41 protein-coding genes (2 of these 41 only partly in view) are annotated in these 57,671 nt (G+C 64.7%); 23 read left to right on the top strand and 18 right to left on the bottom strand.

The annotated features are described in order from the left end of the window. Window positions 1-823: the 3' portion of an acyltransferase family protein gene (locus ACY65G_RS16035; protein WP_464998311.1), read on the top strand. 290 nt of this gene lie to the left of the window's left edge; 823 of the gene's 1,113 nt are visible here — the last part of the coding sequence; its start codon lies off the left edge, out of view; its stop codon occupies window positions 821-823. A gap of 265 nt (window positions 824-1,088) precedes the next feature. Here the strand turns inward: ACY65G_RS16035 and ACY65G_RS16030 are convergent, their stop codons facing one another. From ACY65G_RS16030 to ACY65G_RS15995, 8 genes are all read right to left on the bottom strand, one after another. Continuing rightward, window positions 1,089-1,388 (bottom strand): TIGR02466 family protein, encoded by a 300-nt coding sequence (locus ACY65G_RS16030; protein ID WP_464998383.1) that lies wholly within the window; start codon window positions 1,386-1,388, stop codon window positions 1,089-1,091. Window positions 1,389-1,693: 305 nt separating this feature from the next. Further along, window positions 1,694-5,293: an Ig-like domain-containing protein gene (locus ACY65G_RS16025; RefSeq protein WP_464998310.1), complete on the bottom strand. Its 3,600-nt coding sequence runs from the start codon at window positions 5,291-5,293 to the stop codon at window positions 1,694-1,696. 228 nt (window positions 5,294-5,521) lie between these two features. Further along, window positions 5,522-6,880 carry a TolC family outer membrane protein gene (locus ACY65G_RS16020; protein ID WP_464998309.1) on the bottom strand — a complete coding sequence of 453 codons (1,359 nt, stop codon included), beginning with the start codon at window positions 6,878-6,880 and terminating at the stop codon, window positions 5,522-5,524. Window positions 6,881-6,883: 3 nt separating this feature from the next. Then, the gene (locus ACY65G_RS16015; RefSeq protein WP_464998308.1) at window positions 6,884-8,245 is read right to left on the bottom strand and encodes an HlyD family type I secretion periplasmic adaptor subunit; all 1,362 of its coding nucleotides are present in this window, start codon (window positions 8,243-8,245) and stop codon (window positions 6,884-6,886) included. 3 nt (window positions 8,246-8,248) lie between these two features. Next, window positions 8,249-10,201, bottom strand: coding sequence for a type I secretion system permease/ATPase (locus ACY65G_RS16010; RefSeq protein WP_464998307.1), 1,953 nt, complete (start codon window positions 10,199-10,201; stop codon window positions 8,249-8,251). 116 nt (window positions 10,202-10,317) lie between these two features. Then, the gene (locus tag ACY65G_RS16005; RefSeq protein WP_464998306.1) at window positions 10,318-11,871 is read right to left on the bottom strand and encodes a class I SAM-dependent methyltransferase; all 1,554 of its coding nucleotides are present in this window, start codon (window positions 11,869-11,871) and stop codon (window positions 10,318-10,320) included. A gap of 159 nt (window positions 11,872-12,030) precedes the next feature. After that, window positions 12,031-14,706 carry a DUF4214 domain-containing protein gene (locus ACY65G_RS16000; RefSeq protein ID WP_464998305.1) on the bottom strand — a complete coding sequence of 892 codons (2,676 nt, stop codon included), beginning with the start codon at window positions 14,704-14,706 and terminating at the stop codon, window positions 12,031-12,033. Between the two features lie 360 nt (window positions 14,707-15,066). Then, a complete protein-coding gene (locus tag ACY65G_RS15995; RefSeq protein WP_464998304.1) occupies window positions 15,067-16,446 on the bottom strand; it encodes a FecR family protein in 1,380 nt (459 codons plus the stop codon). A gap of 257 nt (window positions 16,447-16,703) precedes the next feature. Between ACY65G_RS15995 and ACY65G_RS15990 the strand changes: the two genes are divergently transcribed. From ACY65G_RS15990 to ACY65G_RS15915, 16 genes are all read left to right on the top strand, one after another. Next, complete coding sequence (locus ACY65G_RS15990; protein ID WP_464998303.1) at window positions 16,704-18,551, top strand: CHASE2 domain-containing protein; 1,848 nt, start codon at window positions 16,704-16,706, stop codon at window positions 18,549-18,551. Next, window positions 18,548-19,771 (top strand): tetratricopeptide repeat protein, encoded by a 1,224-nt coding sequence (locus ACY65G_RS15985; RefSeq protein ID WP_464998302.1) that lies wholly within the window; start codon window positions 18,548-18,550, stop codon window positions 19,769-19,771. Before ACY65G_RS15990 ends, ACY65G_RS15985 begins: the two co-directional genes overlap by 4 nt. Before the next feature lie 34 nt (window positions 19,772-19,805). Further along, window positions 19,806-20,153, top strand: a complete 348-nt coding sequence (locus ACY65G_RS15980; protein ID WP_464998301.1) for a VanZ family protein — start codon at window positions 19,806-19,808, stop codon at window positions 20,151-20,153. Window positions 20,154-20,162: 9 nt separating this feature from the next. Further along, window positions 20,163-20,903, top strand: coding sequence for a Crp/Fnr family transcriptional regulator (locus tag ACY65G_RS15975; protein ID WP_464998300.1), 741 nt, complete (start codon window positions 20,163-20,165; stop codon window positions 20,901-20,903). 148 nt (window positions 20,904-21,051) lie between these two features. Continuing rightward, window positions 21,052-21,852, top strand: coding sequence for an ABC transporter permease (locus tag ACY65G_RS15970; protein WP_464998299.1), 801 nt, complete (start codon window positions 21,052-21,054; stop codon window positions 21,850-21,852). Then, window positions 21,849-23,084, top strand: coding sequence for an ABC transporter ATP-binding protein (locus tag ACY65G_RS15965; protein ID WP_464998298.1), 1,236 nt, complete (start codon window positions 21,849-21,851; stop codon window positions 23,082-23,084). The genes ACY65G_RS15970 and ACY65G_RS15965 overlap by 4 nt, the downstream gene beginning before the upstream one ends. Then, window positions 23,081-24,481 (top strand): FkbM family methyltransferase, encoded by a 1,401-nt coding sequence (locus tag ACY65G_RS15960; protein ID WP_464998297.1) that lies wholly within the window; start codon window positions 23,081-23,083, stop codon window positions 24,479-24,481. The genes ACY65G_RS15965 and ACY65G_RS15960 overlap by 4 nt, the downstream gene beginning before the upstream one ends. A 25-nt stretch (window positions 24,482-24,506) precedes the next feature. Beyond that, on the top strand, window positions 24,507-27,518 hold the full coding sequence (locus tag ACY65G_RS15955) for a glycosyltransferase (protein ID WP_464998296.1): 3,012 nt from the start codon (window positions 24,507-24,509) through the stop codon (window positions 27,516-27,518). After that, window positions 27,508-28,725 carry a glycosyltransferase family 4 protein gene (locus ACY65G_RS15950; RefSeq protein WP_464998295.1) on the top strand — a complete coding sequence of 406 codons (1,218 nt, stop codon included), beginning with the start codon at window positions 27,508-27,510 and terminating at the stop codon, window positions 28,723-28,725. Before ACY65G_RS15955 ends, ACY65G_RS15950 begins: the two co-directional genes overlap by 11 nt. A gap of 178 nt (window positions 28,726-28,903) precedes the next feature. Beyond that, window positions 28,904-30,943: a hypothetical protein gene (locus ACY65G_RS15945; protein WP_464998294.1), complete on the top strand. Its 2,040-nt coding sequence runs from the start codon at window positions 28,904-28,906 to the stop codon at window positions 30,941-30,943. Then, window positions 30,940-31,887, top strand: a complete 948-nt coding sequence (locus ACY65G_RS15940) for a glycosyltransferase family 2 protein (RefSeq protein ID WP_464998293.1) — start codon at window positions 30,940-30,942, stop codon at window positions 31,885-31,887. Before ACY65G_RS15945 ends, ACY65G_RS15940 begins: the two co-directional genes overlap by 4 nt. Beyond that, window positions 31,880-32,569 (top strand): GNAT family N-acetyltransferase, encoded by a 690-nt coding sequence (locus ACY65G_RS15935; RefSeq protein ID WP_464998292.1) that lies wholly within the window; start codon window positions 31,880-31,882, stop codon window positions 32,567-32,569. Before ACY65G_RS15940 ends, ACY65G_RS15935 begins: the two co-directional genes overlap by 8 nt. Before the next feature lie 13 nt (window positions 32,570-32,582). Then, a complete protein-coding gene (rffA, locus tag ACY65G_RS15930) occupies window positions 32,583-33,713 on the top strand; it encodes a dTDP-4-amino-4,6-dideoxygalactose transaminase (protein ID WP_464998291.1) in 1,131 nt (376 codons plus the stop codon). 2 nt (window positions 33,714-33,715) lie between these two features. Continuing rightward, a complete protein-coding gene (locus tag ACY65G_RS15925; protein ID WP_464998290.1) occupies window positions 33,716-34,159 on the top strand; it encodes a GtrA family protein in 444 nt (147 codons plus the stop codon). A gap of 140 nt (window positions 34,160-34,299) precedes the next feature. After that, a complete protein-coding gene (locus tag ACY65G_RS15920) occupies window positions 34,300-35,742 on the top strand; it encodes a nucleotide excision repair endonuclease (protein ID WP_464998289.1) in 1,443 nt (480 codons plus the stop codon). After that, window positions 35,739-36,800: a hypothetical protein gene (locus ACY65G_RS15915; protein ID WP_464998288.1), complete on the top strand. Its 1,062-nt coding sequence runs from the start codon at window positions 35,739-35,741 to the stop codon at window positions 36,798-36,800. Before ACY65G_RS15920 ends, ACY65G_RS15915 begins: the two co-directional genes overlap by 4 nt. Window positions 36,801-36,816: 16 nt before the next feature. On the opposite strand, the gene ACY65G_RS15910 is transcribed toward ACY65G_RS15915, so the two are convergent. Further along, window positions 36,817-36,960, bottom strand: a complete 144-nt coding sequence (locus ACY65G_RS15910) for a hypothetical protein (protein WP_464998287.1) — start codon at window positions 36,958-36,960, stop codon at window positions 36,817-36,819. Window positions 36,961-37,031: 71 nt separating this feature from the next. Next, window positions 37,032-38,540, bottom strand: a complete 1,509-nt coding sequence (locus tag ACY65G_RS15905) for a DEAD/DEAH box helicase (RefSeq protein ID WP_464998286.1) — start codon at window positions 38,538-38,540, stop codon at window positions 37,032-37,034. Between the two features lie 187 nt (window positions 38,541-38,727). Here ACY65G_RS15905 and ACY65G_RS15900 point away from each other — a divergent pair, with 187 nt between their 5' ends. Continuing rightward, entirely contained in the window at window positions 38,728-41,865 is a 3,138-nt protein-coding gene (locus ACY65G_RS15900; protein ID WP_464998285.1) for a ligand-binding sensor domain-containing diguanylate cyclase, read from the top strand. Between the two features lie 311 nt (window positions 41,866-42,176). Here the strand turns inward: ACY65G_RS15900 and ACY65G_RS15895 are convergent, their stop codons facing one another. Next, entirely contained in the window at window positions 42,177-43,835 is a 1,659-nt protein-coding gene (locus tag ACY65G_RS15895; RefSeq protein WP_464998284.1) for a methyl-accepting chemotaxis protein, read from the bottom strand. 384 nt (window positions 43,836-44,219) lie between these two features. On the opposite strand from ACY65G_RS15895, the gene ACY65G_RS15890 reads away from it, so the two are divergent. From ACY65G_RS15890 to ACY65G_RS15875, 4 genes are all read left to right on the top strand, one after another. Continuing rightward, window positions 44,220-45,191, top strand: a complete 972-nt coding sequence (locus ACY65G_RS15890) for an IS1595 family transposase (protein WP_464998283.1) — start codon at window positions 44,220-44,222, stop codon at window positions 45,189-45,191. 166 nt (window positions 45,192-45,357) lie between these two features. Further along, window positions 45,358-45,885 carry a (2Fe-2S)-binding protein gene (locus ACY65G_RS15885; protein ID WP_464998282.1) on the top strand — a complete coding sequence of 176 codons (528 nt, stop codon included), beginning with the start codon at window positions 45,358-45,360 and terminating at the stop codon, window positions 45,883-45,885. Continuing rightward, on the top strand, window positions 45,882-46,940 hold the full coding sequence (locus tag ACY65G_RS15880) for an FAD binding domain-containing protein (RefSeq protein ID WP_464998281.1): 1,059 nt from the start codon (window positions 45,882-45,884) through the stop codon (window positions 46,938-46,940). Before ACY65G_RS15885 ends, ACY65G_RS15880 begins: the two co-directional genes overlap by 4 nt. Next, window positions 46,937-49,225 carry a xanthine dehydrogenase family protein molybdopterin-binding subunit gene (locus tag ACY65G_RS15875; protein ID WP_464998280.1) on the top strand — a complete coding sequence of 763 codons (2,289 nt, stop codon included), beginning with the start codon at window positions 46,937-46,939 and terminating at the stop codon, window positions 49,223-49,225. Before ACY65G_RS15880 ends, ACY65G_RS15875 begins: the two co-directional genes overlap by 4 nt. 105 nt (window positions 49,226-49,330) lie before the next feature. On the opposite strand, the gene lpxO is transcribed toward ACY65G_RS15875, so the two are convergent. Continuing rightward, entirely contained in the window at window positions 49,331-50,230 is a 900-nt protein-coding gene (gene lpxO, locus ACY65G_RS15870) for a lipid A hydroxylase LpxO (RefSeq protein WP_464998279.1), read from the bottom strand. Window positions 50,231-50,422: 192 nt separating this feature from the next. On the opposite strand from lpxO, the gene ACY65G_RS15865 reads away from it, so the two are divergent. Next, window positions 50,423-51,352, top strand: a complete 930-nt coding sequence (locus tag ACY65G_RS15865) for a PLP-dependent cysteine synthase family protein (RefSeq protein WP_464998278.1) — start codon at window positions 50,423-50,425, stop codon at window positions 51,350-51,352. Here the strand turns inward: ACY65G_RS15865 and ACY65G_RS15860 are convergent. The 6 genes from ACY65G_RS15860 to paoC all read right to left on the bottom strand — a co-directional run. Beyond that, window positions 51,349-52,203, bottom strand: a complete 855-nt coding sequence (locus ACY65G_RS15860) for a cytochrome c oxidase assembly protein (protein WP_464998277.1) — start codon at window positions 52,201-52,203, stop codon at window positions 51,349-51,351. The two genes, ACY65G_RS15865 and ACY65G_RS15860, sit on opposite strands and share 4 nt — an antisense overlap. A gap of 200 nt (window positions 52,204-52,403) precedes the next feature. Next, complete coding sequence (locus ACY65G_RS15855) at window positions 52,404-53,030, bottom strand: cytochrome c oxidase subunit 3 (RefSeq protein WP_464998276.1); 627 nt, start codon at window positions 53,028-53,030, stop codon at window positions 52,404-52,406. Continuing rightward, on the bottom strand, window positions 53,027-54,952 hold the full coding sequence (ctaD, locus tag ACY65G_RS15850) for a cytochrome c oxidase subunit I (RefSeq protein ID WP_464998275.1): 1,926 nt from the start codon (window positions 54,950-54,952) through the stop codon (window positions 53,027-53,029). Before ctaD ends, ACY65G_RS15855 begins: the two co-directional genes overlap by 4 nt. Further along, window positions 54,949-55,974 carry a cytochrome c oxidase subunit II gene (gene coxB / locus ACY65G_RS15845; RefSeq protein WP_464998274.1) on the bottom strand — a complete coding sequence of 342 codons (1,026 nt, stop codon included), beginning with the start codon at window positions 55,972-55,974 and terminating at the stop codon, window positions 54,949-54,951. Before coxB ends, ctaD begins: the two co-directional genes overlap by 4 nt. Window positions 55,975-56,281: 307 nt before the next feature. After that, window positions 56,282-56,701 carry a DUF4019 domain-containing protein gene (locus ACY65G_RS15840; RefSeq protein WP_464998273.1) on the bottom strand — a complete coding sequence of 140 codons (420 nt, stop codon included), beginning with the start codon at window positions 56,699-56,701 and terminating at the stop codon, window positions 56,282-56,284. Window positions 56,702-56,822: 121 nt separating this feature from the next. After that, window positions 56,823-57,671: the 3' portion of an aldehyde oxidoreductase molybdenum-binding subunit PaoC gene (gene paoC, locus ACY65G_RS15835; protein WP_464998272.1), read on the bottom strand. Its footprint extends 1,353 nt past the window's final position; only the last 849 of its 2,202 coding nucleotides appear in the window; its start codon lies off the right edge, out of view; the stop codon is at window positions 56,823-56,825.

Raw genomic sequence — 57,671 nt, 5'->3', positions numbered from 1 at the left:
CTTCCGCATCTTCCCCACGTATGCATGCTGCCTGGCGCTGGGCCTGCTGGCCGTGTGGCTCAACGCGCGCTACTGGCAGCAGCCGTTTCCATTCACGTGGCGCGACTATGCGGCCAATGCGGCGCTCGTGCACAACCTGCTCGGCATCCCTACCCTCGACGAGGTGAACTGGACGCTGTCGATCGAGCTGAAGTTCTACCTGGTGGCGGCGGCGGTGCCGATGCTGTTCCTGCGCAGCGGCATCGGCTGGCTGATGGCCTTCCTGACCGGTGCGCTGCTGGTCACGGCCAGCCACCAGTCGACCGGGCACCAGACACTCTTCGCGATGGAAGCCAACTACCTGACCTTCATGGTGATCGGCACGCAATTTTTCCATCACGCGACAGGCCATCTGTCGACCCGCGCGCTGGCGGGGCGCGTGCTGCTGGTCATGGCGGCATTCACCTGCACCTGGGCATTCGGCCCGCAGGCCGGCCAGTTCCCCTGGGTAACGGTGTGGTACTACAGCGCCGTGGCCGTGTTCGCGCTGTGCTATTTCGGCCGCCACCACTTCCGCCCGGTGCGCGTGCTCGATTTCCTCGCGGATATCAGTTACCCGCTGTATTGCGTGCATCCGCTGGTGGGTTACAGCCTGCTGAAGGTGCTGATGCACCGTGGACTGCCGTTCGGCGTTGCGGTGCTGGTGACGATGGCGTGCGCGATCGGGCTGGCGTGGCTGGTGCACAAGGCGATCGAGGTGCCGACAAACGAACGGGGAAAACGCTTGTCGCGACGCATGGTACGGCGTGGGCAACGCGACGCGACGCTGTCTTCCCAGATGTAATCACGGCCAATGGACCGATGCCGGCCATCCTGTGATTCGCGTCGACGACATCGTTCCACACGGTATACAAGGATGCTTCATCTGCGGGCGACATTCTCGTTCCGGTCTGCTTGTCGTGAGAACAATCCACTTCTGCAGCTGATACAAGCATGCTCCTGGCGTTCCATCCTGTGCGAAACGCAGGCGAGGCGTGGCTGATACCCAGGGTAATCGAGGCGCCCACGGACGACCATGGCGGCATGGGTGGGGCGCTGCGGGATGAAACCTACTTCGGTCCCAGCAAGGCATTGATGCCGATGGCGATACGAGGCTGCTCCGATTCGTTGGCTTCCACATAGTGTTCCAGCCAGTTCGGGAACACCAGCAGTTGTCCCGCACTTGGCCGCACGGCATGCTGCTGTGCATGATTGATGCCGTGTGCCGACAGCGATGACAGCACGGCGCCCGGACGCGGGTCGCGGAAGACGATCGCGCCGCCGTCCTCCGGCGTACTGACGTAAAACACGCCGCACAGCAACACGTTCGGATGGACGTGAGCGACGTTGTAGCCACCCTGCCGGTGCAGGTTGACCCAGCCTTCCAGGCGAATTCAACGGACTCGGCCACTGCCATTTCACGCAGCGCATGGCGGAAACACTGCCGTACCGCATCGGCCAGGGGAACGAACCCCGGCCGCGCAAGCACCGTCTTTTCGCTGTTCCAGCCTTGCCGGTTCGAGCGGCCAGCCGTTTCCGGCTGGTCCGCCCGCCATTGCAGGATATGGCCTTCCCAGGCCGACAGATGCGGCTGGAGGTAAGCCAGTTCGAACGACCAGATCCGGGTCGGGAACAGGTCGTGCCGTTGCAGCTTGACGTCCAGCACTGTCATCGATCAGATCGGCGCATTGACATTGAAGTTAAAGGTTGTCGCATCGTTGATGCCGGCGAATGGATTACCCACCAGGTCCACCACCGCGTCGGCGTCGATTTCGACGTAGAACTGGGGCAAAGTGCCGGGCTGTGGATTGAAGTCGCTGGTCGGATTAATGGTCATCATCGCGCCATTGAAGGTGACCTGCGACGTATCGGCGGCGGCAATCGTACTGATTAGCACTACGCCCTCACCAGTATCTTGCCAGATCTCGATATCACCGATGCCAGCTGACACTGCCTCGTCAAAATTCAATACCAGATCGGCACCCAGGGGCACATTGCTGGCACCGTCGGCAGGCGAAGTGCTCACCAACTGGGGTGCGGCAACATCATCACCCTGCGCCGCGGCCGTGGCGAAATTGAGCGTGGTAGCATTGCCGATACCCGCGTAATCGTTGCCCGCCAGGTCTTCGATCGCGCCGCTGTCCACTTCAATATGGTAATTGGCGCCATCGACCAGGTCCGCCGTCGGATTGATGGTAACGGTGCTGCCATTGATGACCACTTCGTTGCTGCCGATCGCGATGTCGATGGTGGTGCCTTCCAGATCATCCTGTACCAGCCTGATGTTGCCCGTGCCTGCCTGGATCGCCTCGCTGAATGTCAGCACGATATTAGCATCCACTGCAACACCGGTTGCGTCATCGGCCGGCGAGGCCGACGACAGTGTCGGTGCCGTAAGGTCCGGCGTGCTGAACAGCGTGAGCACAACTTCCCTCTGCTGCATGTTGCCCGCCTTGTCGGTCACCATGATCGGCAGCGTGACCGAGGACTCCTCATCGAGGTCGAACTCGGCGTCGTCAGCCACCGCGATCTGGTTGCCGTTGACGATCGAGAAACGGCTGTCCGCGCCGTCGCCCAGCGCGTAAGTCAGCACATCGCCTTCGGTCTCGTCAGTGGCGATGAGCTCGAATGCGACCTTGCCCGCCACGTCGTCCACGTCGATCAGGTTCTGGGTGACTGTGCCGTTTTTTACTTCCCACAGGTAAACACCGCCTTGCCCGATATTCGAAGTGCTTTCCAGGTTCAGCATCTCGACGGTGCCGGAACCTTCCACCTCGCCGTAGTTGATGCCATCGCCCGCGGTCCAGCCGGCGGTCGGCAAGCCAGTGTTGCCGTTAATCCAGCTCATGCTTTCGTAGCGCATTTCGATCACGAAGTCGCTGCCCTGCACCTGGTGCAGGCGAATCTGGAATGCATTGCCTTGGGTGTAATTGTTGCCAGGGATACTGGGATCCTCGTTTGAATACGGCGCCACATCATCCCAGGTAATGGTCACGATATTGGTTTCCGAGTCCACATCGTAGTAGACACGGTTGCTACCGGTCGAGGTGCCGCCGGGGCTCGGGCCGATGCCATTGCCGGTGTCGACATCATCGAACTGGGCCGCAATCATCGGGCTATCCGTATAACCGGCAATGCCGGCGGCATCGTAGGAATCATTTCCCACACCCAATGTTATGTAGCCGTTAATGCCCACCAACACATCGTTCACGGCGCTGTAGTTGGTTTCGCCCATTGTCAGGCCGCTTGCGAATACCGAGGAAACGTCGATGCCGGCAAAGGCATCGTCCTCATTGTCGAACTCCAGCAAGGTGCCGAAGCCGTTGGTGCCGCCCACCTGCACCAGGCTATTGCCTCCAACAACCAGATCGCCATAGTTACTGCTCAGGTAGCTGACCCCGTAGTTCTGCAGGCTGCGCACTTGCAGGCCCGACGGGCCCTCCGTATCCACTGAAATGGTCAGCGGGCTGGAGTCGAGGCCTGTGTTGGCGGCGGCATCGGTGGCCTTGGCCACCAGCCGGTGCGAGCCTTGTCCGAGGTTCACATCGATGCTGAAGGCGCCATTGACTGCCGTGGCGGTACCGACCAACGTCATGCCCTCTTCGCCATGATCCTCATACAGGTCGACGGTACTGCCCGATTCCGCGAAACCGGTGATGGTCAGGCCGTTGGTGTTCATGGTCACGGCATCGGTGCTCGAGCTGCCGGTATCGTCGGCCGAAGCCAGCGCCAGTCCCGTGGGCGCGGACGGCGGCGTGGTATCCGGCCCCTCGCTCGGCTCCGTACCATTGACGATCTCGATAATGGCGCTGTCGGGGGCGGCGCCGGGAACCACGTCGCCGATCTTCGTTTCCTGGATGGCGCTGGTCAGCTGCGTACCGGTAAATTGCTGGGTCGCCTGCGTGATATTGCCGCTGGCCGCCGCGTTATGGATGGCGGTCGTGACCGTGCCCTGAGTCGCGGTTTCCACCTGCAGGATGCGCGCCATCGCCAGGCCTGCGCTCATGGTGGTACTCGCGCTGATGGTGTCGATGGCGCTGGCGGTGTCCGCCATGATGGCGCTGAAGCCCGGAGCAATGGCGGCCACCGCGGCGGCTTGGGGCTGGCTGGCGCCAGCCAGCGCGGCGGCGCCGGTCAGCACGTCGGTCAGCACGCCCGTGTCGGCCAGACTGACTTCGCCATCGGCATTGGCGCGCACCACCTCGGCCAGTGCCTGCGCTGCCGCCGTCGAGGCGTCGGCGTTGGACAGGCCCGTCATGGCGCCGGTGAGCGCCTGGCTGGTCGCGACCAGCAGATTCTGGATCTTGGCCGCGGCAGCCTGCATCCGCACCGCCAGGGCAAGGTCGTCGGCGCTGGCGCCGGGCCGGAAGGCGGCTTCCAGTGGGTCCCGCTGGTCGAAATCGATGTTGGCCACGCTGATATCAAAAACCCTGGAGATGGTGGCCTGCGCCTGGTCGGTACTCTGGCCTTGCTGTATCAGCATCTCCTGCAGTGTGGTGATCGGGTTGATGATGGTGGCGCCTTCCGGCGCGATCATTACGCCGGTGAACGCCAGGTTGGTGGCGATGTCGGTGCCGCCCGTGGCGATCAGCGTGCCCTGCGCGCCGGTCAAAGTGAAGTCGCCGCGCGCGTCGGTGACGCTCCTGGCTTCGCCGTCATCCCATGTGCCGTTGCCATTGGCATCGGCAAAGACGGTAGCTCCGGCGATATACCCGTCCACCAGCGTGCCGTGGCTGATGCCGTTGCCGGCATCGACTGCATTGGCCAGTACTGACGCCATGGCGGCTGTGGCGGCGGTGGCCGATGCCGGGCTGTCGGTAATGGTTGCCAGCCAGGCGCGTGCGATGTCATTGGCGGCGTTGCCACTGTAACCCTCGGCTTTGGCGGGGGTATCGAGCGCGTCTGTGAAGGCGGTGGCGGCGGCAGTCTTGTGCGCCAGCGCCTGGGCGTCATCCGCACCGGCGCCGCGTATCAGCCACAACGGAAGAGTATCCAGCGAGAGTTCGCCGCTTTCAAGCCTCTGGACCCAGAAATCCAGGCCAGCCGGTTCGGCATCGCGGCCGAACAGATTCTGGTACAGGGCATTCACCACCTGCTGATTGCTCAGGCCCTGGTAAAGGCCGGTGTACTCGGCGGACTGGCTGAATGATGGCAGCAACGCTTCCAGCCCTTTATCCGAAGCAGCGGCTTCCCACAATGCCAAGCCTGCCACATCTGCTGGTCGTTTGAAATAAGCGATATAGAGTTGCTGTAACTGCTCCGTGTAAAGCGCCATGGATACTCCTTGCGGTTTTCGCGTCGGTTGTCGCGTCGGTTGACGTGTCGCCAGAGTAATCAAAACCGGGAAGCTCAAGCGCACAAATGCTCGATTAATGAAGTAACGCTGAATCAGTGAATCCGGAGACGCCCTCAACTATCTGAAAAACTTGAAAAAAAGCCCCGACAGCGCAGACTGCGGGGCTTTACGACATTGGGTATCAATGCGATCGTGTGGATGGCAATCTCAGCGGAAGTAAGCCGCCATCTCCCTTACATCCTCGTCGACCAGCGTCCCTGCCGCGGCCCGCAGCCGCAGCTTCGCCAGCAGGTAGTTATAGCGGGCCTGCGCAAGGTCGCGCTGGCTCGTATAAAGCTGCTGCTGGGCGTTGAGCAGGTCGAGGTTGATGCGCACACCGCCTTTGATGCTTTGTTCGGTAGCGGTCACGAGCAGCTTGGCCGAGCTCACGGCCTTGTCCAGCGCCCGGATTCGCGACGTGCTGCTGGCAACGGCGGCGTACTGCTTGCGCAGTTCCACCGTGATCTTGTCCGTCTTGACCTGGTATTCGGCACGCGCCTTTTCCAGCCCCGCCACGGCCTGCCGGCTGACCGCGCTGATCTGCCCACCCGTATACAGCGGCACGCTGACCTGGATACCGATCGCCTTGTTCTTCGACTCCTGGTTATAGGTGTTCAGCGTTTCGGCGGTGTTCTTGCTCACGCTGGCGATCATGTCCACGCGCGGGTAATGGCCGGCCTTGCTCTTGTTGACTTCCTGCCGGGCAGCCTCGATGGCGAAGGTCTGGCTGACGAGGTCGGGATTGTTGTCGAACGCCAGCCTGCGCCACTCTTCGTAACCGCCTTCGGGCAGCGGCGCCAGGCGGAAGGTATCGGCCAGTTCGTCCAGCGATTCCACCGGCTGGCCCACGACGCCGGAAAGCGTGGCCAGCGAGGCCTGCTCGTTGTCCTGCGCTTCGAGCAACTGGGCTTCGGAGAGGTCGAGCCGTGCCTGCGTTTCCAGCATGTCCGTTCTCGTGCCCTCGCCTTTCGAGAACAGGCGGTCGTTGACGGCACGCTGCTCGGCATACATGTCGCGCTGCACCTTGCTCAGGCGAACCTGCTCACGGGCGAACAGCGCGTCGCAATAGGCCGAGACCACGCGCAGGATCAGTTCGTGGCCGCGCAGCCGGAACTGCTCCTCGCTGTAGGCCGACTGCGCCTTGCCCTGCTTGTAGCGGGCCAGCGCATCCAGGTTGAACAGCGGCTGGCGCAACTGCACGTTGGCGACGCGGCTGATGTATTCGGGTTCGCTGGGAATACGCTGTCCCAGCGCGGTCTGCGTCACCAGGTCGGCATAGTTCTTGTTTGCCGAATAGTTGGCAGACACGCTCGGCAGCAGCGCGGCACGGCCGATGATGCGGTTCTCACGGCCTGCCGCGGCATCCTGGATGGCCTGCCGGAACACGGGGTCGTTGGACAGCGCCGCCGAATAGGCCTCCATCAGGCCCAGCGCCGAAGCAGGCATGGCATGCAGGCCGGCGGCGGCTAGCAATGCGCCGGCCACCATGCGCGGCAGTCGTGGCACCTTCAGTCTGGTCGTTCGCATCGGTCAGTCCTCCGACATGGCCGACTTGGCGCGATCGAAGATCGGCTTGAGCAGGTAGCTCATCATCGTGCGCTCGCCCGTGATCACGTGCAGCTCCACCGGCATGCCGGACTGGATTTCCAGCTTTTTCTGCGCGATGAGTTTCTGGCCCTCGGGCGTCACGCTGGCGCGTACCTTGTAATACGCATTGCCGGTGCGTTCTTCCACCGTACGGTCGGCCGAAACGTTGGTGACGACGCCGGGAATGTGCGGCGTGCGATTCGTGTTAAACGCGGAAAATACCATTTCCACTGGCAGTCCCACATGCACGCGGTCGACCAGGTTGACCGGCAGTTGCCCTTCCACGATGAGCGGATCGTCTGCCGGCACGATATCCATCATCTTCATGCCGGAGCCCACGACGCCACCCTTGGTAAATACGGCCAGCCCGACGATCGTGCCGTCGACCGGCGCGCGCACTTCGGTATTCGCCAGGTCGTAGTCCTGGCCGGCGATGCGGCTTTCCAGTGCCTCGGCCTCGCGTTGCATTTCAGCAAGCTGAGTGCGCACTTCCTTCTGGTAGTCCTGCGTGCGCTGCAGGCGGCGCAGCGTGAGCTCGGTGATCTGGCGGCTGGCACGGCCGATATTGCCGATATCTTCCGAAATCGCACCGCTGAGCTGCACATAGGTGCGTTCCAGGTCGAGCATGCGGTTACGCGCGATATAGCCTTCTTTCGACAGGTCGCGCATGTTGTCCAGCTGCTCCTTCAGGATGACCAGTTGCTCTTTCTTGCTGTCGCGCGATTCCTGGAGGCCCTTCGCCTGAATCTTCAGGCCCTCGATGTTTTCATTCACGGCGGCCAGCTCGCTTTGCAGCGATGTGCGGCGCGAGGAGAAAAGCTGCTTTTGCAGCTCGAACCCTGCGATGACGCGCGGGTCGTTCTTGTAGGCTTCCAATGCCGGAGGGAATTGCACGGAAGATTGCCCGTCGCGCTCGGCAAGCAGCCGCGTCTCGGAGAGCCGCGTCGTGATGTATTGCGCACGGGTCGTTTCAGCCTGCGACCTCGCCTGCACGCTATTCATGCGCACCAGCACCTGGCCCTTCTTCACCACGTCGCCATCCTTGACGAGAATGTCGTCGATGATGCCGCCGGTGACGTGCTGGATCGACTTGCGGTTGCCTTCCGTCGATACGAACGCCGGCATCGGCACCGCCTTGTCGAGCGGGGCCAGGGTGGCCCATAGCATGAAGCCGCCGAATCCCAGCAGCACGACCAGCCAGCCCAGCCGGCTATAGCTGCGGGCATCGGTCTTGACCGTCAACGGCGTGACGTCATGCGAGACGACTTCGGCCGGCGCGGCCGGCTCTTTCTTGATCAGATCCACGTGTTACCCCTGTTCCTTCGCGGCTTGAGCTGCCGCATTGCGTTCCGCCATGGCCTGCTGGGCGGCGATTTCCCCTGCCTCCTGGGCAGCTGCGGTCTGGGACAGTGCTGCCCCCGGTGATTGCGCCTGTGGCTGCGCCGGGGGTTGTGCCGGTGGCTGCGACGGCGATTGTGCTGGCGCCTGCCCCGCTGGCGGCGCAGTGCCTTGCGCCGCTGCCTGCTGGGCCGCGGCAGCCTGGCGCTGTGCCTGCTGCAACTGGAGCTGCTTTTGGGTTTGTTCCTGCAACGCCTGGAGCACCTGCTGGGTCGGCCCGAACATCGACACGGCGCCGTCGCGCAATACCAGCAGCTTGCTGGTGGCAACGATCACACTGGTGCGGTGGGTAATCAGCACCACGGTCTTGCCGCGCTTGCGGAACTCCTGAACAGCCTGCAGCAATGCATTCTCGCCCACGTCGTCGAGGTTCGAGTTCGGCTCGTCCAGTACGAGCAGGGCCGGGTCGTCGTACATTGCCCGCGCCAGGCCGATGCGCTGCTTCTGGCCGCCGGACAGTCCCGCCCCACCGTCGCCCAGCGGCGTGTCATAGCCCTTCGGGAAATGCAGGATCATGTCGTGCACGCCGGCGCGCTTGGCCGCCATCACCACTTTTTCCGCATCCACGTCGCCGAAACGGGCGATGTTCTCGGCAATCGAGCCACTGAACAGTTCGATATCCTGCGGCAGGTAGCCAATGTGCGGCCCCAGTTCGGCCTTGTTCCACTGGTAGATATCCGCGCCATCCAGGCGTACCTTGCCCATCATCGCCGGCCAGACCCCCACCAGCAGCCGGGCAAGCGTGGACTTGCCGGAACCGCTCGGGCCCACGATGCCCAGCACGTCGCCGGCCTCGATGCCGAACGACACACTGCGCAGCACGGGCGTCTGGCTGCCCAGGGGCGTTGCCGTAACGCCTTCCACCGCCAGCTTCCCGGTCGGCTTGGGCAATTCCATGCCTGCCGACCGCGCCGGATTGGCTTCCAGCAGCTTGGTCAGGCGTTCATAGGCACTGCGCGTGGAGCTGAAACTCTTCCACACGCCGATCACCTGCTGCACCGGTTGCAAGGCGCGCCCCACGAGGATCGACGCCGCAATCATCATGCCTGGCGTGATCCGGTTTTCCAGCACCAGGAGCGCGGCAAACCCGAGTACCAGGGACTGCAGCGAGGTCTGGACAAACTTGGTGACCGCCGTCACGGTTCCTGCTTTCTGGCTGGCATCAGCCTGCAGGTTCAGGAACTTGCTGTGCACCTTGAACCAGCGGCGAATCAGGTTGGGCAGCATGCCCATCGACTCGATCACTTCGGCGTTGCGCAGGTTGTTCGTGGCCAGGTTGCTCGAAGCAATCGCCACGGCATTGGCTTCGCCCAGCGGCTTGCGGGTGACGCGCTCGTTGATATACGCCAGCAAGACCAGGACACAGGTACCGCCCAATGCGAACATGCCCAGCGTGGGTTCAAAGAAGAAAATGACGATGAGGTAGATCGGGAACCAGGGGGCATCGAAGAACGCGAACAGCGCGTTCCCGGTCAGGAACTGGCGGATGTTCGTCAGGTCGTTGAGCGCCTGGCCAGCATTGCCGCCCGCCTGCTTCAGGTTCTGCTCGAATGCCGCCGTGTAGACGCGCTTGTTCAGCTCCATGTCGAAGCGTGCGCCGACACGGATCAGCATGAAACTGCGCACCGCCTCCAGGAAGGCCACCAGCAGGAACGCGCCCAGCATCAGCAACGTCAGCATCAGCAGCGTCGTCTCGTTACGGCTGGTCAGCACCCGGTCATAAACCTGCAGCATGTACAGCGACGGGGCCAGCATCAGGAGGTTGCTGACGGCACTGAACATGCCCACGCTGACGAACGTGCGCTTCAACGTTCCCAGCACCTGCTGTATCTCGTTCTGCGGCTGCGAAAGTAGTTTTTTCATGAAATACGTCGGCTGGACCGTGGTCCGTACCAGCCTTGCAATAAGAAATTCGGTGGGGTCGTCACGTGGACGAAACCACCTATTATCGCCTATTTCACGTCAGAATGTGATTTGCGTCACAAAATATTACTCTCGGGTGCCACGTAAAGTGATTGCAACACAGGAAGTTCTTTTTCCAGGAACACTCGAGCGCGCTGCTCGAGCTCGGTACGGTTGGCTTCCGGATCCTGCAGGGCCACGCCCTCCACGGCAAGGCGCTGGCCTTGTGCATTCAGCAGGTTCCACGCCACGTCTGCGAGTTCCCGGGCTGTCTTGCGGCCATTGCGCATGGCGAGAAGGAATATCTGGCTGAAGCGTGGCACCGTGACACCGCCACCGGTCAGCGGGCTGGCCAGCGTTGTGATGTCGTTGCTGGTCCGGGCCATCATGCAAAGCCCGTTATTGAGCGCATCCGTACGCGCCCGCGCCTGCCGTGCAACCGCCTCTTCCTGCACCGGCACCAGCACATTGAGCGTGGCCAGCATCATCACCGCTTCGCACACATTACTCAGCGACAGTCCATGCTCCTTCACCCGTTCGGCCAGCTCGACAACCAGGCAAGGCTTGTGATCGGCGAGCGCATCGAGCACAGGCGCGTAAACCGCGGACCGCAGCTCCGCGGTGCCCGCCGAGCCCGTCGCCTTCGTCGGCACGTCTTCCCTTGCCGTCACCAGCATGACACGCTGCCTGCCCATGGCTTCGAGGCGCTCGTAGGGCGACAGCTGGCGGCTGCCCTTCACCCAGTAGTCGCGGCGGAACTGCTGGTTGACCATGTAATCGCGTACCGTTTCACGCAGCTCGCGATCCTGCAAGCCGTTCAGCAAGTCCTGCTGGTCCTTCGACAGGTGCAGCGCCGGTATCTGGTCGCCAGGATTGGCCGAGCAGGCGAACTGAAGCTTCGCCTCGTGCAGGTGTTCGGCGAGATCCGCGAAGTGCATCGGGTTCCAGTGCCGGTTGAAGTATTCGTGCGCCAGGTATTGCTTGTTCTGTCCCTTGAGCTTTTGCATGCGCTCCTGGATACCCGGGTTGGCACGCGCATACAGCGGGTTCGTGGCCAGTACCTTGTCGGCGAAATCGAGGGCACCCTCCACGCGGACGATGGCGCCCTGGGCCGGGCCGGACATCGCATCGGCATACCGGTTCAGCAAGTGACGCATCGGGGCAAACGGTGCCCAGCCGGGCAAGGTGTTGTAACTGATGTACAGCACGCCGCCAACCTTCAGCTTGCGGCGCAGGAAATCCACGAGGATCTGGCGGTTTTCGTCGGAAATCCAGCTCCAGATGCCGTGCAAGCCGATGAAATCGAACTGGGGCAGGTCGTCGCGGTGGGCGAATTCGCCGAATGCCTCGTCGGAAAGCTGCACGGGGGCGCCCCCGTGGCCAGCGAGCTGTTGGGCAAATGCCGCATGCGCCGGATTGAAGTCGGTGCCGGCCCAGTGCACCGCCGAGGCGGCGGAATGCATGGCCACGGAAACGCCCTGCCCGAAACCCAGTTCGCATGCATTTTCCATGGTGGGGAATGCCTGACCCGCATAGGCAAAGGCCAGCTGCGCCCGCAACGGACTCAACTCATTATAGTAGCCATACGTATAGGCGATATCCGCCGTGTAACCTGCTGTCCAGTCTGCCATTACTGCTCCCATCGCTGTCGAAGTGAACGCAGAGTATAGACAATAAGATATCTTTACGCACCCCCGGGAGAGCGCTTTCCATGGGGCGAAAAAAAACCCGCGGTGTCGCCACCGCGGGTTTTTCGTCGCGCCCCGCGAACGGGGCGATATCGAGCGATATTAGACGATGGCGAAGTGATCCACCAGGCCGCCGGAACCTTCGACCAGGTTGGTCACGCCGGTCACGCCGGTCAGTTCCACCAGGGCGCCGCCGTTGGAGTACACGTACGTGTCGCCCACGTATTCGAACACCAGGACTTCGCCAGCCGTCTCGGCAGCGGCTGCGGCCAGGACAATCGCGGCATCCAGCGTTGCAGGACCCGAACCCGTGAAGGTCAGCACGCCCTTGTCGTTGACATTGCCACCAGCCAGGCCGGTCGTGGCGTTTGCCACGGCAGCGGTGCCACCGAAGGTCACCAGGTCGGCATCCTTGAGCGCGGCTTCAGCAGCGGCAGCATCGGCACCAGCAGCAGCAGCAAGCGCTTTTTCGAAGCCAACCAGGGAATCCACATTGGCAGCCGTATTGACCGTAACGGTCACCACGTCAGCACCCGAACCCAGCTTGATCGTACCGCCGGTCGTGCTCAGGCCGTCGAAGGCCGCGGTCGAGACTACCAGGCCACCGGTTGCGGCGGAAGCGTCGATCGTTGCCAGCTTGACAGCGGAGGTCACGTCGATCTGCGTCTTGGAAGCGCCGGTCACGGTGATCGTTTCCAGCTTGGCTGCGCTGACGATGTTCACGTCGTTCACGGAAACCGTACCGCCCGATTCCACGGTCAGCGACTTGGCTTCGGCAGCCGTGATGCTCAGCGAAGCGATGTTGTCGCCAGCGGCTTTCACTGCGCCCACGAAGGTCGAATCAAACACGGCCTTCAGGCTCGTGGCGTTGGTGGCGTTCACCGCAGCGTCTGCGCCGGTGGCGGTCGTCGTTGCTTCTGCCGTTTCATCGATGTCCACGGTCACGGTCAGCGCGCCAGCCGTTGCCTGGGTGAGCTTCAGAGCATTGGCCACGGTGGTGTCGGCCTTGACACGGTAGCCTACATCCGCGCCGAGGTTGATCAGTTCTGCATTTGCGCCCACGTCGCCGGTCGTGACGATTTCAGTCACGGTGTTTTTCTGCGACAGGATCTTCACGTCCAGCGTGCCGCCCAGGGTCTTCGCGTCGAACGCGTCGAAGTTGCTGAAGGCGCCAACGTTGGCGGAACCCACCAGGTTCAGCAGCAGCGTGTCGTTGCCTGCGCCTGCGTCGATCTTGTCGGTCGCGGCGATCGCCACTGCCGAAGTGAAGATATCGTCGCCGGCACCCAGGTTGATGTCCAGGGTGGCGGTGCCACGGGCAGCGATGTTGACGGTGTCGTTGCCGTCGCCAGCCATCACGACAGCCTTGCCGTCGCCGGTCACGTTGACGGTGATCTTGTCGTCGCCGGCGCCCGTGTTCACGGTACCGGTCACGGTTTCATCGACAGCGGTGCCAGCCGTGTCCTTGACGGTCACGGTAGCCAGGGTCACGACATCCTTGCCCGAACCGGTGGTGATGTTCGCCACGCCCGTACCTGCGACATAAGTGATGCCGCCGGTCGATGCTGCTGCGTTGACGGTGCTGACGGCCTTCGTGCCGGCGCCGTTGGTGACGGTCAGCGTCGTGTCGATGCCGGTGTTCACGGTCAGCGTTTCCACGTCCTTGCCGGCGGTCACGTTCAGGTTGGTGTTGGTTTTGCCATCCTTGTCGGCATCAGCAACCGAACCCGACAGGTTCACGGCTGCCAGCTTGCCTTCAGCGCCGGCGACGACTTGCAGCGTATTGCCTTCGGCGACATTTGCCAGGGCCACGCTTGCAGCAGCGGCAGCGTCGGTGGTGTTGAACTTGGTGGTGCCAACGGTGGTGATGTTACGCAGACCAGCGGTCGTAGCGGCACCCAGGTTGGTCACCTCTGCAGCGGCGTTGATCTGCCACAGGGCGGTCACGCCTTCGAACTTCGAAGCGTCTGCCAGGGCAGCAGCTGCGCCAGCATTGAAGATGTTGACGGTTTCAACGTTCTTCACGGTTGCGCTCGACGGGAACGTAGCGTTTTCCGAAGCGGTCGTGTAGATGTTCAGCGTGTCGTTGCCAGCGCCGCCGTCGATGACGTCGAACGAGGTGAACGTGGATGCGGCAGCGCCGGTGGCGTTCACGGACAGGGCATTGAACACGTCGTTGCGTGCGGTGCCGGCCGGGGTGTCGGCGCCAGCGGTCAGGGCGATCGGGGTGGTCGTGGTGCCGCCGCCGTTAGCGTCGATTGCTGCTTGAGCAACCGTTTCCAGTGCTGCTTCGGACGTTGCCGCGGCCAGCGAAGCTGCGTCGGTCACGCCGGACAGCCAGTTGCGGGCAACCTGGTTGGCTGCATCGCCCGAGTAGCCGATGATTTCGTCGGCGTCGGTCAGCGAACCGGTGAACGCTTCAGCAGCGGCCACTTTGTTGGTGATGGCGACCAGGTCGGCGTTCTGCGCGGACGTGGCGATCGTCAGGGCGATCGAGCCAAACGTTTCTTCGCCGCGGGTCAGCTTGCCTGCCCAGTACAGCAGACCTGCGGTTTCAGCGTCACGGCCGAACAGGTTGTTGTAGATGGCGTTGACTTGCTCCAGTGCGGACTGGCCTTCGTAGGTTTCACGATATTCGTCCGAGTTGGCGAATTCGTTGGCGACGGAATCGATGCTGTTCGCGTTGGCGCGGTCCAGCCAGAATTGCAGGCCCAGTACATCGGCAGGACGGTTGAAATAAGCAACGTACAGTTGCTGAATTTCGGTAGCGGTGGTCATTGAGTAACTCTCCTAGGGGATTAGATTTAGCTGCTTGCGTCGCACTGCATTCAGTACCACAGCAGCCATGATGGCAGAAGACACAAACCCTGGAATGTGACAGCCGTCACAAGGACAGGGTATTTGTCGTTTTTTTTCACATGTTCAAGAAAAAAAACTCCGCGGCGCATTATCGAAGATGAGTATATGAAAAGCAATACCACGCTTTCATCTATGGCTCTGCAAGCTGGCATGCGGGCGAGCTAACGCGACAGGCAGTGTAAGAGTTTATGGAATCGGACGGCGCACGAAAAAAAAGCGCTGCCGAAGCAGCGCTTTTTGAATCCGTCATCGGCGGCATCGCTGCCTTGGCGGGTGCAACTATTTTACCCAGTAAGTCACGCCATTGGCCGTACGCTGCGCATCGATTCGTGACGAGAACACGTAGGCGGCATCGTTGCGCGATCCGATCGTTCCACTGACAGCCATATTGCGCCCGGGGATAAACTGGTTCGTTGCCGACATGGCGCCATTGGCCGATAAATTGCCGGACGTCCCGAGACGGAACACTTCATTTCCAGCCGTCAAATCAAAACCGGTCGTGAAAGTCCTGGCGCCAAAATCGACATTCAACTGGCCATTGCCGAGCGATGCATTGGCGATAAGTTTCGTCGCGGCATTCGACACCAGCGCTTCACCGTGGCTCAGGGAAAATCCCGCGGTTCCCGATTGCGGCAATTGAATATCCGATCCCGCCGTTTTATAAATCGAATAATAGGCATTGGTCGCGACCACCTTGCCACCCGCGGCAGCAATGGCGGCAGGGTCGATGTTTCCGGCCGCGCCGGCAACCGCTGCCCACCGGCCCCACACGAGCGTATTCAAGGGAGGCTGCGGCGGCAACGGGAGGGGCGGCGGCACTTCGGGCACCGACACCTGTGGCTCCTCAGTCGCGGGCGGCGCGACCGGTTCGGTCACGGCCGGCGGCACATTCGTCGGCCGCAAGGCAAGACCCTGCTGCAGCACGCTGCTGGCCTTCTGCGGATCCAGACTCGGCTCCGTGGAAGTGCTCGCAGTGCCCGTGCCCTTTCCAGGCTCATCCGTGTGAGGGGGCGCCACCACGTCCGGTGCACCCTTGCCGCTTGGCAACAGCCGCGGCTCGGCCTGGCCGCGGCGCACCTGCAGCATCTGGTCGCCATGGTTTGCCGACAGCTCGCGGCTGGCATGGTGCTCGCACGGCCCGGCGCCTCCCGGCTGGCAGCTACCACCGAAGCCGCTGACGACTACTGCGCCGGACAGGACCGTTACAGTCGACGTTTCCTGATCGGTGAACACGGTGAAATCCGTCCCTCGCACGCCGATCGCGGCAACGGGCGTATTGAAGCGGAAATTCTGGCGGGAAGCCTTCACGCCCTTGCCGGACACGGTACGTGCCACGCCGTCGAGCAGCTCCAGCTTCACCCGGCTGTTGGCCGGATTTTGCGGATCGATATGATAGGCATCGATGCGGGCCCGGCTGGCAGGGCGAAGCACGAGCAGGCCGTCGTCGACCGTCTTGACATAAATATAGCCATCGCGGCCGGTCGTGATTTCGTCGCCTTCCTGTACCGCGTCGTTCAGCGCCGCGGGCTGGCGGCCCACCTGCACCTGGCCGGAGACGAAGACGATGCGGCCGGCCTCGGCCGCAAAAGCGCCCGAGCAGGCGGCCAGTAGCACGCACCCCACGGCGACACGGCGGAGACTGAAACGATCGTTGGACATGACGGTATTCCTCATAACTGCAATTGTCGCGCATCAAGACTAAAATTCTGTGATGTGCGTCACAAATCCCTTGTACTCACCAAGCAATATAGCGCACGCACCTTGCCGTCCCTACCCCTGTTACGAAATCTCACGGTTTCAGGAACGCCGCAGCTTGCAGATTGATATTGATAGATGACAACTTTCCTGAAGATTCGCATGGCCAGGCGTTATACTTGTATGTTGAGCGCAATATCTCCCCTCGTTACCACCCTTCGATGACAGCCGTCTCCCCTTCCCGCTCTTCCGCCCTGGCGCCCCTGACCCGCGGGCTGGTAGCCGCCTGCGCGGTGGCGATTGCCGCGGTGGCGCAATGGAAAGGCGCCGCGCTGCCAGGGGAAGAACGGTTGCGGGATCTCCTGTCGCGTGCCCATGCCAGCACCGTGCCGGAAGAACGGGTGGTCGTCATCGACATCGACGAAGGGAGCCTGCGCCGCTTCGGCCCGTGGCCCTGGCCGCGCGAACGCCTGGCACACCTCATCGAAAACCTGCTTGGTCCCTACGGCGCGGGCACGATCGGCCTGGATATCGTGCTGCCCGAACCGGCCGATGCCGACGGCGACCGGCGGCTCGCGACACTGGCCCGCTTCGGTCCCGTGGTCATGCCGCAGTCGTTCATCTTCGACGGCAGTGCCGGACTGCATGTCGGCACGCTTGCCGGTGGCATACCGGGCGCGCCGGGCGAGGCTGTGCAGGCCCGGGGCTATGTAGCGAACCATTCGGCGCTGGCGCAGGCGGGGCGTTTCGGCAACATCGGTTTCCTGCCGGACGATGACGGCATGCTGCGCCGCCTGCCGATGCAGACCTGGTACCAGGGCCGGCGCTGGCCGGCACTGTCGCTGGCGATGGTGCAATGCTGCAAGGGCGACAAGGGGCCAACAGGGGGGCTGCAGGCTGGCGATGGCCTGCGCCGTATTCCATACAGCCGCGCCTGGGAAGCCTACACGGTCGTGCCGGCGGCCGACATTCTGGACCCGGCCGTTCCCGTCGAGTGGATACGTGGCAAGTATGTGCTGATCGGCTCTTCCGCCCTTGGCCTGGCGGACCGCGTGGCTACGCCCCTCAGTCCGAATACCAGCGGCCTGCTGGTGCACGCCGCCGCGCTGACGGCGTTGCTGGACGTGCACGACGGCACCGCGCCCGCCCCCTGGCCGGGGCAGGCGATCGCGATTACCTACGCAATACTGGTCGCCGGCGTGATGCTGTATGCGTTGCCGCGCCTTGCCGCGTGGATGAACGTGGGACTGCTGCTCGTGTCCGCCCTGGCGTGGCTGGCGCTGGCATGGGCGATGGTCCCGCATGACGCCGTGTTCTCGGTCACCGGCCCCCTGCTGTCATGCGTGTTCCTGCTGGCTGTGGGTGTACCGCTGGCCTGGCAACTGGCCCAGCGCCACTCGCGCCGACTGCTCGGCACACTGCGCCAGTATGTGGCCGAGGCGGTCGTCGATGAACTGCTGCGCAGCAACCTGGCCGATCCACTGGCCCCGCGGCGCCTGCAGGTGACCACGCTGATCGCGGACATGCAGGGCTACACCACCCACGTCGCCGCGTTGCCCGTCGAACAGGCCGCGCAGCTCACGCGCGACTTCCTGGGCTGCCTGACCGGGCCTGTTCTGGAGGCCCGCGGCACACTGGACAAGTTCACCGGCGATGGCCTGGTGGCGTTCTGGGGAGCGCCGCTGCCGGTCGACGACCATGCCGACCGCGCGCTGGACGCGGCGCTGGCGATCATGGCCGCAATGCGGCAGTTCAACGCGCAGCGCAAGGGCGCCGGCCTGGCACCGATTCGGGTGCGGATCGGCATCGAAAGCGGCGAAGCCATGGCCGGCGACTTCGGCTCCGCCGCACGCAGCATTTATACTGCCGTCGGCGACAGCGTCAACGTCGCGTCCCGTCTCGAAACCGCTGCGCGGGATTTCCCGGCCGACGTCCTGGTCGGTCCCGGCACCGCGGGGCTTGTCCGCCGGCACGCCGTCACGGAGGTGGGCAGGATCGTGCTGCGCGGGCGCGACGAGGAAACGACGCTCTACACGCCAACCGCGCTGGCAATCGAAAGAACGACTTGAAAAAGCTACTGAGTTCACTGCTGGCTACCCTGCTGTCGTCGTGCCTGGCCTTTGCCTGGGCCCAGGAGCCTGCCGCCGCAGCAGCGCCGGACCTCTATATGGAAGCAATGCGTGCGCTCGGCGACGGGCGCCGGTCCGACGCCGTCGACGCCCTGGACCGCATGATCGCCGCCGGTGCCGAAGGCCCGGCCCAAACGCTCGACCTGGCAATGCTGCATTGCGCGCTGGGCCATGCCGACAGGGCATTCGTGCTGTTCTCGGATATCGAGGCGCGCTTCGATCCCCCGGAGGGCGTGCGCCGGCTCATCGACGAACAGCGCCAGCAGGGTTGCCGCTATGCGCGCCGCAGCGCCCTGTGGTCGATCCAGGCACAGCGCGGTTACGACACCAATGTCAACCAGGGTGCGCGCAATCCGGAATTCGTGGCCGGCGATGGCACCCCGCTGGAACTGCTGCCCGAATACCTGCCGCGCCCGGACCATTACACGCAGGTCTCCGGGGAATACATGGGGGACCTGAACGACAGCGGCGATTTCGGCTTCGTGCAGCTGCACGGCCGCCGCAACGACCATGTCTCGGACTACGACACCCTGTCGCTGTTCGGCGGGGTGGAACACCCGTGGCGCGCCGGCGGCTGGCGGATGCGCAGTATCGCCATGGGCGGGATGATGACCCTCGGCGGCCAGCTGTACCAGCAGCAGGCGCAACTGCAACTGCGCGCCACCGCGCCACTGCGCCTGCCGAAGAACATGGAACTGAGCATGCTGGGCGGTGCTGCCTACACGCACTACCGCACGCTGGACAATTTCGACTCGCTGACCCTGGAGCTGCGCGGCATCCTGGGCTACCGCAGCAAGGGCCTGTGGGGCCAGGCGAGCCTGGGCTACCTGGACGACAGGGCGCGCGACGCCCGTCCGGGAGGCGATCGCCATGGATGGACCGCGCGGCTGTTCGCGCGCGGCATCCTGGCCGGGCGCGTCGAAGGGGAGATGGACCTGAGCAGCCAGCGCTGGACAGGGGGTGATGCCTATGCTCCCGGCCTGATCGACAACGCCCGCCGGCAGCGCACCACCATGGCCCGCGCATCGCTCATCTACCCCCTCACGGCGGAGCAGTCGCTGCAGCTGGAATGGCGCAAGGTGCGTAACCGCGAGAACATCTCGATCTTCCAGTACGACGGCCGGCAAGTCGCCCTGACCTGGCGCTGGGATGGCCGCTGACATTACATTTGCTTACGTTGACGACTGGTTTTTGATGCATATAGAGGTAATACTGTTCGCCGTCCTGATGCTGGGTGTTCTTGCCGGCTGCCTGCTGCCGAACGAATGGCTGCCGCCACTGCCGAACGACAAGCTGATGCACTTTGGCGCCTATGCCGCCCTGGCGTTGCTGGCGGCACGCATCGCGCCCGGCTGGGGCGCGTTTGCATGGTGGGCGCTTGGTCTTTTCATGGCGGGGCTGGCGATCGAATGCCTGCAGCGCCTGGTACCGGGACGTGGCTTCAGCTGGCCGGACCAGGTCGCCAATGCCGCCGGCCTGGCCTGCGCCGCGCTCGTGGTCGGCTTCGCCCAGCTTGGCGGGCATGGCCTGTTTTTCTTGTAGAGTATCGTGATGACAACGCAACCCGAACTGGTGGCCGACCAGGACACCGCTCCCGAACCGCCTCCTTCGCAGAATGTGCAGGTACACCTGCGCAAGATCCCGCTGCTGGCCGACCTGTCCGACGAAGAGGTCATGCGCATCAAGACCCAGTTGCGCTTCCGCCAGCATGCCAAGCGCGACGTGGTGCTGCAAAAGGGCGGTGCCGGCGATGGCCTGCTGTTCCTGCTTTCCGGCCAGCTGCAGGTGATCGACGTGACCGAAGATGGCCGCGCCATCGGCCTGCGCATGCTGGCGCCGGGCGATTTCTTCGGCGAGATCGCCGTGATCAGCGGCTCGCTGCGCACCGCTTCCGTGGTGGCGATGAGTGCCGTCCTGGTGGCCTTCCTGCCGGCACCCGCGGCCTTGCACCTGTTCTCGCATTCGCCCTCGGTGGCCAACAAGATGCTGCGGCACCTGGCGGAAAAGATCCAGCGCGACTCGGAATTCCGCTCGCTGCTGTCGATCAACAGCACCACGCGCCGTATCTACACATTCCTGGTGCAGATGAAGAAAAGCCAGCCCGGCCAGCCGGACGTGGTGGAAAACCTGCCTACCCACCAGGATATCGCCAACATGATCAACACCAGCCGCGAAACCGTCACGCGGGCGCTGCTCACGCTGGTGCAGCAGGGCATCATCCAGAAGGATACGCACCGCCTGATCATCCTGAAACCGAACGACCTGCAAAAGCTCGTCGACGGCCCGGCCTGACCTTCCCGCCAGCCGGGGCGCATGGCGCCTCGGTTATAATTTCGCCCCCGAGCTTAACTCAAAGACAACAAAGTACCCGACGCATGCATCGACCTACCCTGCAATACCGGCCGCACGCACAGTTGCCGTGCCGGCCCGGAGCCGCCCGATGATCATCCTGGGCCGACTGCGCAACATCGCCGCCTACCGCGGCTTCATCGCCGGCAGCGTCAAACGCGAATTCCAGTCGAAATACCGCAATTCGATCCTCGGCGCCGCGTGGACGATCCTCAATCCGCTGGCGATGATCCTCGTCTACACGGTGATCTTCTCGCAGGTGATGCGCAACCGGCTGGCCGGCGTCGATACGGCCTATGCCTACAGCATCTACCTGTGCGCCGGCGTGCTGACATGGAACCTGTTCGCCGAGATCACGACCAGGGGGCAGGCGGTATTCATCGACAACGCGGGCCTGATCAAGAAGCTGAGCTTCCCCCGCCTGTGCCTGCCGATCATCGTGGTGCTGAACGCGCTGCTCAATTTCGGCATCATCTTCGGGCTGTTTACGATCTTCCTGCTCTTGTCCGGCAACTTCCCCGGCTGGCCCTTCCTCGCGCTCGTGCCGCTCCTGGTACTGCAGGTGATGCTGGCGATCGGCCTGGGCATGGTGCTGGGCGTGCTGAACGTGTTCTTCCGCGACGTGGGCCAGTTCTTCAACATCTGCCTGCAGTTCTGGTTCTGGTTCACCCCGGTGGTGTACCCGGTCACCGCGCTGCCGGAAGACGTGCGCCCGCTGCTGGCGTGGAATCCGATGGCGCCGCTGATCATGGGGTACCAGGACATCCTGGTGCGGCAGGCGCTGCCGCAATGGGAATCGCTGCTGCCAGCCACCGCGCTGGCCGTGGTGCTGTGCGCGCTCGGCATGCACCTGTTCAAGAAACGCGCGGGAGAAATGGTGGACGAACTGTGAACGGCCGTATTCAAGTCAGGGGCCTGGGCAAGGCCTACAAACGCTATCCCACGCAGCGCGACCGGCTGCTCGAATGGATCATGCCCGGCAACCGGCCGCGGCACGAACTGGTCCATGTGCTGCAGGATGTCAGCTTCACGGTGGAACCCGGCCAAGCGCTGGGCATCATCGGCATCAACGGCGCCGGCAAGAGCACGCTGCTGAAACTCATCACGGGCACCGCGATGCCCACCAGCGGCACGGTGTCGATGGAAGGCCGCGTGGCCGCGATGCTGGAACTGGGCATGGGCTTCCACCCCGATTTCAGCGGCCGCCAGAACGTGTTCATGGCAGGCCAGCTGATCGGACTGTCGATGGACGACCTGCACCGGCTCATGCCGGAGATCGAGGCATTCGCCGAGATCGGCGAATACATCGACCAGCCGGTGCGCGTGTATTCCAGCGGCATGCAGATGCGCCTTGCATTCAGCGTGGCCACGGCCGTCCGGCCGGACGTGCTGATCGTCGACGAGGCACTGTCGGTGGGCGATGCCTACTTCCAGCACAAGAGCTTCGAACGGATCCGCGCGTTCCGCCAGCAGGGCACCACGCTGCTGATCGTGTCGCATGACAAGGGCGCGATCCAGTCCGTGTGCGACCGCGCGATCCTGCTCGACGCGGGCCGCGTGCGCAAGGCCGGCTCGCCGGAGGAGATCATGGATTTCTACAACGCCATGCTGGCCGACCGCGAAGGCGAGAACGTGCGCCAGGAGGAACAGGAAAACGGCAAGGTGCAGACCATTTCCGGTACGGGCGAAGCCACGGTGCAGGCGATCGCCCTGCTCGATGCGAACGGCCGCCCGGCCGAGGTGCACGGCAGCGGCAACCCGGTCACGCTGCGCGTGGACGTGGCCGTTCATGCCGACCTGGCCGAACTCACGCTCGGCTACCGCATCAAGGACCGGCTGGGCCAGCCGATCTTCGGCACCAACACATTCCACAAGAAGCTGCCGCTGGTGGGCATGAAGGCGGGCCAGCGCCTGCGCTTCGATTTCAGCTTCCCGCTGAACCTGGGTCCAGGCACCTACTCGGTGGCCACGGCCCTGCACAGCTCGGACAACCACCTGACCGCCAACTACGAATGGCGCGACCTTGCGCTGGTCTTCGAAGTGATGAACCTGAACCACGCCTATTTCGAGGGCTGTGCCTGGCTCGACCCCGAGATCGCGCTGCACCATGGGAGCCTGCCATGACCTTCATCAGCTACGCCGCCAACTTCGAGGACGTGCTGCTGTGGCGCGCGCTGCGCGATGCGCCGCCCGGCAACTACCTTGACGTGGGCGCCGGCGATCCGCGCGCGGCCTCGGCCACCCATGCGCTGTACGAACGGGGCTGGCACGGCATCAACCTGGAACCGGCACCGGGGCTGCTGCGCCGGCTGCGCATCGAGCGCCCGGCCGACATCAACCTGGGCATCGGCGCCGCGCCGCAAGCGGGCGAAGCGGCGTTCCATGAAGTGCCGGAAAGCGGCGATTCCACCTTCGATGCCACGCGCGCCGAAGCGCTCGTCGCCGCCGGCCAGACCGTGGTGCTGCGCCGCGTGCCGGTCGAAACGCTCGACGCGATCCTGGCCGCCCACCCGCTGCCGGCACTGCACCTGCTGAAGATCGGCACGGGCGCCGATGCGGCGGGCGTGCTGCAGGGCTTCGACCTGCGCCGCTGGCAGCCCTGGATCGTGCTGGCCGACGCACAGGCCGGCGTGGGCACCGCGCTGGAGGCGGCCGGCTACAGCGTCGCCCACGTCAACGGCCACAGCGTGTTCTACACGGCGCCGGGCCGCGGCGACCTGCGCGCCGCCCTGGCCCTGCCGCCGCATCCCGCCGACGACTTCGTGCTGGCGGAGGGCCACCATTATGGCTGGCCGCTGGACGAATGGCGCAACCGCACCGCCACGGCCGAAGCGGACGCCGAGGAAGCACGCACCTGGGCGCAGGCCCATGTGCGCGAATGGCGCGAAAAGCATGCGCACCTGACGGAACAGGAAGAGCTGGCCCGCGAGATGACGCAGCGAGCCACCGTGGCGGAGGCGCTGGTGCAGCCGTTGACGGTGCGCGCCGAATCGGCCGAATGGGAAGCGAAAGCACTGGCCACCGAACTGGCGCGCGTGAATGCCGAAGTGCAGCGCATCAGCAGCGAGCTCGGTGCCGCAAACGGCGAACTGGTGGTGATCCGGCCCGCGCTGGCGCTTGCCTCGAGCGAGCTGTCCGGCGTGGTCACGAGCCTGTCGTGGCGCCTGACCAGGCCGCTGCGCGAAGCCAACCTGCTGCGTGTTCGCATACAGCGCCGCGCCCGCCGCGTGCTGGGCCCGGCACAGCACCATGCGGCAGTCGGCGTCAAGGCCGTATTGCGCCGCGCCATCCACTTCGTGCTGGCACGGCCCAAGCTGGCGTTCTTCGTGCGGCGCCAGGTGGCCCGCAACCCGCGCCTCGTGCAACTGGCCCGCCGTGTGCTGCTGCGCAGCCACGAAGCCTCCTCCACGACAGCCGCGGCGGCGCAGACAGCTCCACCACCCGCCGTGGCCGCCGTGGCCGGCGAGCTGCCCGACGCAGCACTGCGCGTGCTGCGCGACCTGCACCGCGTACAGCGCTGACCCGACCCTAGATCAACGAGATTCCATGCGTATCGTACTCGACCTGCAAGCCTGCCAGGGCTCCTCCACCCACCGCGGTATCGGCCGTTATTCGATGGCCCTCACGATGGGCATGCTGCGCCAGGGCGCCGGCCACGAATTCCACGTGGCCGTTAACGGCCGCTTCCCGGAGAGCGTGGCCAACCTGCGCAAGGTGTTCGACGGCCTCATCCCGCAATCGAACATCAATGCCTACCAGCTGCCGGCCGCCATCTGGGAACACCAGGTCGCCAATGCCTGGCGCGTGCGCGCCGCCGAGCGGGTGCGCGAGCACTACCTGGCCGGCCTGGCGCCGGATATCGTGCATGTCTCGAGCCTGTTCGAAGGCCTGGGCGAGGATGCCTGCGTCTCGGTGCAGCATGGCCGCCACCGGCACGATACCGCCGTGACCCTGTACGACCTGATCCCGCTGGTGCGCAAGGAAACCTACCTGACCGACCCGCACGTGGCCAACTGGTACTACCGCAAGCTGCAAAGCCTGAAGAACGCGCAGGTGCTGCTGGCCATTTCCGGCCACTCGCGCATCGAGGCCATCGATGCGCTGCAGCTGCCGCCGGACCAGGTGACCAACATCTCGTCGGCGGTCGACGATATCTTCATGCCCCGAAAGCTGACGCCGGAAGGCGATGCCGCGCTGCGCGCCCGCTACGGCCTGCACCGCCAGTTCATCATGTACACGGGCGGCATCGATTTTCGCAAGAACATCGGGGGCCTGATCGAAGCCTACTCGAAGCTGCCACGCCCGCTGCGCGAAACGCACCAGCTGGCGGTGGTCTGCTCGGTGCCGGACCACGAGCGCACCCGCCTGCTGGCACTGGGCAAGAGCTTCGGCATTCCGGATGGCGACCTGGTGCTGACGGGCTTCGTGTCCGACGACGACCTGGTATCGCTGTACAACAGCACCGACCTGTTCGTGTTCCCGTCGCTGCAGGAAGGCTTCGGCCTGCCCGCGCTGGAGGCCATGTCCTGCGGCGTGGCGACGATCGGCTCGAACAACAGCAGCATCCCGGAAGTGATCGGCCGCGCCGATGCGCTGTTCGATCCGAACCGCATCGACCAGATCACGGCGAAGATGCAGCAGGTGCTGACGGACCGCGATTTCCATGCCGAGCTGTGCGCCCACGGCCTGGTGCAGGCAAAGGAATTCTCGTGGGATGCGAGCGCGCGCAAGGCGCTCGACGCGTTCGAGCATGCCCACGATCGCCGCCGGCAGGCGCAGGCGATCAGCGTTGCCGCGGCGCCCGTGGCCACCGGCCCGCGCCGCCCGCGCCTGGCCTACCTGTCGCCGCTGCCGCCGGAACGCTCGGGCATCGCCGGCATGAGCGGGGAGATGCTGCCGGAACTGGCGCGCTACTACGACATCGACGTGATCGTGCAGCAGCATTTCCCGGTGGACGACCGCTGGGTGCTGTCCAACTTCACGCAGCGCACCGTCGACTGGTTCGAGCAGAACGCCAGCCGCTACGACCGCGTGCTGTACCACTTCGGCAATTCGGCCTACCACGCGCACATGTTCAGCCTGCTGGAGCGGTATCCCGGCGTGGTGGCCCTGCACGACTTCTTCCTGTCCGGCGCGCTGCACTTCATCTCGGCCGCGAGCAACGATCCGGCCAGCTACGGCCGGGCGCTGTACCACGCGCACGGCTACCGGGCGCTGGTGCATGAAAAGCAACAAGGCCGCGAAGCCTCGTACTACGAGTATCCGTGCAACCGGGGCGTGCTCGATCATGCGGCCGGCATCATCGTGCACTCGTCGCATTCGAAGGAACTGGCGGAACACTGGTACGGTCCCGGCAGCGCGGACGACTGGCGCCTCGTGGCGCTGCCGCGGCTGCTGCCCGGCCCGTTCGACCGCGCGGCGGCCCGCGCCCGGCTGTCGATCGCCGATGACGAATTCCTGGTCTGCAGCTTCGGTCTGATGTCGATCACCAAGTGCAACGAGCGCATCCTGGAAGCATGGCTGGAGTCGCCGCTGCATCGCGACAAGAAATGCCACCTGGTGTTCGTGGGCGAAAACAACGTGGGCTCGTTCGGCGACGCGATCTCGGCCCGCATGGCCGGCCATCCGCGCATCCGCATCACCGGCTTCGCTTCGCAGGAACTGTACCGCACGTACCTGGCTGCCGCCGACTGCGCCGTGCAACTGCGCACCCGCACGCGCGGCGAAACGTCCGCCACGATCCTGGACTGCCTGTCATACAGCATTCCCACCATCATCAACCGCCACGGCTCGGCGGCCGAGATGCCGGAACACGTGGCCGTGCGGCTGCCGGACGAGTTCACGGTCGCGGAACTGGCGGCGGCACTGGAACGGTTGCGCGCCGACCCCGCGTTCGCACGGCAGGTCGGGGATGCGGGCTACGCCTACATGTCGACCGAGCACCACCCGGCCCGCACCGCGCGGCTGTATCACGAAGCCATCGAGGACTTTGCCCGCAACGGCAGGCATGCGCATTACACCGCCCTGCTCGACAGCCTGGCGCACATCTCAAGCCCGTTCGAACCCACGGATGCCGACTGGCTGCAGGTGGCGGCCACGATCTCGGCCAACGATCCGCCGGGCGGCACGCGCCAGCTGCTGGTCGACGTGACCGGCCGCGAGGACGATGCCGATGTGCGGGCGCTGGTCGTGCGCCTCGTTGGCGCGGAAAGCGCACCGTGGCGCGTGGAACCGGTGCGGTTCGACGATGGCCGCTATCGCTACGCGCGCCGCTACACGCTGGCTGCGATCGGCCGGCCGGACCTGCCCTTCGAGGATGCGGTGGCGCCGCTGCAGCCGGGCGACTGCCTGCTGTACCCGGACGCCCGGGCCGCCGTGCTGGACGTATCGAACCGCGGCGTGGTGCAGGCCGGGCTGGTGCCGGGCGACGTGCCCGCCGACGCGGCCGATGCCGAAGCGGCGCGGCAGGCCCTCGCGGCACGGCTGCCGGCCGCGCTGGCCGGCGTGCTGGCCGGAGAGTGGCTCGTGCTGAGCGAGGGTGCCGCCCATGTCCGCTGATATCGGGCGCGGGGCCGGTGCGCCGGGGTCCGTGCAGCTGCTCGTCGACCTGTCGGAACTGGTGCGCACGGATGCGCGCTCGGGTATCCAGCGCGTCACGCGCGGCGTGCTGGGCGCGCTGCTGGAAACGGAACCGGCGGGCATGCGCGTGGTGCCCGTCTACGACGCCGGCGGTTTCTATGCACACGCCCCCGTGCCCGGACCCGATGGCAGCCTGTCGCCCTGGCCCGCGGGCGAAGAAACGCCGATCAGTGTGAAAGCGGGCGACATTTTCTTCGGACTGGACCTGGCGCCCGAACAGGTGCCGCGTAACGCGGCCGTGCTGAAAAGCCTGAAAACCCACGGCGTGCGGCTGTATTTCTTCGTGCACGACCTGCTGCCGGTGCGGCATCCCGAATGGTTCTTCGACGGCGCCCAGGCCTGGTTCACCCGCTGGCTGACCGAAGCGGCGCAACTGGCGGACGGCCTGCTCTGCAATTCACAGGCCACCATGAACGACCTGCTCGACTGGTGCGATGAACATCCGCCGGCACGCTCCACGCCGCTCTACCTGGGCTACGCCCACCTGGGCGCCGACCTGGAGAAGGCACAACCGGTCCATGGCCTGGAACCCGGCGACGAGGCCGTGCTGGCGGCGGTGACTGCCCGGCCGACCCTGCTGATGGTGGGCACGCTCGAACCGCGCAAGATGCATGCGCAGGCGCTCGATGCGCTGGAACTGCTGTGGGAACAGGGGGCGGACGTCAACCTGGCCATCGTCGGCAAGGTGGGCTGGAACGTCGGCGACCTGGTGCAGCGCCTGCGCGACCATGGCGAACAGGGCAAGCGGCTCCTGTGGCTGGAACACGCCAGCGACGAGCTGCTGCTGAAACTGTATGGCAGTGCAAGCGCCCTGCTGGTGGCGTCGGCCGGCGAAGGGTTCGGCCTGCCGCTGATCGAAGCGGCCAGCCATGGCCTGCCCGTGATCGCGCGCGACCTGCCGGTATTTCGCGAGGTGGGTGGCGAGCATGCCTGGTTCTTCGATGCCGATACGCCGGCCGCCATGGCCGCGGCGCTGTGCGAATGGTTCGACCGGCATGAGCAAGGCACCGCGCCGCCCTCCTCCGGTATGCGCTCCCTCGACTGGGCCGGCAGTACCCGCGAATTGCTTCGCTGCATGAATGGCGAATGGTTTGCCCAGGCTCCCGTGCGGCTGGCGAGGCCATAGCGGGAATACGCCCCCCCATAGCGCGGTCATACAGGAATAGGCAGCGCAGCAATATTGCCATTCCGCCGACACGCGCTGTAACGAACTGTTGCATTTTTCAAATGACTCGCGCGAAATAATTCTTCTCTAGTAACGCCAGCCGGTAAATAATACGCATCTTTTGTAAAAAATAATAAAGATGCGTCCTTCTCGCTTCCTCCCCGAAGGGCCGGGTCGCTTCGTGTTGCCCGCGCTGTTCGGGGCCAATATCGCGCTGCTGCTGTTTTTTCTGTTCGTCGATTATTCGCTGATCTTTCATTCCGATGCCGCGGTGAAGAACCTGCTGGCACAGGAAATCGTCGAAACGGGCAGCTTCTTCCCGCCCCAATGGAACTATGTCAACAATGACCTGTGGGTGTTGTACAACCACGTGTTCATCGTTCCCTTGCTGGCATTCATGCCCAACGGGTTCACCCTGCATGCGGTTGCCGGCTGCATTTCCGCCGCCTTGATCCTGACTGGCGGCTGGATGTTCGTGCGGCTGCTCGACGCTTCGCGCACTGCCGCGTGGGCCGGGCTGGCGGTACTCGGCGCCGGCCTGTCCACGCCGATGGCGGAGCACGTGTATGGCCAGGCCGCCTACGGCGCCATGTTCTGGATGGGTTGCTTCCTGCTGTATGGCTACTGGTCGCACCTGCGGGCGGCGGGACCGGCACGCCTGGCCTGGGGCGGGCTGACGGGTGCGCTGGCGGTGATCGTCTGCTGGAGCAACCCGCAGCGCGCCGTGGTGTTCTATGTGCTGCCGATGCTGGTGGCGGCACTGGCATTGTGGGAGCGCGACCGGCGCACCGGCGAGCGCGGCGCCTCCCACCTGCGCACCCTGGCCCTGTTCCTTGTCGCCTGCGTGGGCGGCATGGCGCTGAACAAGTTCACGATGCAGTTCGTGCTCAACGTGCCGGGAGCCAACGCCGTCGTCTGGCGCGATTTTCCCGCCATCATGGCCAACGCACTGGCCGTGCTGCGCTCGACGATCGCGATGCTCGACGGCTTGCCGCACCTCGACAGCAAGGTGGCTTCGCCGTATGGTGCCTACCAGTTCATCCGGATCGCGGCAGCGCTCGCCGCACTGTACCTGGTGCCGCGCGCGCTGTGCAGCCTGCTCGCAGGCGCGCACCGCGGCCGTGCATTCTGCGCCGCCTTCGTGGGCACCGCGCTGGCACTGAACCTGGCATTACTGCTGACGACCTCGCTGACGGACGTGCAGAATCCGGACGGCACGGTGCGCTACCTGGTGCCCACGCTGCTCGGCATGCTGCTGATCTTCGTGGTGGCGGCAGTGGACCGGCTCGGCGGCGGACCGCGGCGCCCGGCGCTGCTGGTGCTGGCCGCGCTGGCCACGAGCGCGCCCGCCGCCTACCTGCTCCCTTACGTACAGCATGCCCCGGGTACGCCGACGCCCGAGGCGCGCCTTGCCGGATTCCTGCAAGGCCAGCGCCTGGACTATGGCTACGCCACGTTCTGGAACGCCGGCAAGCTGACGGTGCTGAGCGACCATCGCGTGCGCATTCGCCCGGTGGACATCAGCGACGGCGTGCCGATGCCTTCCAACTGGCTGTCTTCGACCCGCTGGTACCAGCCGGATTATCACCGGGGCGAAACGTTCCTGCTGCTGCGTGCGGAAGAACTGGCACAGGTGGACCGGCAGGTGCTGGCGCGCGAACTCGGCGCCCCCGTGCGCACGCTCCATTTCGAAGGGTGGCACGTGCTCGTCTATGCGCGCAACGTGGCCCTGCTTCCCGCATGGGACCGTTCGCTGCGCCAACCCGCCGATTATCCCGTCACGTCACGCACGCTGCACCAGGTGGGCACCATCGAAGACGGCATCCTCGTCGCCATGCCGGGCGTCGCCGGCCCGCTGCATTTCGGGCCGTTCCGGGCGCTGCCGCCCGGGCGCTACCAGGTCACGTTCGACGTCGGCACGAGTGGCGCCGGCGTGACCGATTTCGGCACGCTGGACGTCTCGGCCAATGGAGGCCGGGACGTGCTGGCCAGGCATGCCCTGAGTGCCCCCGGCACCGGCCCCATCACGCTGACGGTGGAGACGAAGCACGCCCGCGACGCCGTGGAGTTCCGCGTTTTCGCCAGCGGCAAAGGTCGCATCGACATGCGCGGCGTGCGCATCGCCCGGCTTCCCGCGGCGTCCACCGATTCCCTGATTTCCCCATCGAAGCAACCATGACCCAGCCCCTGATTTCCGTCGTCATCCCGGTGTACCGCGCCGAGAAGATCCTGGACGAACTGTACCGCCGCCTGAAGGACGCGCTTGAAACCGTCTCCCCCCGTTTCGAGATCGTGCTCGTCGAAGACTGCGGGCCCGACCGCTCGTGGGACGTGATCGAGCGCCTGGCCGCTGCCGACCCGCGCGTGGTTGGTCTGCAATTCTCGCGCAACTTCGGCCAGCATTACGGCATCACGGCCGGCCTCGACCTCTGCAAGGGCGAGTGGGTGGTGGTGATGGATTGCGACCTGCAGGACGCGCCGGAAGAGATTCCACGCCTGTACGCGAAGGCGCAGGAAGGCTACGACGTGGTGCTGGCCCTGCGCGGCGAGCGCCAGGATCCGCTGCTCAAGCGCCTCACCTCGTGGATGTTCTACCGCCTGTTCAGCTACCTGGCCGACCTCGACATCGATGGCGACAGCGGCAATTTCCGCATCATGTCGCGCAAGGTGGTGAAGAATTTCACGAAGATGCGCGAACAACTGCGCTTTTTCGGCGGCCACGTGCAGTGGCTGGGCTTTCCGACAGCGGCAATCCAGGTGCAGCATGCCGAGCGGGCCGAAGGCAAGTCCACCTACACATTCGCCAAGCTGTTCAAACTGGCCTCGGACACGATCATCGCGTATTCCGACAAGCCACTGCGCATGGCCGCGCGCCTGGGCCTGACGATGGCCGGCGTCTCGTTCCTGTTCGGCGGCTATATCCTGGGCCGCGCGCTGCTGGAAGGTTCGCCGGTGCCGGGCTGGAGCAGCCTGATCGTTTCGCTGTACTTCATCGGCGGCCTGATCATCGGCATCCTGGGCATCATCGGCATCTACCTCGGCAAGGCTTTCGACGAGGTGAAGAAGCGCCCACTGTACATCGTGCGGCGCCTCACGCCGAATGCCGGAGCGCTTGATGACTGATGCCGGCCCGATCCGCCCCTCGCCGTACGATGCCGCGGCATTCGGCATGCCGGCATGGGAAATCGCCGTATACGACGCCGAAACGCTGCGCAGCGCCGATGGCCATGCAGGCCTGCAGACGATCAAGGTCGATCCGCTGGCCGACAAGGCCCTGCTGCAGCGGCATGGCTTCCATTATTGCGACACGCTGCTCGTGCCACGCGCAACGGCGGCCAGGCTGCGCGCCGTGCCGGAACGCGCGGGCCTCGCGATCGAACGGATCGATGCGGAACATGCCGACGCCGGGGGCGCGCTCGCCATCTGCCATGGCGCCTTCGCGCATGGCCGGTTCCACCGCGATTTCCGGCTGGACCGCGCCGGCGCCGACCTGCGCTACGACAACTGGCTGCGCCAGCTGCTGGCCGCCGGCGCCTGCTGGGGCCTCTACGAAGACGGCATGCTGGCCGGGTTCATCGCCCACAGCGGCGCGAACCTCGTACTGCACGCGGTGGCGCCTTCGGCCCGCGGGCGCGGCCTCGCCAAGCACTGGTGGCACCTTGCCGCGAGTGCCCTGTTCGCCGCGGGCCATACCGAAGTGCACAGCTCCATTTCGGCGGCCAATATTGCCATTCTGAACCTGTATGCGTCCCTGGGCTTCGGCTTCGATGCACCGCAGGATGTCTACCACCGGATCGTCACCTGACCAAAGGAAACTCATGCAACCGCATATCCCCTTCAACAAGCCTTTCATGACAGGCCGGGAACTGTGGCACATCGCCCAGGCGCATACCAATGGCCACCTGTCGGGCGACGGCATGTTCACCAAGAAATGCCACGGCTGGCTGGAAGAAAAGACCGGTGCGCGGCGCGCGCTGCTGACCCATTCGTGCACCGCGGCGCTGGAAATGGCCGCCCTGCTGGCGGACCTGAAGGAAGGCGACGAAGTCATCATGCCCTCCTATACCTTTGTCTCCACCGCCAACGCATTCGCGCTGCGCGGCGCTGTGCCGGTCTTCGTGGACGTGCGGCCCGATACGCTGAACATCGATGAAACGAAGATCGAGGCCGCCATTACACCGCGCACGCGGATGATCGTGCCCGTGCATTACGCCGGCGTGGCCTGCGAGATGGACACGATCATGGACATCGCCCGCCGCCACGGCCTGGTCGTGGTCGAGGACGCTGCGCAGGGCATCATGTCCACCTACAAGGGCCGGCCGCTCGGCTCGATCGGGCACATGGGGGCCTACTCGTTCCATGAAACCAAGAACATCATCGCCGGCGAAGGCGGCGTGCTGCTGGTGAACGACGCGGCGTACGCGGAGCGCGCCGAAATCATCCGCGAGAAAGGCACCAACCGCGGCCAGTTCTTCCGCGGCCAGGTCGACAAGTACACGTGGGTCGACATCGGCTCTTCCTACCTGCCCGGGGAGGTGATCGCCGCGTTCCTGTGGGCGCAGATGGAAGAAGCCGATGCGATCACGGCGCGCCGGCTGGCGCTGTGGAACCGGTACCACGAACTGCTGGCACCGTTCGAGGAACAGGGGTTGCTGCGCCGCCCGCAGGTGCCCGATGGCTGCGTGCACAATGCCCACATGTACTACATCCTGCTCGATTCGCTGGAGCATCGCACCCGGGTAATCGGGGCACTGAAGCAACAGGGCATTTCCAGCGTCTTCCATTATGTGCCGCTGCACAGCGCCCCGGCCGGCCTGCGCCATGGCCGCGCGCACGGCGACCTGTCGCAGACCGGCGAGCTGTCGGACCGCCTGCTGCGGCTGCCGATGTGGGTGGGCCTGGACGAGCACCTGCCGCGCGTGGCAGCGGCGCTGAAGGAAGCTCTGTAGCCATGGCGAACCTGGAGAGCGCCGGCTTGCGCGCCCCCGGCATCCGGCAGCGGATCATCCGGCAGCTGGTCGCCTACCGGTCGGTGCTGACGTTCGGCGTCATCGGCGTCGTCAACACGTCGCTGCATTTCGGCACGGTAGTGGCCCTGGTGGAACTCCTGGGCGCCAATCCGGTGGGCGCCAACGTGCTCGGCTTCGCGCTGGCGAACGTGGTTTCGTTCTTCGGCAACAGCCTCCTGACGTTTCGCCAGACACCCACCTGGGCGCGGTATCGGACCTTCCTGGCCGTCTCGCTCGCCAGCCTGCTGCTGGCGGTGATGCTGTCGTCGTTCGTCGAACTGATGGGCTGGCACTATGCCGTGGGCCTGGGACTGATCCTCGTGTGCGGACCCGTGATGACGTATGTGCTGCACAAGACCGTGACGTTCAGGAAGCGGGACCCCTGAAGACCCGGGAAGGTGCGGCATGGCGCCGCACCGATCGCATACATTTCCCTTGTATACACAGGTAGTCAATAATCCATTACTACGAGTAATATTCGAGTACTATCTATAAGGCCTTGAATACATACTAGGGATCATAACGAATGGAACCGAAGACACTTTCTCCGCTTGCCAATCTTATCGTCGATCGTGCGATCGATAATACGAATCGCAAGCTGGTTGCCGGCTACCGCAATAAAAATAATTCTCGCCCGAATGCTACGACAACCGATGCCATGGGAGTAGTCGACGATACGCTTCAAGCTACTTCGGGAACAAGCGTGATGGACGTGGCCAATCGCGGTGTTGCTTGGCGAGAAATGATCGAAAAGAGCTTCACACACGGTATATCGTCGCTTACAACAATGAAGTTCGATGGCGAGTTCACTGTGGAGAACGGCGTTGCCACCGGACTCGATGCCGTGCCGAATCTACCTGGCGTATATGTCGTCTATGACAAGGATGACAAAGCGATTTATGTGGGTGACAGTACCAAGCTGCAGAAGCGCTGGCAGGCAGGGCATCTCAACGAATATAGGCAAGGAGAGCGAAACAACGCTCCCTACAAACTGGCGCCCGAATTGAATGCAGGCTGCACTGTTCGGTTCGTCGTAATGGACTCTGAAAAAACCGCAGCAGCACTGGAAGCCCACCTGATCAAGACCGAAAAGCCTTCTGCGAATCGACGCGAGGAACTGAAGACCGAACAGGGCAAGCGCACTAATATCGAGGCGCAAAAGCTCAAGGACGCGTCAGGCAGCACAGCCAGCCTTGCCGCTGGAGCAGCCCTAGAAGCAGCGGGGAACAGTGCCTGGAATGTGTTAGAGCAACTCACCAGCGCCATGATGAAAGCACTCAAAGATGAGCTCGTGGATATCTTTGCTGGAGGAAAGACCAAGATCGTGGATCGAATCAAGCGATTTTTTTCAAAAGTATGGGCAGTCATTCAGAGCATCATCGACAAACCCATGAAATTGCTTGAAGGGATTTTTGAGTTCGTTGTCAATGCCCTGACAAAGGCAATCCGACAGATTTACCAACTGGCACGAAATATCTTCGATCTGGGCAGTAATGCATGGAGTCTTTTCCAAGGTGCGGCTTCCATGACCCGCGAAGAGTTGATCCGGAAGATTACGGAAACGATCCTTGTCAGCGCGACCCTCGTGTTCTGGGATGCGGTCGACCCGATCATCGAAAGCCAGTTAGTCGGTCTGTTAGGCCCACTAGCGCCTTACGTCGCAGCGGCCATCTCGGCCATTGGTTTTGGGCTATCAAGCCATTCGTTGCAGAAGTTCGTTCCGAAAATGGTCGACTTCTTGCTGGCCACCCATACTGGCTATCATAAAGCGCAGGAAGCGCAGCGTACGGCCTGCTTGCGTCTGATTGATGTCCAGGAAAGTGAACTTCAACTCATTGGCACCCTCGGCGAGCACATGCAATCGGCGGCCGACTTCGAGATAAAGACCACTGCACATATCCGTCAACTGACGCCGCACAGAGCAATCGAAGCATTTGATGTACGAACCATCAAAAGGATTCGTCGATGAGCCAAGCTAACATCGCAGTAGCCTCGACAGACCGGGATGATTTTCTCGCATTTGAACGTGAGTTCAATCAGAATCTTAAGGAACTTGCCGAAGCGCTTGCTCAAAGTAATGCAGCTATAACGAAGTCGCAATCTGTTGCCAAAAAAGGAACCTGGAAAATGGTCTGGGGCGCCTTGAACGGTGACAATCACAAGGATCTCGCCGATATTACTGGCGAGTTGGCGCTCAGCTTGAATGTGACGCAAAAAGTCCTTGATCTTGTAATGAAGGTCAGCAACAGGAAGAATGGCTTCCTGAAGCAGTTCCACGAAGTGCTGGTCAAGAAAATCACGAATCTGACGAACGATACCCAAACACTGGACAGCAACCAGCGTGAGGCGACTTTGGCTATCCTCGAAGAATTCGAGCACCAGGTTTCAGGCCAACTGGTTCAAAGTGAAATGGTCGAGCGGCATCAAGAACGCCTGGAAAGCATCGATCGGTACATCGAGGCCGCAGACCTCCGGGCGGCTGGAGACACTGCACAGCTAGCGCTTTTCTCTGCAAATCTAGTTGACCTACGTGCTTTCAGTGACTCTATGACTGCACGGATAGAACTGGAAGCCAAACGCCACGACGAAACAGTGGTGACAGTCAGCAATATAATCGAACGGACCCACAAGGCTGAGCATGGCCTAGCCATTTTGGGTGCAGGTGTCGCAAATGAAAAGCTTCGCCTCGACGAATTTGAAGGCATCAGCCAAGGAAAGTGGCAGAATATCGCTGACCTGAACGCCATGGCTGCGCGACTGATCACGCAACTCAAGGAACTGGAATCAACGTCAGCGGAACAGCGCGCGTTGATCGACGCCCAACGCACAACAATCGATCAGGTTACCGCGGACTTGGCACAGGCCTTGGTAGCGGCTGATATCCAGGTAGCAGCACAGGCCAAGCGTATCGACAGCCTGGAAATCCTGATCAACAAGTCCAAGAGTCTCCCTCATGTCATGCTTCGACATGCTCCGGCGATACTTGCCATCGTGCTTGCTACGTGGGCACTGCTGCAAACCGGGTAACTGTTGACCCAATGACTTAAAGCAGCGAAGGGCTGGCGTCTTGAATCTGAAGTTCGTTGATTAAGAAATCTGGCGTAATCGTCTCGAGGCAAGGCAGGAATGCCTGATCAGGCTGGAGCCTTGCCAGGCATTCCCAACGCAGCATCAGGGCTGCAGCCATCAATTTCTTCGGATCATTCGACGAACCCCTGATTCAAGATCCCATGTAGTGGGATAGTCAACCGCGCCGCGTTACTCCTTGCGCAACCCGCCCAACAGCGCAGCCAGCTTTGGCTTGGGCTTCGATGGCGAAGACGAGGATGGCGTCGTCGTGGTCGTTGCGGCGTTACCCGGGCGGCTTGGCTCGTAGGGCTTCAGGAACCACGGATCGACCTTGTCGCGGCGCGGACCGGCCGAGCGGGGACCGCGGTCGGTACCGGCGCCGGGGCCCGGACCCGGGCGGCCGTTGCCGTTGCCGTTGCCGGCATAGCTGCTGCTCCGCGGGCGCTCGCCCTCGGGGCTGCGCGCGTGGCGGCGCTCGCCATGCCGTTCGTCGCCGGCGGCGGGGCGCGCGCCCGGGCGGAAGCCTTCCAGCTCGCCGCGCTTGATCGTCTGCTTGATCAGCTTTTCGATGTCGACCAGCAGGCGCTCGTCCTTGTCCGAGTAGATCGAGATCGCGTCGCCGGAGGCACCGGCACGGCCCGTGCGGCCGATGCGGTGCACGTAGTCTTCGGCGTTGTACGGCAGGTCGTAGTTGATCACGCACGGCAGGTCGGAGATGTCCAGGCCGCGCGCCGCCACGTCGGTGGCCACCAGCACGTCGACTTCACCGCGCTTGAACGCGTCGAGCGCCGCCATGCGTTCCTGCTGCGTCTTGTCGCCGTGGATCGCGGAAGCCTTCATGCCTTCCTGTTCCAGGCCGCGCGCCAGGCGCGAGGCGCCGATCTTGGTGTTCGAGAACACGATCACCTGCTTCAGCTCGCGCTGGCGCAGGATGTGGGCCACGGCTTCGCGCTTGTTTTCCTCGGTGACCTTGTACACCACCTGGGTGACCTTGTCGGCCGTGGCATTGCTGCGCGCGACTTCGATCGTGACCGGGTCGGTCAGGAAGGTCGACGCCAGGCGCTTGATCTCGGGCGAGAACGTGGCCGAGAACATCAGGTTCTGGCGCTGCTTCGGCAGCAGGTTGATGATGCGCTGCAGGTCCGGCAGGAAGCCCATGTCGAGCATGCGGTCCGCCTCGTCCATCACCAGCATCTGCACCTGCGACAGCGAAATGTTCTTCTGTTCCACGTGGTCGAGCAGGCGGCCCGGCGTGGCGATGACGATCTCGACACCGCCGCGCATGATCGCAGCCTGCGGCTTGATGTCGACGCCGCCATACACCACGGTGGAGCGCAGCGGCGTGTGCTTGCAGTAAGCGGCAACGTTTTCCGCCACCTGCACGGCCAGCTCGCGGGTCGGTGCCAGGATCAGCGCGCGCACCGGGTGACGCGCCGGGCTCATGCTCGCGTTCGCGTGGGCCAGCAGCAGCTGGATGATCGGCAGCGAGAAGCCGGCCGTTTTGCCGGTACCGGTCTGGGCTGCGCCCATGACGTCGCGCCCCTGCAACAGCACGGGAATCGCCTGCGCCTGGATCGGCGTCGGGTGTTCGTATCCCTGGTCGGTCAGGGCGCGCAAGATGTCGAGAGAGAGGCCGAAGTCGGAGAAACGCACCTGGGCGGGCACCTCAGGCTGGGCGGTTGTTTCGATGTCAGACATAAATGAGTGGTCGTGCGACCATGCTTTCCGATAAAAAACTACAGCTGTGACCGGGACGGCCAACCCCGTTGAGGCTGGAACGGCCAACCCCGAATAATACCTGTTTCAAGCCGGCTACGCACAAACAAGCCGTACAGAGCCCCATTTCATTGCATTGAAGGAAAACGTTTGCTGGCATAATCGCCGGATGCGCGCTCACCTCTTTCTCCTCACGCGGCCGCTGCGGGCGGCCGCCATGGCGGCATTCACCGTGCTCGTGATGCTGGCTTCCCTTCCCCCGGCGGCGCTGGCCGAAGCCGGGGCGCCGCCGACCCTGCGTTTCAAAAAGCTGGGGCCGCTCGGCAACGACGAGCCATCGATGCTGTCGCTGCTGCAGGACCGCCAGGGGTTCATGTGGATCGGTACGCACGTGAATGGCCTGTACCGCTACAACGGCTACCAGGCCGTGCGCTACCGGAGCCGGGCGAACGAGCCGAAAAGCCTGCCGCACGACCGCGTTTCCGCGCTTCATGAAGACCGGCAGGGCCGCATCTGGGCCGGCACGCAGAACGGGCTGGCGCTGTACAACCCGGCCAGCAACGATTTCACCGTGTACACGGCGCCGCAGGGGCCGAAGAGCCGGGGGATCATCAAGCAGATCATTTCGGACGGCAAGGACGGCATGTGGCTGGCCAGCTGGGGCGGCCTGCAGCATTTCGATCCCGCCACCGGCAAGTTTACCGTGCATGCGCACGATCCGCAGCGGGCGGGCAGCCTGGCCAGCAATGACGTGAACGCCATTGCGCTCGATCCCAAGGGCGGCCTGTGGGCGGCCACCTGGCCTGGCGGGCTGGATTACCTGCCGCCGGGCGGCAGCGAATTCGTCCACCACAAGGTGGACCCGGCCGGGCAGACCGACCCGCGCACGAACATCGTGCGCGCGCTGCAGTTCGATGCCGATGGCGCGCTGTGGATCGGCACCGAGAGCGGCGTGCTGCGCTGGGACGGCAAGGGCGACTGGGCGACGCGCCGGCAGGTGCCGGCCCCGAACAGCCGCGTGACCAGCTTCTACATCGACCGCAGCGGCACGCTGTGGGCCACCACGCTGTCCGCCGGCCTGCTGCGCTGGAATGCGCAGGCGGGCACGTTCACGCAATACCGGCACACGCCGAACGATCCATATTCGCTGCCCGGCGACAGCACGCGGGCCATGCTGCAGGACCGCAGCGGCATGCTGTGGATCGCCACGTTCACGGACGGGATCGCCCTCGTCAACCTGAACAGCAGCGGTTTCGCGCGCTATGTGCCGCAGCATGCCGGCACCGGCGCTGTCACCACCACTGGCGCGGCGACGGTCGGCACGAGTGCGGCCGTGCTGGCCGTGGCAAAGGCGCCGGACGGCAAGCTCTGGCTGGGCGGGAACGTGGGCATCAGCCTGTTCGATCCGGCCGCCAATGCCGTGGTGCGGCGCTACATGTCCGAGCCCGGCAAGCCGGGTTCGCTGTCGCAGAACATCGTCTACAGCCTGTACCAGGGTGCCGACGGCCCGCTGTGGGCCGGCACGTCGAACGGCCTGAACCGCCTCGACGATCCGGCCGGGCCGTTCAGGACGGTCCATTTCGGCAATCCCGCCAGCGACTACATCAATGCGATCGCGCCGGGCCGCGGCGGCATCCTGTGGCTGGCCACGGGCAACAGCCTGATCCGCTACGAACCGGCCACGGGCAAGCATCGCATCTTCCAGAATGATCCCGCCGATCCGGACAGCCGCGCCGTCAACGGCACCTCGTCCGTGCTGGAAGACCGCACGGGCCGCGTGTGGATGGGCTCGGAGTGGAACGGCGGCGGCCTCGACATGCTCGACCCGGCGACCGGGAAGTTCCGCCACTTCACGCACCGCGCGGGCGCCGCCGACAGCCTGGCCGATGACAACGTTTCCTCCGTGCACGAGGATTCGCTGGGCCGCATCTGGATCGGCACCGCGAAAGGCTTGCAGCAGGTGGTGCAGTCGGGCGATGCGATCACGTTCCGTTCCTATGTCGAAGCCACGAAAGGCGCAAAGATCCTGTCGATCCGCAGCGACCTGGACGACCAGCTGTGGGTCAGCACGATCGTGGGCCTGTTCCGCATCGATCCCGCCACGGCGAAGGCCACGCTGTACACGGCCGCCGATGGCATGACGGACGGCTTCACCGTCAATTCGTCGACGCCGGGGCCGGACGGCATCCTGTACTTCGGCGGCGTGCATGGCCTGACCGCGGTGTCGCCGCGCGAGGTGCGCAGCCAGTCGGTGCCGCCGCAGCTGGCGATCACCGACATCAAGGTCTACAACCGTTCGCTGGCCGAACCGGGCCCGCACACGGGCGTGACGCTGGAGGGCACGGTGACGGCGCCGCGCGCGCTCACGCTGTCTTCCATCACGCCGGCGTTCTCGATCGAATTCGCGGCGCTGCACTACACGGAGCCGGCGCTGAACCGCTATGCCTACCGGCTCGAGGGCTTCGACCGCGACTGGGTGGAAACGGATGCCACGCGCCGCGCCGCCACCTACACGAACCTCGATCCGGGCCGCTACGTGTTCCGCGTGAAGGCGTCGAACCATCGCGGCCAGTGGAACGAGCAGCCGGTGACGCTGGCGGTAACGATCACGCCGCCGTTCTGGGAAACGTGGTGGTTCCGCACGCTGGCCGCCGCGCTGGCCCTGGCGCTACTGTGGGCCCTCTGGCGCTGGCGCGTGCGCAGCCTGAAGCGCGTCAACCATTCGCTCGAAGAACTGGTGCGGGCGCGCACCAGCGCGCTGGAGGAATCGCACCTGAAGCTGGCGGCGCAGTCCACCACGGACGGGCTGACGGGCGTGTCGAACCGCCGTGCCTTCGATGCGCAGCTCGATGCCGAATGGCGCCGCGCCGCCCGCACGGGCCAGGTACTGGCGCTGGCGATGGTGGACCTGGACTGGTTCAAGCAATACAACGAGCGTAACGGCCATGCGGCCGGCGACGCCGCGCTGCGCGCCGTGGCCGGCGTGCTGTCACGGCATGCCCGGCGCACCACCGACGTGGTGGCACGCTACGGCGGCGAGGAATTCGCCTTGCTGTGGGCCGCCGGCGATGCGGCCGTCGCCGAGCGCGGCGCACAGGCGATCGTGGCCGAGGTGGCCGCGCTGGAACTGCCGCATGAGGATTCGCCGCTCGGCAAGCTGACCGTCAGCATCGGCGTCGCCGCGATGCAGCCGACATCCACGGGCCGCGAGGAACTGGTGCGGCGGGCGGACGAGGCGCTGGTGCGCGCCAAGGTGCGGGGGAAGAATACGGTGGTGGTGGCTGCGGTGGAGGCCGTAGCCTCGTGACGCCGGCGGTGCAAAACAAGCGGCGACAGACCCTGATGCCGTTCAGACAAGAAGTTTTCGGCTCGTTGCGGTAACGTTCGCTTGCCTGGTGTCGAACATTTTTTCCGGGCGCCTCAATCGGAAAATGTGTGCGACACCGGTTTTCCGCTCAGAAAGCCGGCGACACCAGTGCTCCAATGCCGCTAGCAGCATCCAATGTCGCTAACTGAACGGTATGAGTGACAGACATCGTTTAACCAGAAATATTGCAAAAGAACCGGTGCCTGTCACCGGTTCTTTGGTTACCACCCATTGCCTGCTGACTCAGCAGGTCAATAAGCCTCCCACTCATCCTTTCCCGACGCATGCTGCAAGGCTGGCCGGGCGGCAGCCGCCCGCACCGGTGCCACGGCAGCCTGCGCGGCCAAGCCGGCCATCGCATCGGCGTTGACGCGGAACGTGCCGACGAGTTCCGCCAGCCGCGCGGCCTGCTGCTGCATCGCTTCGGCGGCGGCCGCCGACTGTTCGACGAGCGCGGCGTTCTGCTGGGTGACCTGGTCCATCTGCGTGACCGCCTCGTTGACCTGCTCGATGCCGGTACTCTGCTCGTTGCTGGCGGCCGTGATTTCGCTGACGATGTCGGACACGCGGGCGATGCTGGCCACGATGTCGCGCATCGTGTTGCCCGCTTCGTCGACGAGGCGCGAGCCGGCATCGACCTTCTGCACGGAGTCGCCGATCAGCTGCTTGATGTCTTTCGCGGCGGCGGCCGAGCGGTGGGCGAGGTTGCGCACTTCGGAGGCCACCACGGCGAAGCCCCTGCCCTGCTCGCCGGCGCGGGCCGCTTCCACGGCCGCGTTCAGCGCCAGGATATTGGTCTGGAAGGCGATACTGTCGATCGTGCCGATGATCTCGACGATCCGCTGCGATGCCGCGTTGATCGACGCCATCGTGCCGACCACTTCGCCCACGACCTCGCCGCCGCGCACGGCAATGCTCGACGCCGATTGCGCCAGCTGGTTCGCCTGCCGCGCGTTGTCGGCATTCTGGCGCACGGTCGACGTCAGCTCTTCCATCGACGATGCCGTTTCTTCCAGCGAGCTGGCCTGCTGCTCCGTGCGCGACGACAGGTCCTGGTTGCCGGCCGCGATCTGGCCCGATGCGGTGGAAATCGTTTCGGTACCGCTGCGCACCTGAGCGACCAGGCTTTGCAGGCTGACCGTCATATCCTTCAGCGCGGCCATCAGCTCGCCGGTCTCGTCGCGCGAACGGACATCGATGGACCGGGTCAGGTCGCCGCCCGCCACGGTGCGGGCGACATCGACCGCTTCGCGCAAGGGCTTCGCGACGATGCCGGCCACCCACAGAGCCAACGCGACGCCGGCCGTGACGGCACCGATCAGCAGCGCGATCGTCCAGCCCTGGGTGCTGCGGTACAGCGCCGTGGCGGCTGCGCTGGCGTTGTCGCCACCCTCGACGTTCATCTGCACCAGTTTGTCCAGCGTAATGTTCAGTTCGCGCAGCTGGCGCGACGCCGCGCCGTTGGCGATCGCCCGGGCTTCGTCGTTGCGGCCCTCGCGGCCAAGCGCCATCAGCTTGCCATGCTCGGTGAGGAAGGCTTGCCAGCTGCCCGCGAAACTGTCGAACAGCGCCCGCTCCTGGGGACTCGAGATCAGCTTTTCATACCTGGCCACATTGTCCCGCGAGACCGCCAGCCCTGTCTCCATCTGCTGGGCGATGCGGTTCTTTTCCTGCATGTCGTCGGTCATCAGGAAAGCCAGTTCCTGGCGCCGCAAGTCGCCCACGTCGGTGCGCACCTGCATCACGGCGCGCACGCTGGGCAACCAGTTCTCCGCCAGGTCGTCGGACGCGTCGTTGATACGGGACATCGACTGCAGGCAAGCAATGCCGAGCACCAGCATGAGCAACTGCACCACGGCAAACGCCAGCAGCAGCTTGCGGGCGATTTTCAGGTCACGAAACCATTGCATGGCCATCTCCTCGAGGGTGGCGGCAGGCGCGGGTCCGGCGGGCCAGCGTCGCGACACCGCAAGCTTGCCACGATGGTTGCTGACAGGGAGCCACGCAGTGCATACGGACGGAATGCCCGTGCGTTGCAAATCCACGACATTTCTGTTGTGAATTCCGGATTTCTTTCTTGAAATTTTGAAAAAAGATGATTAAGATCATTAACAGATTTCAACGCTTCGGCAACCCCGGAGTGCAGGAATAACAATCAAGAACACCTCGTTGTACCCTCAGGCCCGCGGCGCAAGTCGCGGGCTTTTTCTTTGGCGCTGTCACCCGAGCCTGTGGAGTGAACTGAACCATTCGCCGAAATCGCTGTCTCAACAGTACTGACGACGGAGGCGGCCATGCATGACGGACTGTTCACTACCTTGCTGGATCGGCTACGCGGGCAAGTCGCTCAATGTTCAGGCGTGCAACTGGCGGCGTTGCGTGCCTTGCTCGAATCGGCCTCGGCGCTGACGACCTGCCTCGAGCTGATCGAACGATTCGGACACCCCTGCCATGCATGCCCACATTGCGCGGCGACGCGCATCCATCGTCACGGCTTCTCGTATGGCCTGCAACGCTACCGCTGCCTGGCTTGCGGCCGAACCTTCAATGCCTTGACCGGCACACCGCTCGCGTTCCTGCGCCTGCGTCACAAATGGCTGCCATTCCTGGAGACAGTGCTCGATTCGCGGACGGTGCGCGCCGCCGCCGAAAAAACCGGCATCCATCGCAACACCAGCTTTCGCTGGCGCCATCGCTTCATGGCCGGAGCGCAGCACGACCGCCCGCCACAGTTGCAAGGAATCGTCGAGGCGGACGAAAGCTATTTGCTGGAATCACAAAAAGGCAGCAGGCACCTGGACAGGCCGGCGCGCAGGCGTGGCGGCAAGGCCAACCGACGCGGCATTTCGAGGGAACTTGATTGCATCCTCGTGGCCCGCGACCGTGATGGCAAGACGAGGGATTTCGTTTGCGGCCGTGGCCCGGTCACGGCGCGCCAGCTCGAGCATCACCTGCCGCCGGTACTGGCCGCGGACGTGCTGCTGGTATCGGACAGCGCCGCTGCCTACCGGACATTCGCGCGCCGTACCGGCATCCTGCACGAAGCTGTCAACGTGAACGCAGGGGCGCGCACGCGCGGTGCGATTCACCTGCAGCATGTAAATGGGTACCACAGCCGCTTCCATGGCTGGCTGGCGCGTTTCAACGGGGTGGCAAGCAGGTACCTGCCGAACTACCTGGGCTGGCGCCACGGCCTTGACGGGCAGCGCTGGCGAACGCCAGCGGATTGCTTGATTGCAGCGCTGCAGGGCAGCATTCTTCGATGACTTGGCGAAACTTCCACAGGTTCGGGTGACAGCGCCTTTTCTTTGCCGCAACGAGAGCAGCGTCATGCACAATCGACCGCCTGCCTGTGTGTGTGTGCGCACTAAACGCCAGACTCGCGCGCGCTAACGTGACGCCTTTCATGAACGAACTGGAAAGGGCCACGCCATGGGAGCTCCCGCGCGCTGCCCGCTGACGATCACCGTCAACGGGCAACAGCACACGATGGAAATTGAAGCCTGGGTCACCCTGCTCGACCTGCTGCGCGAGCGGATGGGGCTGACCGGCACGAAAAAAGGTTGCGATCACGGCCAGTGCGGCGCGTGTACGGTGCTCGTCGACGGACGCCGCATCAATTCCTGCCTGACGCTGGCCGTGATGAACGACGGGCGCGACATCACGACGATCGAGGGCCTGGCGCAAGGTGATGCGCTGCATCCGATGCAGCAGGCATTCGTCGAACACGATGCCTTCCAGTGCGGTTACTGTACGCCCGGCCAGATCTGTTCGGCGATCGGACTGGTGAACGAAGGCCGGGCCAAATGTTCGGCCGAGGTGCGCGAGCTGATGAGCGGGAACATCTGCCGCTGCGGTGCGTATCCGCAGATCCTGCGCGCGGTCGCCCAGGTCGCCGGCGTGCCGGCGGACAGCGAGAATGCCGAAGGGCCGGTCATTATCGGAACGGTGCCGGCATGAATCCGTTCGCCTACGACCGCCCCGCCACCATCGATGCCGCACTGCAGGGCATCGCCGCCAATGCCACCGCTACCGCGACGACCGCCAATCAACACGAGATCCGTTTCGTGGCCGGCGGTACCAACCTGCTCGACCTGATGAAGGAAGGCGTGACGATCGCGCCGCACCTGGTCGACATCAATCGCCTGCCCCTGGACGGCATCGAGGAGACGCCGGATGGCGGCGTGCTGCTGGGCGCCACCGCCCGCAATGCCGATACCGCTTACCACCCGCTCGTCGAGCAGCGCTATCCGCTGCTGTCGGCCGCGATCCTGGCCGGCGCCTCGCCGCAGTTGCGCAATATGGCGAGCAACGGCGGCAACCTGCTGCAGCGCACGCGCTGCTGGTATTTCTACGACGTGGCCACGCCGTGCAACAAGCGCACGCCGGGCAGCGGCTGCTCCGCCAACGGCGGCATCACGCGCCAGCATGCGATCCTGGGCACGAGCGAACACTGTATCGCCACCCACCCTTCCGACATGTGCGTGGCACTGGCCGCGCTCGAGGCGGTGGTGCACGTGCAATCCGTGCGGGGCAAGCGCGAGATCCCGTTCGCCGAATTCCACCGGCTGCCGGGCGACCGCCCGGACATCGACACCACGCTGGCGCCGGATGAACTCATTACCGGGATCGCACTGCCGGACGCTGCACGTTTCGTGCGCCACTCGGCCTACCTGAAGCTGCGTGAGCGCCTGTCGTATGCGTTCGCGCTGGTGTCGGTGGCGGCCGCGCTGGACATCGGTCCGGACGGCAGGATCGCCGGCGCGCGCATTGCGCTCGGCGGTGTCGCCCACAAGCCATGGCGCCTGCCGGAAGCTGAGCAATTGCTGGAAGGCACCGCACCAAGCGACGAAGCGTTCGGCCGCGTGGCCGACGCGCTGCTGCATGGCGCCGTGGGCCGCGGCGCCAACGATTTTAAAATTCCGCTGGCAAGAAACGCCATCGTGCGCGCACTGCGCGTGGCCAGCCAGGGGACGGTGACGAACCAGGGAATCAGCACGGGAGAGCGTGAATGACGGATCTGATCGAAGCATTGCAGGCACCGACGGCGGACCGCGGCACCGGCCAGGTGCGCACCGGCACGCCGGTATCGCGGGTGGATGGCCGCGCCAAGGTGACGGGCCAGGCGAAGTACGCGGCCGAGCATCCCGCGCCGGACCTGGCATACGGGGTGGTGGTGAGTTCGCCGGCCGCCAAGGGCACGATCCGGTCGATCGACACGCGTGCCGCGCTGGCCGTCGAAGGCGTGGTGGAGGTGCTGACACACGAGAACCGGCCGAAGATCCGCTCGTTCGACATCGCCTACAAGGACATGACGGCGCCGGCCGGCTCGCCGTTCCGCCCGCTGTACGACGACCACGTGATGTACAGCGGCCAGCCGCTGGCGCTGGTGGTGGCGGAGACGTTCGAGGCGGCGCGCTACGCGGCATCGCTGGTGACGTTCGACATCGACGTGGAACCGCACGGCACCAAGCTGTCGGCCAACCTGGACCGGGCTTATAAACCGAAGCCGCTGAAGGCCGGCTACGAGCCGCCGCCGGACGAGAAAGGCGATACCGACGCGGCCTTCGAGGCCGCCCCGGTGAAAATCGATGCGGAGTTCTACAGCGGCGTGGAGCACCACAATCCGATGGAGCTGTTCGCCTCCACCGTGATCCGCGGCGACGACGGCCACCTCACCATCTACGACAAGACGCAGAGTTCGCAGAACAGCCGCTGGTATGTGTCGCACGTGTTCGGCCTTTCCAAGAACAAGGTCACGGTGCGCAATACCTACGTGGGCGGCGCGTTCGGTTCCGGCCTGCGCCCGCAGTACCAGCTGACGCTGGCCGTGATGGCCGCGCTGCACCTGAAGCGCTCGGTGCGCGTGGTGCTGACGCGCCAGCAGATGTTCACGTTCGGCCACCGGCCAGAAACCGTGCAGCGGGTGAAGCTGGCCGCCGAACGCGATGGCACGCTGCGCGCGATCTGGCACCAAGCGATCGCGGAAACGTCGCCGATCGAGGATTACGTGGAAGTGGTCGTCAACTGGTCGGGCCTGCTGTACGCCTGCGACAACATCAAGCTCGATTACAAGCTGGTCAAACTCGACCAGTACACGCCGATCGACATGCGCGCGCCCGGCGCCGCGCACGGCGTGCATGCGCTCGAAGTGGCGATGGACGAACTGGCGTATGAACTGAAGATGGACCCGCTGGCGCTGCGCCTGAAGAACTACGCGGACCGGGTACCGATCGAGGACAAGCCCTACTCCAGCAAGGAACTGCGCGCCTGCTACGAGCTGGGCGCGCAAAAATTCGGCTGGGAAGGCCGGCCGCTGGAACCGCGCTCGATGCGCGAGGGGACGGAGTTCATCGGCTGGGGCATGGCCACCGGCGTGTGGGATGCGATGCAGATGTTCGCCCGCGCCAGCGCCGTGCTGCATGCGGACGGCAAGCTGGTGGTGTCGAGCGCGGCCACCGACATCGGCACCGGCACCTATACGGTGATGGCCATGATCGCCGCCGAGGCCATGGGCCTGCCGCTGGAAGACGTGACGTTCCAGCTGGGCGACTCCACGCTGCCCGTGGCGCCGATCGAAGGCGGCTCGTCGCACGTGACCACCGTGGGCTCGGCCGTGGCCGGCGTCTGCGAGAAGCTGCAGAAGACGCTCTTCAAGCATGCGCAGAAACTGCGCGAGTCGCCGTTCGCGGACGCGAAGTTCAAGGACGTGGAATTCGCCGGCGGCACGATCCGGCTGAAGCGCCGGCAGGAGGCGGCGCTGCCATTGACGGCGCTCCTGAACGACAGCGGTGTCGTGAAGCTGGAAGAAAAGTACCTGATGCTGCCGAACATGCTCAAGCAGCGCAAGTTCCGCCGGCTGGTGCACTCCGCCGTGTTCGTGGAAGTGCGCGTCGACGAGCAGACGGGCATGGTGCGCGTGACGCGGGTGACGAGCGCCATCGCCGCCGGCCGCATCATGAACACGAAGACGGCGACGAGCCAGATCACCGGCGGCATCGTGTGGGGCATCAGCCAGGCACTGCACGAGGAATCCTACGCCGACCACCGGCTGGGCCGCTTCATGAACCACAACTATGCCGAATACCACGTGCCCGTGAATGCCGACATCCATGCGATGGACGTGATCTTCGTCGAAGAAGACGACCGGATCGTGAGCCGGCTGGGTGCCAAGGGCGTGGGAGAAATCGGCCTCGTCGGCGTAGCCGCCGCGGTCAGCAACGCCATCTGGCACGCCACCGGCAAGCGGCTGCGCAGTACGCCGATGACGCCGGACAAGGTGCTGGGCGGCGGCCCGTAACAGTCTGTGGCGTAAAAACAAAATGGGGACGTACCCCATTTTTCAGGCAATGTTTCCCGGAAAATGGGGTACGTCCCCATTTTCCGGGAAACTTTTGATGGCGGGTCAGATGTAGTAGATTAGCGCGCCCAGCCCGATGATCAGGGCCACCTTGGTGAGCTTGTAGGCGGTCTTGTTCCACGCCTTGTAGCGGCGGCGGTAGATGCCGGCGTAGTGCGACACGCGGAACAGCTTCGACACCATGCCCACCTGGTCGCCCGTTTCGTTCGGCGAGGCGGCGGCCGTCATCATGGTGCGGCCGAGGAAGCGGTTGACCGCTTGCGCCCAGCGGAAGCGCATCGGGCGTTCGATGTCGCAGAACAGGATGATGCGGTCGCTCTCGCTGCCGTTGATCGCCCAGTGGATGTAGGTTTCGTCGAACATCACGCCCTGGCCGTCGCGCCAGCTGTGGCGCACGCCGTCGACGTCGATAAAGCAGCGGTCGTCGTTCGGCGTGGCCAGGCCCAGGTGGTAGCGCAGCGAGCCGGCGAACGGGTCGCGGTGCGGGTTCAGCTTGCCGCCCGGCGGCAGTTCCGCGAACATCGCGGCCTTCACGGAAGGAATGCCCTGCAGCAGCGCATGCGTGCGGGGGCACAGCTCGGCCGCGGACGGGTGGCTGGCGTTGTACCACTTCAGGTAGAAGCGCTTCCAGCCGGCCTTGAAGAACGAGTTGAAGCCGGCGTCGTCGTTCTTTTCCGAAGCCTTGATCTTTTGCAGGCGGATCAGGTTTTCCGCTTCTTCACGGATCACCTGCCAGTTTTCCTGCAGCGGCGCCAGTTCCTTGAAATCGGACACCGGCAGGTATGGCGTGGACGGCACGCGCGAGAAGAAGTGCATGAAGATATTGATCGGTGCCATGAACGACGAGTGGTCGAACAGCTGGCGGCCGAACGGCAATCGCACCTTGCCGCGGAAGTGGATGTGCAGCACGGACAGGATGTAAAAACCGACCAGGGCCCATTTCATTGCGCTTACCTCGAGTATTGCCGAAACCGGCCATTCTAACGCAGCTTTCCACCCGGGGTTCGCGGCACCCTCGCCGCACTGCCGCCCTTATGCTTTTTTTGCAATAGCTTATGCGGCGATCGCCCAAGCGCGCGCTGCGGGCCGGGTATCGATGCTAAAATTTCCCTCAGGAAAACATTGCAGGGTGCAACCATGTCGGTTTCCGAACGTACGTCGCAGGTCCATGGTTCCGTGCTCGATGCCATCGGCAACACGCCGGTGGTGCGCCTGGGGCGGATGTTCCCCGAGCATGACGTGGTGGCCAAGCTCGAGTTCATGAATCCCGGCGGCAGCATCAAGGACCGGATGGTGCGCTACATGCTGCGCTACCTGCCGGCCGGCGTGGAGCACGTGGTGGAAAGCTCGTCCGGCAATACCGGCGCGGCGCTGGCGATGGCGGCCGCGGTGCGCGGGCTGCGCTGCGACGTCACGGTGCCCGACCGCACCAGCAAGGAAAAGATCCGGCGCATCGAAGCCTATGGCGCCGAAGTGCATATGTGCGCCTCGGACCTTCCCGAGTCCAACGAACGCAGCTACTACAGCATGGCGCAGAGCATCGCCGCCGAGCACGGCGCGTTCCACCTCGACCAGTACCGCTCGGCGCTGAACCGGCAGGCCCATTACACGGACACGGCGCCCGAACTGTGGTTCCAGCTCGACGGGCATGTCGACTTCTTCGTGTGCGGCATCGGCTCGGGCGGCACCATTTCCGGCATCGGCCGCTTTTTGAAGGAACGCGACCGCCGCATCACCGTGATCGGCGTCGAACCGCTGCACTCGTCGTACCGGGCGGCGGTCACGGGTGCGGCGGCCGAGGGGGATTTCGGCACCGTCATCGAGGGCGTGGGCAAGCGAGCACCGTCCGGCACATTCGACGCGGCCGTGGTGGACGACGTGATCCAGGTGCCGGACGACACGGCCGTCGACTACTGCCACCGCCTCGCGCGCGAGGAAGGCATCCTGGCCGGCGGGTCGTCCGGCTGCGTGGCGGCCGGCATCGCCCAGCTGCTGCCGAAACTGTCCGGCCGCATCGTCACGGTTTTCCCGGATTCTGGTGTTAACTATTTGTCCAAGTATTTCTAAGCCGTTTTCACGGCGCTATTTTTCGTGGGTACGAGCCACCGCAGGCACATCGCCAGCCCGGCGACGACATAGGCCAGCCCGCCCGGGATCCACATGATCAACCCGCCCAGCTGCTGGTCTTCCAGCGGCATCAGGCCGAATGCGAGCGGCCCGTCGCCATAGGCCGGGTACCACACGGTGCCCGACAGCGCGAACAGCGCGCCGAGCGCGCCGGTATGCATCATCGTCGTAAACAGGTACAGCATCGCCGGACCCGGCGCGGGGCCGCGCGCGCCCAGCACCGCCCACCAGAACAGCAGCGCGGGGAACAGGAAGCTGGCGTGCTGCCACGCGTGCACCGTGTCGTCGACGAGCGCCAGCTGGAACAGCGGCGGCGCATGCCAGACCCACAAGGCCGCGAAGTGGAGCAGCCATGCGGGCAGCGGCCGGGTGATCGCCTGCCACGTCAGCGCCCATGGCCGCCAGTGCACGCCGTGCCCGATGGCGCGGCGCCACGCGGCAGGCAGCGCCCATAGCCATGGCCCGAACGGCCGGCCCAGCACCAGCAGCGGCGCCGCCACGATCATCAGCAGCTCGTGCTGCACCATGTGCGCCGCGAACAGCATCGCGCCGGCCGGATCGAGCGGCGAAGCCAGCGCCGCCACCATCGCCAGCCAGCCCGCGCCGAACCATGCGGCCCGCACCAGCACCGCCCTCCTCCCGCCTTCCAGCCGCGGCCACAGTTTCGCCACGCCGGCCACGTACAGCAGCAATGAGATCGCCAGGCAGGCCAGTACCCACCAGTCGGCGCCCCAGGTCAGTGGCGGTGGCTGGGTGCCGGATGCCACGTGGGCCGGGGCCTCACGTGCCAACAATGCCAACAGCAAAAACTGGGGACGTACCCCTGTTTTGAGGCAACAACCCGAACTATTCGCTGTCCTGGCTGGAAACAGGGCATTGCGGCGTCCCCGTACATCCCCGGTTTTGCCTGGAAACAGGGTGGTCCAGCGTCCTGGTACGTCCGCAGTATTGCCTGGAAACAGGGGTACGTCCCCAGTTTTGGTGGTGAGCATCAGATTCGCGCGCCGAAGTACACGGTGGCGTAGATCGGCAGCCAGCTGCCGACGACGAAGTACCAGTACCCGGCGTTTTCGCTGACGTCGACGAAGCGCTTGCCGTCGATCGGTCCGGTATGCATCAGCACGGCCAGCACGGCGGAATCCCACGTGTCGGTGATCAGGTGCAGCGTGTGCAGGCCCATCAGCATCCAGACGATGGAACCGTAGGCGTCGTCGTCCCATGCGCAGTTCAGCGCGGTGAATTCCAGCACGCGCACGCCGAGGAAGGCCAGCGAAAACGCCAGGCACCAGGCCAGGGCGGTGCGTACGCCGCGCAGGTCCAGCCTTTCGGCGGCCCGCCGCGCCATTTCGTTCGGGATCATGCTGAACACCAGCACGATCGTGTTCACCGTGCCCCACAGCAGGTCCGGCGGCAGGCTGCCCGACAGCGGCCACGCATCGGCCAGCCCGCGCAGGTAGAAATACGCGACGATGGCCAGCGCGAACACGGTGCATTCGATCGCCACCAGCCCCAGCGTGCCCCACCACATCGGGCTGCGGTGGCCGAAGGCGAACGTGGGCAGGTGGCCGACGTGCAGCTCGCGGCCGGCCTCGCCCTTGTCGCATGCGTCATCCGTCATGGCTGAACCTCGGGCCGCACCTCGCGATGGTGCCGCGTTTCGCTTTCGCTCCGCTTCGGCCAGAACCAGAACGTGGCCGTGATGGCCACCGGCAGCGAAGCCCACACCACCGCCCACGGGGTGAAGATGGAGCCCACGAAGAACACGGTGGTCGCCAGCGCGGTGATGAACGGCCAGGGCGACGGCGACGGCATCAGCATCCGGTGATCCGGCTCGGCCGCCGTCACGCTCGTGAGCAGCACTTCGCGCAATGCCGGATCGATGCCGGCCACGCGGTCCGGCAGCGCGGCCGGCTGCCACAGCGGGTAACGGCCGTGCACCACCGGCAGCACGTCGAAGTTGGCGGCCGGCGGCGGCGAAGCGGCACCCCATTCCAGCGTGCCGCCGCCCCATGGATCGGCGCCGGCCAGCGCGCCGCGGCGCCGGCTGCGCCAGGCATTGACGATGAAGAGCAGCACGCTCGTGGCGATCATGAACGCGCCCACGGTGGCGCCCAGGTTGATCGTGTTCCAGCCCATGCCGTCCGGGTACGTGTACACGCGGCGCGGCATGCCTTCCAGCCCCAGGATGTGCATCGGGAAGAATGTCACGTTGAAGCCGATGAAGAACAGCCAGAACTGCCACTTGCCCAGCTTTTCGCTCATCATCCGTCCGGTGAATTTCGGGTACCAGTAATAGAACGCGCCGAACATGGGGAACACGGCGCCGCCCATCAGCACGTAGTGCAGGTGGGCGACGACGAAGTACGTGTCGTGCAGCTGGGTATCGAGCGAGACCGAGGCCAGCATCAGCCCGGTGAGGCCGCCCGCCAGCAGGATCACGAAGAACGCCAGGATGAACAGCAGCGGCGTGCGCAGGTGCAGCCGGCCCGTCCACAGCGTGGCGAGCCAGCAGAAGATCTGCACGGCGGTGGGAATCGCGATGATCAGGCTGGCGGCCGTGAAGAAGGCCTTGCCCAGTTCCGGCAGGTTGGTGGCGAACATGTGGTGCACCCACAGGCCGAACGACAGGAAACCGGTGGCGATCAGCGCCAGCACCATGGCCCGGTAGCCCACCATCGGCCGCCGCGAGAATGTGGCGATGATGGCCGAGATCACGCCCAGCGGCGGGATGAAGATCAGGTACACCTCGGGGTGGCCGAAGAACCAGAACAGGTGCTGCCACAGCAGCGCGTCGCCGCCCAGTTCCGGATCGTAGAAATGGGTGTCGACCAGCCGGTCGGTGATCAGCGCCGTACTGGCCAGCATCACGGCCGGCATGGCGAACAGCACGATGAACGACGTCACCAGCATGGCCCATGCGAACAGCGGCATGCGGTCCAGCGTCATGCCGGGGGCACGCATCTTGAAGATCGTGACGATGATGACGATCGCCTCCATCAGCGCGGCGGTCTCGGTGAACGTGATCATCTGCGCCCAGACGTCGATGCGTTTGCCGGGAGAATAATCGGCGTTCGCCAGCGGCACGTAGGCGAACCAGCCGGCGTCCGGCCCGGAGCCGATCAGGAAGGCCGCGAACAGCATCACGCCGCCGAACAGGAAGATCCAGAACGCGAACGCGTTCATGCGCGGGAACGCCACGGTGCGCGTGCCCAGCATCAGCGGCAGCAGCCAGATGCCGATCGCCTGCATCACCGGCACGGCGAACAGGAACATCATCGTGGTGCCGTGCATCGTGAACAGCTGGTTGTACAGGTCGGGCCCGATCAGGCGGCTCTCGGGCCGGGCCAGCTGCACGCGCATCATCAGCGCCAGGATGCCGCCGAGCACAAAGAAAGCAAAGGCGGTGTAGATGAAGCGGGCGGCGATCGTCTTGTGGTTGACGGCGCTCAGCCAGCCCCACAGGCCGGGCGGGTCGCGCCAGGTCTGTTCCAGCAGTTCCGCAGGGCCGACCGCAGTGCCCATGTTAACTGCGCCGCTCATTCCAGGCTCTCCAGGTAATCGAGCAGCGCGTGCATGTCGCGCGCCGGCAGCGCATTGGGCGGCATGTTCGCGCCCAGCTTGAAGCGGTGCGGGTCGACGATCCATGCCTGCAGGTTGGCGCGGTCGTTCGGCAGCATGCCGGCGGCCAGCGTGGGGCGGCTGGCCAGGTGCGTCAGGTCCGGCCCCAGCGTGCCACTGGCCATGGTGCCGGCGATCGTGTGACAGGCCGCGCAGGCCGCGCGCACGAACACGTCGCGGCCGTGGCGGCGGCTGTCGGTGCCCGGTTCGGGCGCGGCCGCCTTGCGCGCCTGTGCCCAGCGCTCGTACTGCGCGGGCGCTACCGCCGTCACGGGCAGCGCCATCAGCGCATGCTGCAGGCCGCAGAACTCGGCGCACTGGGCGCGGTACACGCCGGGCCGGTCGGCGCGTAGCGAGATCGTGGCGGTACGGCCGGGGATCATGTCGCGCTTGCCGGCCAGGTTCGGTACCCACAAGGTGTGGATCACGTCGCGGCTCAGCAAAGTGACGACGACCGGCCGGCCCACCGGCAGGTGCAGTTCATTGGCCGTGCTGATGCCTTCGTCCGGGTAGCGCACTTCCCACCAGTACTGGTGGCCGGTCAGCTCGATCCTCAAAGCCTCCTTCATCGGCAGCCGGGCCAGCGCGCGGGCCGTCCACATATCGGCCACGAAGAGCATGACCAGGCCTGCCGTGGCGATCACGGTGGCCCACAGCACCGTGCGGTGCAGGCGGCGCTCGGGGTGGTGCAACGCGGCCAGGTCGGGTGCAAGGCTGGACGAAACATCGGCCGCCGCCTGCCGTGCCTTGCGCGCCCGCCACAGCGCCACCAGCAGCGCCAGCACGATCGCCGCGAACACGGCCGTGCACAGCGCCAGCGTGAAGTGCCACAGGCCGAAGATCGTCTCCGCCTGCACGCCGGCCGGCTGCAAGGTGCTCTGCTGCACGGCCCGGGCGGCGGTGCAACACGACAGCAGTGCGAGAGGAACGATCAGGCGGGACATGTTTGCATTTTTATAATCCGGTGCCCCGAGTGTGCCAAAATTCGGGGCAGGACAACGCACGCCTGTGGCTGCATTGCCACAGCGCCAGAACTGCCAGGCAGCCGTTGCTGCAGGCAGCGGATTTCGGGACTGTGCAAGTCAACCGGAGCCTGTCGCCGGATGAGCGCGCAGTACCTGGCGATCCGCGCCATGATCCCGCTGCCCGGCCGGTTCCCCAGCGCTATCATCGTGGGGATCTGCCGGCCCGGGTGATACCGGCCGGTGCAGTGGAAGGCACGTAATGCCGGATCGGCCCGGCACTACGGCATCATTGCAACTGATACCCCGCCACGCGCCACTTGCCGTCCGCTTCCAGCGTCGGCGTCACGGTTTCCACGGCATTGGCGCGGTCGGCGAAGCGCGTGGTGTATTGGAGCACCACGTACTGGCCCTGCGGTGCGCCCGGCAACGTGGTCGTGTAAGTCGACGAGGCCACCTTGCGCTCCTGGAACGCGCCGACCGGCAGGCGCACGGCGCGGCCGCCCTGCTCCCACTGCGCCACGCTGACCGCCTTGCGCAGCGGTTCGGCGGCCTGTTCCCACGATGCCTTGTACTGGCCGGCATCGATCAGCGCCAGCCACGCATCGGCGGCCTTCTTCGCGGCATCGATGGCCTCCTGGTTCGGCGCCCCCTGTGCGTGGGCAAAGGTGGCAGCGGATAACAGCAATGCGGCGGCAAACAGTTTCATGAGGATCCTTTCATGGCATGTTGAAAGGCGCGGGCACATTGCCCGCGCCATCCACGATCTTGCCATTTAGTGGCAAGCTGCGCATGAAGCCGGTAACTACCGGACTGCCAGCAACTGCGGGCTATGCCACCTGCGGCAGCTTGTCGATCAGCTTGTCCAGCGTGATCGGGTACTCGCGCACCCGCACGCCGGTGGCGTTGTAGATCGCGTTGGCCACCGCCGCCGCCACGCCGCAGATACCCAGCTCGCCCACGCCCTTTGCCTTCATCGGCGACGACATCGGATCGGTCTCATCGAGGAACACCACCTCCTGGTGCGGGATGTCGGCATGCACCGGCACCTCGTACGTGGCGAGATCGTGATTGACGAAGAAGCCGATGCGCTTGTCCACGGCCAGTTCCTCCATCAGCGCGGCGCCGGCGCCCATCGTCATCGCGCCGATCACCTGGCTGCGCGCGGACTTCGGGTTCAGGATGCGGCCGGCCGCGCACACGGCCAGCATGCGCCGGATGCGCACCTCGCCGGTGTAGGCGTCCACCGCCACTTCGACGAAGTGGGCACCGAACGTGGATTGCTGGTACTTCTTGTCCAGGTCGCCGTATTCCATCTTGTCCTCGGCCACCAGCTCGCCCCCGGCCGCGGCCTCGCGCAAGGGCACGGCCTTGCCGGCGGAGCGCACGGTGCCCTCCGCGAACTCGGCGTTCGCCGCCAGGCCCAGTTTCTTCTCCACGGCTTCGCGCAGCTTCACGCAGGCCGCGTAAACGCCGGCCGTGGAACTGTTGCCGCCCCACTGCCCGCCCGAACCGGCCGACACGGGGTAATCGGAATCGCCCAGCTTCACCACCACCTGGTCCAGGTTCACGCCCATCATCTCGGCCGCGGTCTGCGCGATAATCGTGTAGCTGCCCGTGCCGATGTCCGTCATGTCGGTTTCCACGGTGACGATGCCCTTGGCATCGAGCCGCACGCG

Source organism: Pseudoduganella sp. jia 12 (assembly GCF_055502675.1).
This window is presented reverse-complemented; position numbering and strand designations above follow the sequence as displayed.

Coding starts and splice junctions, on each gene's coding strand:
- ctaD (WP_464998275.1), bottom strand. CDS start 54,952: ATGAGCGGCGCAGTTAACATGGGCACTGCGGTCGGCCCTGCGGAACTG.
- ACY65G_RS15940 (WP_464998293.1), top strand. CDS start 30,940: ATGACCCAGCCCCTGATTTCCGTCGTCATCCCGGTGTACCGCGCCGAG.
- coxB (WP_464998274.1), bottom strand. CDS start 55,974: ATGTCCCGCCTGATCGTTCCTCTCGCACTGCTGTCGTGTTGCACCGCC.
- ACY65G_RS15955 (WP_464998296.1), top strand. CDS start 24,507: ATGCGTATCGTACTCGACCTGCAAGCCTGCCAGGGCTCCTCCACCCAC.
- ACY65G_RS15890 (WP_464998283.1), top strand. CDS start 44,220: ATGCATGACGGACTGTTCACTACCTTGCTGGATCGGCTACGCGGGCAA.
- ACY65G_RS15990 (WP_464998303.1), top strand. CDS start 16,704: ATGACAGCCGTCTCCCCTTCCCGCTCTTCCGCCCTGGCGCCCCTGACC.
- ACY65G_RS15980 (WP_464998301.1), top strand. CDS start 19,806: ATGCATATAGAGGTAATACTGTTCGCCGTCCTGATGCTGGGTGTTCTT.
- ACY65G_RS15915 (WP_464998288.1), top strand. CDS start 35,739: ATGAGCCAAGCTAACATCGCAGTAGCCTCGACAGACCGGGATGATTTT.
- ACY65G_RS15885 (WP_464998282.1), top strand. CDS start 45,358: ATGGGAGCTCCCGCGCGCTGCCCGCTGACGATCACCGTCAACGGGCAA.
- ACY65G_RS15855 (WP_464998276.1), bottom strand. CDS start 53,030: ATGACGGATGACGCATGCGACAAGGGCGAGGCCGGCCGCGAGCTGCAC.
- ACY65G_RS16020 (WP_464998309.1), bottom strand. CDS start 6,880: ATGCGAACGACCAGACTGAAGGTGCCACGACTGCCGCGCATGGTGGCC.
- ACY65G_RS15945 (WP_464998294.1), top strand. CDS start 28,904: ATGCGTCCTTCTCGCTTCCTCCCCGAAGGGCCGGGTCGCTTCGTGTTG.
- ACY65G_RS15865 (WP_464998278.1), top strand. CDS start 50,423: ATGTCGGTTTCCGAACGTACGTCGCAGGTCCATGGTTCCGTGCTCGAT.
- ACY65G_RS15950 (WP_464998295.1), top strand. CDS start 27,508: ATGTCCGCTGATATCGGGCGCGGGGCCGGTGCGCCGGGGTCCGTGCAG.
- ACY65G_RS15900 (WP_464998285.1), top strand. CDS start 38,728: ATGCGCGCTCACCTCTTTCTCCTCACGCGGCCGCTGCGGGCGGCCGCC.
- ACY65G_RS15970 (WP_464998299.1), top strand. CDS start 21,052: ATGATCATCCTGGGCCGACTGCGCAACATCGCCGCCTACCGCGGCTTC.
- ACY65G_RS15925 (WP_464998290.1), top strand. CDS start 33,716: ATGGCGAACCTGGAGAGCGCCGGCTTGCGCGCCCCCGGCATCCGGCAG.
- ACY65G_RS15995 (WP_464998304.1), bottom strand. CDS start 16,446: ATGTCCAACGATCGTTTCAGTCTCCGCCGTGTCGCCGTGGGGTGCGTG.
- ACY65G_RS15895 (WP_464998284.1), bottom strand. CDS start 43,835: ATGCAATGGTTTCGTGACCTGAAAATCGCCCGCAAGCTGCTGCTGGCG.
- ACY65G_RS15840 (WP_464998273.1), bottom strand. CDS start 56,701: ATGAAACTGTTTGCCGCCGCATTGCTGTTATCCGCTGCCACCTTTGCC.
- ACY65G_RS15880 (WP_464998281.1), top strand. CDS start 45,882: ATGAATCCGTTCGCCTACGACCGCCCCGCCACCATCGATGCCGCACTG.
- ACY65G_RS16025 (WP_464998310.1), bottom strand. CDS start 5,293: ATGGCGCTTTACACGGAGCAGTTACAGCAACTCTATATCGCTTATTTC.
- ACY65G_RS15935 (WP_464998292.1), top strand. CDS start 31,880: ATGACTGATGCCGGCCCGATCCGCCCCTCGCCGTACGATGCCGCGGCA.
- ACY65G_RS15975 (WP_464998300.1), top strand. CDS start 20,163: ATGACAACGCAACCCGAACTGGTGGCCGACCAGGACACCGCTCCCGAA.
- ACY65G_RS15920 (WP_464998289.1), top strand. CDS start 34,300: ATGGAACCGAAGACACTTTCTCCGCTTGCCAATCTTATCGTCGATCGT.
- rffA (WP_464998291.1), top strand. CDS start 32,583: ATGCAACCGCATATCCCCTTCAACAAGCCTTTCATGACAGGCCGGGAA.
- ACY65G_RS15875 (WP_464998280.1), top strand. CDS start 46,937: ATGACGGATCTGATCGAAGCATTGCAGGCACCGACGGCGGACCGCGGC.
- ACY65G_RS15960 (WP_464998297.1), top strand. CDS start 23,081: ATGACCTTCATCAGCTACGCCGCCAACTTCGAGGACGTGCTGCTGTGG.
- lpxO (WP_464998279.1), bottom strand. CDS start 50,230: ATGAAATGGGCCCTGGTCGGTTTTTACATCCTGTCCGTGCTGCACATC.
- ACY65G_RS15905 (WP_464998286.1), bottom strand. CDS start 38,540: ATGTCTGACATCGAAACAACCGCCCAGCCTGAGGTGCCCGCCCAGGTG.
- ACY65G_RS16000 (WP_464998305.1), bottom strand. CDS start 14,706: ATGACCACCGCTACCGAAATTCAGCAACTGTACGTTGCTTATTTCAAC.
- ACY65G_RS16010 (WP_464998307.1), bottom strand. CDS start 10,201: ATGAAAAAACTACTTTCGCAGCCGCAGAACGAGATACAGCAGGTGCTG.
- ACY65G_RS15910 (WP_464998287.1), bottom strand. CDS start 36,960: ATGGCTGCAGCCCTGATGCTGCGTTGGGAATGCCTGGCAAGGCTCCAG.
- ACY65G_RS16005 (WP_464998306.1), bottom strand. CDS start 11,871: ATGGCAGACTGGACAGCAGGTTACACGGCGGATATCGCCTATACGTAT.